48 protein-coding genes and 7 pseudogenes (1 of these 55 only partly in view) are annotated in these 56,580 nt (G+C 67.5%); 26 read left to right on the forward strand and 29 right to left on the reverse strand.

The window, feature by feature from the left end; genetic code table 11:
• The first annotated feature begins 272 nt into the window (after positions 1-272).
• Positions 273-1,979, forward strand: a complete 1,707-nt coding sequence (locus tag LMU33_RS38715; RefSeq protein WP_228626465.1) for an aldehyde dehydrogenase family protein — start codon at positions 273-275, stop codon at positions 1,977-1,979.
• Between the two features lie 682 nt (positions 1,980-2,661).
• On the opposite strand, the gene LMU33_RS38720 is transcribed toward LMU33_RS38715, so the two are convergent.
• Positions 2,662-4,128, reverse strand: a complete 1,467-nt coding sequence (locus LMU33_RS38720; RefSeq protein WP_228626467.1) for an ATP-binding SpoIIE family protein phosphatase — start codon at positions 4,126-4,128, stop codon at positions 2,662-2,664.
• A 418-nt stretch (positions 4,129-4,546) separates the two neighbouring features.
• Here LMU33_RS38720 and LMU33_RS38725 point away from each other — a divergent pair, with 418 nt between their 5' ends.
• The 4 genes from LMU33_RS38725 (at position 4,547) to LMU33_RS41555 (ending at position 5,978) form a co-directional block, all read left to right on the forward strand.
• Complete coding sequence (locus tag LMU33_RS38725) at positions 4,547-4,795, forward strand: antitoxin MazE7 (protein ID WP_228626469.1); 249 nt, start codon at positions 4,547-4,549, stop codon at positions 4,793-4,795.
• A gap of 81 nt (positions 4,796-4,876) precedes the next feature.
• Positions 4,877-5,185: a toxin Doc gene (locus LMU33_RS38730; RefSeq protein WP_228626471.1), complete on the forward strand. Its 309-nt coding sequence runs from the start codon at positions 4,877-4,879 to the stop codon at positions 5,183-5,185.
• 182 nt (positions 5,186-5,367) lie between these two features.
• Entirely contained in the window at positions 5,368-5,553 is a 186-nt protein-coding gene (locus tag LMU33_RS38735) for a hypothetical protein (protein ID WP_228626473.1), read from the forward strand.
• Between the two features lie 296 nt (positions 5,554-5,849).
• Positions 5,850-5,978, forward strand: a complete 129-nt coding sequence (locus LMU33_RS41555; protein ID WP_283844317.1) for a hypothetical protein — start codon at positions 5,850-5,852, stop codon at positions 5,976-5,978.
• 91 nt (positions 5,979-6,069) lie between these two features.
• Here the strand turns inward: LMU33_RS41555 and LMU33_RS38740 are convergent, their stop codons facing one another.
• Positions 6,070-6,666 (reverse strand): NADPH-dependent F420 reductase, encoded by a 597-nt coding sequence (locus tag LMU33_RS38740; protein ID WP_228626475.1) that lies wholly within the window; start codon positions 6,664-6,666, stop codon positions 6,070-6,072.
• 41 nt (positions 6,667-6,707) lie between these two features.
• Entirely contained in the window at positions 6,708-7,526 is an 819-nt protein-coding gene (locus LMU33_RS38745) for an inositol monophosphatase family protein (RefSeq protein WP_228626477.1), read from the reverse strand.
• A 137-nt stretch (positions 7,527-7,663) separates the two neighbouring features.
• Here LMU33_RS38745 and LMU33_RS38750 point away from each other — a divergent pair, with 137 nt between their 5' ends.
• Positions 7,664-8,572: a LysR family transcriptional regulator gene (locus tag LMU33_RS38750; RefSeq protein ID WP_228626479.1), complete on the forward strand. Its 909-nt coding sequence runs from the start codon at positions 7,664-7,666 to the stop codon at positions 8,570-8,572.
• Between the two features lie 198 nt (positions 8,573-8,770).
• Here LMU33_RS38750 and LMU33_RS38755 read toward each other — a convergent pair whose 3' ends face one another.
• Positions 8,771-11,725, reverse strand: a complete 2,955-nt coding sequence (locus LMU33_RS38755) for an ATP-binding protein (protein WP_228626481.1) — start codon at positions 11,723-11,725, stop codon at positions 8,771-8,773.
• A 349-nt stretch (positions 11,726-12,074) separates the two neighbouring features.
• On the opposite strand from LMU33_RS38755, the gene LMU33_RS38760 reads away from it, so the two are divergent.
• Positions 12,075-13,235 carry an isoafricanol synthase gene (locus LMU33_RS38760; RefSeq protein WP_283844323.1) on the forward strand — a complete coding sequence of 387 codons (1,161 nt, stop codon included), beginning with the start codon at positions 12,075-12,077 and terminating at the stop codon, positions 13,233-13,235.
• A gap of 278 nt (positions 13,236-13,513) precedes the next feature.
• Here the strand turns inward: LMU33_RS38760 and LMU33_RS38765 are convergent, their stop codons facing one another.
• On the reverse strand, positions 13,514-14,236 hold the full coding sequence (locus LMU33_RS38765) for a peptidoglycan-binding protein (protein ID WP_228626485.1): 723 nt from the start codon (positions 14,234-14,236) through the stop codon (positions 13,514-13,516).
• 134 nt (positions 14,237-14,370) lie between these two features.
• A complete protein-coding gene (locus LMU33_RS38770; RefSeq protein WP_228626487.1) occupies positions 14,371-15,003 on the reverse strand; it encodes a hypothetical protein in 633 nt (210 codons plus the stop codon).
• Positions 15,004-16,031: 1,028 nt separating this feature from the next.
• On the opposite strand from LMU33_RS38770, the gene LMU33_RS38775 reads away from it, so the two are divergent.
• From LMU33_RS38775 to LMU33_RS38785, 3 genes are all read left to right on the forward strand, one after another.
• The gene (locus tag LMU33_RS38775) at positions 16,032-17,402 is read left to right on the forward strand and encodes a S8 family peptidase (protein WP_228626489.1); all 1,371 of its coding nucleotides are present in this window, start codon (positions 16,032-16,034) and stop codon (positions 17,400-17,402) included.
• Positions 17,403-17,418: 16 nt separating this feature from the next.
• Positions 17,419-17,685 carry a hypothetical protein gene (locus LMU33_RS38780; RefSeq protein ID WP_228626490.1) on the forward strand — a complete coding sequence of 89 codons (267 nt, stop codon included), beginning with the start codon at positions 17,419-17,421 and terminating at the stop codon, positions 17,683-17,685.
• A 406-nt stretch (positions 17,686-18,091) separates the two neighbouring features.
• Positions 18,092-18,388, forward strand: a complete 297-nt coding sequence (locus tag LMU33_RS38785) for a hypothetical protein (protein ID WP_228626492.1) — start codon at positions 18,092-18,094, stop codon at positions 18,386-18,388.
• Here the strand turns inward: LMU33_RS38785 and LMU33_RS38790 are convergent.
• Positions 18,271-18,561, reverse strand: a pseudogene (locus LMU33_RS38790) (helix-turn-helix domain-containing protein); the annotation flags it as partial. The gene LMU33_RS38785 and the pseudogene LMU33_RS38790 overlap by 118 nt on opposite strands.
• A 65-nt stretch (positions 18,562-18,626) precedes the next feature.
• Positions 18,627-19,092: pseudogene (locus LMU33_RS41805) on the reverse strand (transposase); the annotation flags it as partial.
• Positions 19,093-19,117: 25 nt separating this feature from the next.
• On the opposite strand from LMU33_RS41805, the pseudogene LMU33_RS38805 reads away from it, so the two are divergent.
• The 4 genes and pseudogenes from LMU33_RS38805 to LMU33_RS38820 all read left to right on the forward strand — a co-directional run.
• Positions 19,118-19,285: pseudogene (locus tag LMU33_RS38805) on the forward strand (transposase); the annotation flags it as partial.
• A 444-nt stretch (positions 19,286-19,729) separates the two neighbouring features.
• Positions 19,730-21,301: a S53 family peptidase gene (locus LMU33_RS38810; RefSeq protein ID WP_228626494.1), complete on the forward strand. Its 1,572-nt coding sequence runs from the start codon at positions 19,730-19,732 to the stop codon at positions 21,299-21,301.
• A 491-nt stretch (positions 21,302-21,792) separates the two neighbouring features.
• Positions 21,793-24,912 (forward strand): NACHT domain-containing protein, encoded by a 3,120-nt coding sequence (locus LMU33_RS38815; RefSeq protein WP_228626554.1) that lies wholly within the window; start codon positions 21,793-21,795, stop codon positions 24,910-24,912.
• 347 nt (positions 24,913-25,259) lie between these two features.
• Complete coding sequence (locus tag LMU33_RS38820) at positions 25,260-25,667, forward strand: endonuclease domain-containing protein (protein WP_228626556.1); 408 nt, start codon at positions 25,260-25,262, stop codon at positions 25,665-25,667.
• Between the two features lie 45 nt (positions 25,668-25,712).
• Here the strand turns inward: LMU33_RS38820 and LMU33_RS38825 are convergent, their stop codons facing one another.
• From LMU33_RS38825 to LMU33_RS38835, 3 genes are all read right to left on the reverse strand, one after another.
• Entirely contained in the window at positions 25,713-26,609 is an 897-nt protein-coding gene (locus LMU33_RS38825; RefSeq protein WP_228626496.1) for an FKBP-type peptidyl-prolyl cis-trans isomerase, read from the reverse strand.
• A gap of 264 nt (positions 26,610-26,873) precedes the next feature.
• A complete protein-coding gene (locus LMU33_RS38830) occupies positions 26,874-27,071 on the reverse strand; it encodes a hypothetical protein (protein WP_228626498.1) in 198 nt (65 codons plus the stop codon).
• 26 nt (positions 27,072-27,097) lie between these two features.
• Positions 27,098-33,052: a DNRLRE domain-containing protein gene (locus LMU33_RS38835; RefSeq protein ID WP_228626500.1), complete on the reverse strand. Its 5,955-nt coding sequence runs from the start codon at positions 33,050-33,052 to the stop codon at positions 27,098-27,100.
• Between the two features lie 780 nt (positions 33,053-33,832).
• On the opposite strand from LMU33_RS38835, the gene LMU33_RS38840 reads away from it, so the two are divergent.
• Both LMU33_RS38840 and LMU33_RS38845 read left to right on the forward strand, forming a co-directional pair.
• A complete protein-coding gene (locus tag LMU33_RS38840; RefSeq protein WP_228626502.1) occupies positions 33,833-34,207 on the forward strand; it encodes a hypothetical protein in 375 nt (124 codons plus the stop codon).
• 70 nt (positions 34,208-34,277) lie between these two features.
• Entirely contained in the window at positions 34,278-34,613 is a 336-nt protein-coding gene (locus tag LMU33_RS38845; RefSeq protein ID WP_228626504.1) for a hypothetical protein, read from the forward strand.
• Positions 34,614-34,758: 145 nt separating this feature from the next.
• Here the strand turns inward: LMU33_RS38845 and LMU33_RS38850 are convergent, their stop codons facing one another.
• The gene (locus LMU33_RS38850; RefSeq protein WP_228626506.1) at positions 34,759-35,124 is read right to left on the reverse strand and encodes a hypothetical protein; all 366 of its coding nucleotides are present in this window, start codon (positions 35,122-35,124) and stop codon (positions 34,759-34,761) included.
• Between the two features lie 120 nt (positions 35,125-35,244).
• A complete protein-coding gene (locus LMU33_RS38855) occupies positions 35,245-35,715 on the reverse strand; it encodes a GNAT family N-acetyltransferase (protein ID WP_228626508.1) in 471 nt (156 codons plus the stop codon).
• A 491-nt stretch (positions 35,716-36,206) separates the two neighbouring features.
• On the opposite strand from LMU33_RS38855, the gene LMU33_RS38860 reads away from it, so the two are divergent.
• Positions 36,207-36,398 carry a hypothetical protein gene (locus LMU33_RS38860; RefSeq protein ID WP_228626510.1) on the forward strand — a complete coding sequence of 64 codons (192 nt, stop codon included), beginning with the start codon at positions 36,207-36,209 and terminating at the stop codon, positions 36,396-36,398.
• Between the two features lie 302 nt (positions 36,399-36,700).
• On the opposite strand, the gene LMU33_RS38865 is transcribed toward LMU33_RS38860, so the two are convergent.
• Positions 36,701-36,907, reverse strand: coding sequence for a hypothetical protein (locus LMU33_RS38865; RefSeq protein ID WP_228626558.1), 207 nt, complete (start codon positions 36,905-36,907; stop codon positions 36,701-36,703).
• Between the two features lie 375 nt (positions 36,908-37,282).
• Positions 37,283-37,969 carry an ATP-dependent DNA ligase gene (locus LMU33_RS38870; protein ID WP_228626512.1) on the reverse strand — a complete coding sequence of 229 codons (687 nt, stop codon included), beginning with the start codon at positions 37,967-37,969 and terminating at the stop codon, positions 37,283-37,285.
• 334 nt (positions 37,970-38,303) lie between these two features.
• Here LMU33_RS38870 and LMU33_RS38875 point away from each other — a divergent pair, with 334 nt between their 5' ends.
• Both LMU33_RS38875 and LMU33_RS38880 read left to right on the forward strand, forming a co-directional pair.
• Positions 38,304-39,062, forward strand: coding sequence for a GntR family transcriptional regulator (locus tag LMU33_RS38875; RefSeq protein WP_228626514.1), 759 nt, complete (start codon positions 38,304-38,306; stop codon positions 39,060-39,062).
• Positions 39,063-39,112: 50 nt separating this feature from the next.
• Complete coding sequence (locus LMU33_RS38880; protein WP_228626516.1) at positions 39,113-40,381, forward strand: MFS transporter; 1,269 nt, start codon at positions 39,113-39,115, stop codon at positions 40,379-40,381.
• A gap of 506 nt (positions 40,382-40,887) precedes the next feature.
• Here the strand turns inward: LMU33_RS38880 and LMU33_RS38885 are convergent.
• The 4 genes and pseudogenes from LMU33_RS38885 to LMU33_RS38900 form a co-directional block, all read right to left on the reverse strand.
• On the reverse strand, positions 40,888-41,859 hold the full coding sequence (locus LMU33_RS38885; RefSeq protein WP_228626518.1) for a DUF1259 domain-containing protein: 972 nt from the start codon (positions 41,857-41,859) through the stop codon (positions 40,888-40,890).
• Between the two features lie 622 nt (positions 41,860-42,481).
• Positions 42,482-43,126: a calcium-binding protein gene (locus tag LMU33_RS41560; RefSeq protein WP_308280847.1), complete on the reverse strand. Its 645-nt coding sequence runs from the start codon at positions 43,124-43,126 to the stop codon at positions 42,482-42,484.
• 301 nt (positions 43,127-43,427) lie between these two features.
• Positions 43,428-43,784: a hypothetical protein gene (locus LMU33_RS38895; RefSeq protein ID WP_228626520.1), complete on the reverse strand. Its 357-nt coding sequence runs from the start codon at positions 43,782-43,784 to the stop codon at positions 43,428-43,430.
• A gap of 176 nt (positions 43,785-43,960) precedes the next feature.
• Positions 43,961-45,412: pseudogene (locus LMU33_RS38900) on the reverse strand (NF041680 family putative transposase).
• A 233-nt stretch (positions 45,413-45,645) separates the two neighbouring features.
• Between LMU33_RS38900 and LMU33_RS38905 the strand changes: the two are divergent.
• Positions 45,646-46,371: a dienelactone hydrolase family protein gene (locus tag LMU33_RS38905; protein WP_228626522.1), complete on the forward strand. Its 726-nt coding sequence runs from the start codon at positions 45,646-45,648 to the stop codon at positions 46,369-46,371.
• 57 nt (positions 46,372-46,428) lie between these two features.
• On the opposite strand, the pseudogene LMU33_RS38910 reads toward LMU33_RS38905, so the two are convergent.
• The 3 genes and pseudogenes from LMU33_RS38910 to LMU33_RS38920 form a co-directional block, all read right to left on the reverse strand.
• Positions 46,429-47,088 (reverse strand): annotated as a pseudogene (locus tag LMU33_RS38910) (phosphotransferase); the annotation flags it as partial.
• Positions 47,089-47,586: 498 nt separating this feature from the next.
• Positions 47,587-47,934: a hypothetical protein gene (locus tag LMU33_RS38915; protein ID WP_228626524.1), complete on the reverse strand. Its 348-nt coding sequence runs from the start codon at positions 47,932-47,934 to the stop codon at positions 47,587-47,589.
• Positions 47,935-48,138: 204 nt separating this feature from the next.
• Positions 48,139-48,720, reverse strand: coding sequence for a TetR/AcrR family transcriptional regulator (locus LMU33_RS38920; protein WP_228626526.1), 582 nt, complete (start codon positions 48,718-48,720; stop codon positions 48,139-48,141).
• 149 nt (positions 48,721-48,869) lie between these two features.
• On the opposite strand from LMU33_RS38920, the gene LMU33_RS38925 reads away from it, so the two are divergent.
• The 5 genes from LMU33_RS38925 (at position 48,870) to LMU33_RS38945 (ending at position 52,027) form a co-directional block, all read left to right on the forward strand.
• Complete coding sequence (locus LMU33_RS38925; RefSeq protein ID WP_228626527.1) at positions 48,870-49,220, forward strand: antibiotic biosynthesis monooxygenase family protein; 351 nt, start codon at positions 48,870-48,872, stop codon at positions 49,218-49,220.
• Between the two features lie 139 nt (positions 49,221-49,359).
• A complete protein-coding gene (locus tag LMU33_RS38930; RefSeq protein WP_228626529.1) occupies positions 49,360-49,746 on the forward strand; it encodes a VOC family protein in 387 nt (128 codons plus the stop codon).
• 187 nt (positions 49,747-49,933) lie between these two features.
• Positions 49,934-50,362 (forward strand): DUF4267 domain-containing protein, encoded by a 429-nt coding sequence (locus LMU33_RS38935; RefSeq protein ID WP_228626531.1) that lies wholly within the window; start codon positions 49,934-49,936, stop codon positions 50,360-50,362.
• 489 nt (positions 50,363-50,851) lie between these two features.
• Positions 50,852-51,463, forward strand: coding sequence for a hypothetical protein (locus LMU33_RS38940; protein ID WP_228626533.1), 612 nt, complete (start codon positions 50,852-50,854; stop codon positions 51,461-51,463).
• 66 nt (positions 51,464-51,529) lie between these two features.
• Positions 51,530-52,027, forward strand: a complete 498-nt coding sequence (locus LMU33_RS38945) for a GNAT family N-acetyltransferase (RefSeq protein WP_228626536.1) — start codon at positions 51,530-51,532, stop codon at positions 52,025-52,027.
• 198 nt (positions 52,028-52,225) lie between these two features.
• Here LMU33_RS38945 and LMU33_RS38950 read toward each other — a convergent pair whose 3' ends face one another.
• Positions 52,226-52,765, reverse strand: a complete 540-nt coding sequence (locus LMU33_RS38950) for a peptidase inhibitor family I36 protein (RefSeq protein WP_228626539.1) — start codon at positions 52,763-52,765, stop codon at positions 52,226-52,228.
• Between the two features lie 335 nt (positions 52,766-53,100).
• On the opposite strand from LMU33_RS38950, the pseudogene LMU33_RS38955 reads away from it, so the two are divergent.
• Positions 53,101-53,349, forward strand: a pseudogene (locus tag LMU33_RS38955) (helix-turn-helix domain-containing protein); the annotation flags it as partial.
• A gap of 204 nt (positions 53,350-53,553) precedes the next feature.
• Here the strand turns inward: LMU33_RS38955 and LMU33_RS38960 are convergent.
• The 6 genes and pseudogenes from LMU33_RS38960 to LMU33_RS38980 all read right to left on the reverse strand — a co-directional run.
• Positions 53,554-53,763: pseudogene (locus LMU33_RS38960) on the reverse strand (hypothetical protein); the annotation flags it as partial.
• 95 nt (positions 53,764-53,858) lie between these two features.
• On the reverse strand, positions 53,859-54,158 hold the full coding sequence (locus tag LMU33_RS41810) for a Rossmann-fold NAD(P)-binding domain-containing protein (protein WP_308280845.1): 300 nt from the start codon (positions 54,156-54,158) through the stop codon (positions 53,859-53,861).
• 42 nt (positions 54,159-54,200) lie between these two features.
• Entirely contained in the window at positions 54,201-54,698 is a 498-nt protein-coding gene (locus tag LMU33_RS41815) for an NAD-dependent epimerase/dehydratase family protein (protein ID WP_308280846.1), read from the reverse strand.
• Positions 54,699-54,753: 55 nt separating this feature from the next.
• Positions 54,754-55,137 carry an MmcQ/YjbR family DNA-binding protein gene (locus LMU33_RS38970; protein WP_228626541.1) on the reverse strand — a complete coding sequence of 128 codons (384 nt, stop codon included), beginning with the start codon at positions 55,135-55,137 and terminating at the stop codon, positions 54,754-54,756.
• A 111-nt stretch (positions 55,138-55,248) separates the two neighbouring features.
• Positions 55,249-56,166, reverse strand: coding sequence for an NADP-dependent oxidoreductase (locus tag LMU33_RS38975; RefSeq protein ID WP_228626543.1), 918 nt, complete (start codon positions 56,164-56,166; stop codon positions 55,249-55,251).
• Between the two features lie 52 nt (positions 56,167-56,218).
• A protein-coding gene (locus LMU33_RS38980; protein WP_228626545.1) for a nitroreductase family protein crosses the window boundary here: on the reverse strand, positions 56,219-56,580 show its 3' portion. Its footprint extends 286 nt past the window's final position; the window shows 362 of its 648 coding nt (coding positions 287-648); its start codon lies off the right edge, out of view — the gene reads right to left on this strand; it ends in the stop codon at positions 56,219-56,221.

The following is a 56,580-nucleotide window of genomic DNA, read 5'->3' on the forward strand; positions in this document are numbered from 1 at the left end:
CGTACAGCACTACGCCGTCAACGACTACTACCCACAGCGCCGGGTGATGGAGCGCATCGCGATCGCCGGCGTCCCGCTGTCCTGATTACAGCCCCCTTATCCGGCACCCCTCGCGATCCGGGCCGACCGTCTGCCTGCACACGGTGGCCGTGCCGCTCGCGTTTCCGGCGGGACGGCCACCGTCACCCCGGTCGCCCGGGACCGCGACGTTCGGCGCCGCGACGCCTGAGTCCCCCTTCCCAACCAGCTTGTTCGCCCCGCCAAGGAGTGACGTGAACAGCCCCGCCCTCGACACGACCGTCCTCGACCGCGCCCTGAGAGAGCTGCGCCACAACGCTCCGTCCTGGGCGAGCGCGCCGCTCGCCGAACGCATCGGCCTGCTGGAAAGGCTCATGCCCAGGATCCGCGACGGCGCTGCCGAGATGGTCGCGGCGGGCGCCCAGGCCAAGGGATACGGCCCCGACTCGCCGTGGGCCGCAGAAGACTGGGCCGGCGGTCCGTGGTCGCTGGCGCAGCAGGTCACCGCGCGGCTGCACGTGCTGCGGCGCCTGGCCGCCGGCCACGAACCGCTGCACGCGGGCGCGGTCCGCGAGCGAGGCACCCGCACCTGGGTGGACGTCTTTCCCGCCACCGGCTGGGACAGCCTGCTGCTGGGCGGCTACTCGGCTCGGGTCCGGATGCAGGCCGGGATCGCGGCCGAGCAGGTACGACACCGCGCGGCCGCACGGTACAGGGGTGGTGTGCAGCGCCCCGGCGTGGCGCTGGTCCTGGGAGCCGGCAACGTCGCCTCGCTCACCGCGAGCGACATCCTGCACAAGCTCTACGCCGAGGGCCAGGTCGTCATCGCCAAGATGAACCCGGTCAACGCCTATCTCCGCCCGCACTTCGAGCGGATCTTCGCCGAGTTCACCGAGCGCGGCTGGCTGCGGTTCGTCGACGGAGGCCCCGCCGAAGGCACCTACCTCACCACCCACGACGGCGTGGACTCCATCCACGTCACCGGCAGCGACCGCACCCACGACGCCATCGTCTGGGGCACCGACGAACATGCCGAGCGGCGTCGCCGCGAGGACACCCCGCTGACCGACAAACCGCTCACGAGCGAGCTGGGCGGGGTCAGCCCGTGCATCGTGGTGCCGGGGCCCTGGAGCAAGGCGGACTTCCGCTTCCAGGCCGAGCACATCGTCACGAGCAAGATGAACAACTCCGGCCACAACTGCATCGCCAGCCAGGTGCTGGTGCTGCCGCGCTCCTGGCCGGGAACCGAACCGTTGTTGGACGAGATCAGACGGGTGCTGCGCGCCCTGCCGGCCCGCAGGGACTACTACCCCGGGGCCCATCAGCGGCTTCAGGCCGTACTGGCGGCACACCCGCGGGCCGAGTGCCACGGCGACGACTCCCGGATCCTGGTCGCGGACATCACCGACCACGACGACATGCTGCTCACCGGCGAGGTCTTCGCTAGTGCGCTGGGCGTCGTCCGCGTGCCGGGCGAGAGTCCCGCGCACTTCCTGCGCCATGCCGTCGACTTCGCCAACACCGTCCTCCCCGGCACCCTGGGCGCGACCCTGATCGTGCACCCCCGGACCGAGAGGACCCAGCCCGGTGAGGTGGAAGCGGCCCTGGGCGAACTGCGCTACGGCACCATCGGCGTCAACACCTGGTCCGGCGTCAACTTCCTCCTCGGATATACCCCCTGGGGTGCCCATCCCGGCCACACCCGGCAGGCGATCGGCAGTGGCATCGGCTTCGTCAACAACGCCTTCATGCTCGAGGACATCGAGAAGACGGTGCTGCGCGCCCCTTTCGCTCCCGCTCCCCGCAGCCTGTTCACCGGCTGTCCCTCGCTGTCCCCCAAGCCGCCGTACTTCGTCACCAACCGCACCGGCCGCACCACCCTCGAGCGCATCACCCGCTTCACCACCGCGCCGAACCCCGCCCAACTGCCCGCCGTCTTCGCCTCCGCCCTGCGCGGGTGACCAGGAAGAAACTCGAATGAACCTCAACGACTTCCTCACGCGCGCCGCCCACGCCCACGGCGACCGGCCGTTCTAGGCGCCGGGGGACAAGGCTCTGACAGGAGATTTCCCAAGAGACCGGCGGGACCCCGTGAGATGTGGGCTGCTGGGCATATCGACGCCCATGACGCCCATTCACACGGCCGTCCGACGCGAGGCTCGGTCATGCCGGCGAGTGGGCTCTCGGATCGTCGGTCTGGCCATCCGCCTTCACCGGGCGGTGGAGGCGGGCCAGGCTGCTGCAGTCGGTGCAGCTCCGTCTGCTACCTCCAGCTCCTGCCGTCCTACGCACCCGACCTCAACCCTGTCGAAGGTATCGGGTGAACCGTCGTACCCACTCAGTGCCCATTCCGAGGGGACGCAGCGGGGAACCACAGGGAACGACAGGCTCGGCTGCGCTCTGTCCAGGTCGGAGTCTCGGCAGGTCGGCCAGAGGCCACATACGTCGTCTTCCAAACAGGTGCTCCGTCGACCTCCGTGGGCGTGAGAGCGCTGGGCCGTCTGTGGGCCGTCCGAGAGTGGCCAACGACGACAGACGACGACAGTTGCCGACCGCTCTTTCACTGCTCAGCGACGGTGCGCCGGGTACCGCCCGAGGTGCCAATCGGCATGTACGTCGAGGGCTTCGGGCGGTCCAGTCCGGTCACGCGGCCGGTGCCAGGTCGGGGGCGACGGGAAGTGATGGGGCCGGCTGCTCGGCCCAGACGATCTTCCCGGTGGGGGTGAAGCGGGCTCCCCACCGCGCGGCGAGCTGGGCGACGATGAAGATTCCGCGGCCGCCTTCGTCCGTGTCCGTTGCGTAGCGCAGGTGCGGGGAGGTGCTGCTGCGGTCGCTGACCTCCACCACCAGGCTGGTATCGAGCAGAAGGCGCAGGTGGGCAGGGGGTGTCCCGTAGCGGATGGCGTTGGTGACCAGCTCGCTGAGGATCAGTTTGGTAGTGGATGCCGTCTCCTCCAGGTTCCAGTCGGCCAGCTTCGCGGACACCTCGGCGCGCAGGGCGGGCACTGCGGCAGGAGAGGCCGGGATGTCCCAGTCGGCGATTTGGTTTTGCGGAAACGTACGGGTGCGGGCGATCAGGAGAGCGACGTCATCGACTGGCCGGGCGGGGAGCACTGCCTCCAGGACCTTCTGGCACGTCTCCTCCGGGTCGAGCCCCGCACCGGAGAGCGTGTCGCACAGCAGCTTCAGGCCGGCCCCGACATCGCGGTAACGGTTCTTGATGAGCCCGTCGGTGTAGAGCACGAGCTGGGTGTTATCCGGCAGCTGTTGCTCGACGGCCTCGAAGCGCAGACCGCCGACGCCGAGCGGCGGTCCTTCGGGCAGGTCGATAATCTCCACGCGGCCGTCTGGACGGACGATGGCGGGCGGGAAATGACCGGCCCTTGCCATCGTGCAGCTACCGGCGACCGGGTCGTAGATCGCATACAGGCACGTGGCCGCGATGGTCCCCTCTTGGCCGGCGCCCGCTTCGGCGTCCATTTGCTTGACCACGTCGTCGAGGCGAGCCAGTAGTTCGTCCGGGGGCTGGTCGAGGGTGGAGAAATTGAGGACCGCGGTGCGCAGCCGCCCCATGGTGACCGCGGAGCGCAGGCCGTGGCCGACCACGTCCCCGACCACCAGGGCGGTGCGGAAGCCCGGGAGAGGGATCACGTCGAACCAGTCCCCACCGACCTCGGCCTCGGCCGGGACGTAGCGGCACGCCGCCCGGACGGCACAGGTGTCCGGCAGCACACGGGGCAGCAGGCTGCGCTGCAAGGTGGTGGCGATGGCGCGCTCACGGGAGTAGCGGCGAGCCAGCTGAGAGACCGCAAGGCCGACGCCGAGCAGCAGCCCGGCGGTGACGATGTCGGCCGCGCGGTTGAAGCGGATGAAGGTTCCGTACGGAGCGGTGAAGAAGAAGGCGAACCACACGGCGGCGGACAGGGCCGTCAGGACCGCGACCCAGCGGTAGCTGAGGGCAGCCACCGTCGCGACGACCAACATCAGGATCAGGGCCACGTTGTTCTGGGACAGGATGGCTCGGACGGGGAGCAGCAGCGCGCATACGGCGAGCGGGACTGTCACTGCCGCAAGGAGCGCGGCCAACCCCCTGACGACACCACGAGGCATGCACACCTCCCTCGTCTCCGGTCTAGCAGGGCTCACGCGGCGCGGCCAGTCGATGCGGGTCTCGCCGGAACCCCGGGTCGAGGCCCTCGACGGCGTCCGCGAGCCTGCAGAAGCGTGGGCATGCCACTTTTGTCCCGCTCCTGTCGCCAGAGACAACAGGCGAGCTTGTCAATGTCGCGTGCGGCAGCTCCGACCAGAACTTTCGAAAAACGCGCCCAAACCCGCCGTGCAGGCACGCCGCGCGGCCCTCTCACCGGACCGGCTCTATCCCGCAGGTGGGAGAGCCGACCGCTACCCTGCGGGCCAACAACCCCGCGCAAAAGGGCCAACCACAGCGCTCACGGGCCAGGTGAAGCGCTCAGTCTCAGAACAGTGGTCGGGTAGCGGACCAGGTATGCCGAGCGGCATACTCTGAGGTATGGCAGATACCAGCGTCAAGATCGACGACGAAACGCGTGACCTCTTCAAGGCCCTGGCCGACGACCGCGGAATGTCCATGAAGGACTACCTCGCCGACCTCGCCCGGCGGGAAGAAACGGCGCGCCGCCTGGATACGGCAACCGCGGCCTTCCGACGTGTGATCAACGAGCCCGGCCTCATGGAAGCCTTCGACGCGGAGTTCGGCGGACTTCCGACGGTACCGCGCGACACCCCGCGGGCGGCCTGACCTGTGCCTGGTCCCGAGCTGTACGTCGACTACCGGTGGTTCTTGGAGCGCCAGGAAGAGCTCCTACCGGACGACCTGACCGTGAACGACTTTTCCGTCCTGGTCGGCATGGCGGCCCGTCACCGGGTGGACCCGCCCCGGCATGACCAGCACCCTGACGCCTTCTGGCGGGCCGCCGTGCTTCTGGAGGAGTGCGTGTTGCTCCGCCCTCTCCCGGCCCGCAACGAGGTGTTCGGCTACGGCGTCGCTGTCGCCTATCTGGAGGCCTCCGGACAACGCATCGACACAAAGTTCGAGCTATGGCGAGAACTGATCTACGACATCCGCGCCCTGCGCGTGGACTCCTATGAAGTCGCCGACCGTCTGCGCTCCTGGAGCACCAACGAGTAATCGCCCTGGTAAAGCCCTTATAAGCGCGCGAGCATGCATTGTCAGTGCCATCGGCCATGATGGGGATATGGCGATCTCGGCACCTCAGCGGATTCCGTCGGCACTGCTTCCGTCCCTGCCGCAGGGTGAGGAAGCGTCGACACACTGATCGAAGCCGGTGACAGCGACGTGAAACGTGGCTGATGCCTGCGCTCGACAACGACTTCCAGGCCACACCCTGCCCTGTCTGCCACAGCTACCGCATCGAGGGCTCCTACGGCATCTCCGGGATCCGCTTCACGACGCTGCCCCAGACCGTCGAATGCAAGGACTGCCGCAGTGATATCCCTGCACGCGATCCCGGCCCCGAAGGGCCGTCCGAGCAATAGCTCGCGTAGATACTGGCTCTCATCGCAGAAGGCCCGGATCCCCAGCAGGACGTTACCTACCGAGCGCCGGTCGGTTCCGTCGATCTCAGGGCGTTCGACGACGACGGCAACTCGTACGAGATCCATGCATGCCACGACTGCCTGCCGTGGCACGCCGAGGTCGTGGTCGTTGACGGGGAGATCTTCGTCAGGGAATGGCATGCCGTCGGATGCCCGCAGTTCCAGCAGCTCATCCAGGACTGAGACGGGAGCCCATCGCTCGGGGCCAACTCACCCCGATAGGTGATGATGGTGTGGTGAGGCTGGACCTGAGTAACTTCGAACTCCTCTGGCCCACATCGCTGTTCGACCAAGGCGACGAGCTCGCCGCCGCCCGGGCGGCCAACTGTGAGCTCATGGCCCAGCTCAACAGCCCACCGGGCTGAGCACAGCCCGGGCCGGTCGCTCGATGGCCGGCGGTCGGCGGCGTATCTGTTCTGGATGTGGGCCCGGCGGGGGCGGTGCACTGTGTGCGGATCAGCGGGCGATCGAGATCGCGAAGGGCGCGAATCCGCTGGACCGAATCACGTGCGGTACGAACAGTATCGCGGCTTCCGTGGCGCGGGCGGTTTGGATCCCGCCGAGATCAGTGATCCACTCCTTGCGCCAGCCGAGGTTGATGAGCAGTTCACGGACGGTCTGCTTGGCCTGCGGGTCGTCGCCGGAGAGGAAGGCGTCGGGCGCCTGGGTGAGCGTGGCTGGCGCGGTCATCACCGGGAAGAGCATGGTGTTGAGTGTCTTGACGACGCGCGTTTCGGGGAGCGCTTCCTGGAGTTGCTCGGCGAGGCTTGAGCCGGGGTAGATCAGGTGGGCAGGCAGTCCGTCCGGTCCGTCGACGGTGGCGTTGGAGACGTCGACGAGGATCTTGTCGCGCAGTTCCTCGCGCAGGGCGACGAGCCGGTCGAGAGACCCGGCTCCCGGGGTGGCGTTGATGACGATCTGGGCTGTCCGGGCAGCGTCGGTGGCGGCGCCCGGCGTGCGGTCCGCCACGGTCACCTCATGCCCTGCCTGGGTGAGGGCTGTGGCCAGACTGCCGCCGACGCGGCCGTTTCCGAGAATTGCGATCGTGGTCATGCTGATCTGGTCCTTCCGTGCGTGCAGGTCGTGGTGCCCGGTCAGCGTGAGAGCGTGGCGACGGCCTCGGCGTGGACGCCGGGCGCGGCGGCCAGGAAACTTTCGCTCTGCGGGGTCCAGGGGCGGCCCTCGGCGTCGGAGGTCTGTCCGCCGGCCTCGGTGACGAGCAGCGCCCCGGGAAGCAGGTCCGCGCGGGCGCCGGCGAACTGCCAGAAGGCGTCGATCCGGCCGGCGGCCACGTTCAGCAGGTGCAGGGTCGCGGGCACGGCGGTGCGGACGACGAGCGCGTCGAAGAGCATGGCGGTGATCGAGGAGCCGACGCGCCGCACGACCTTCTCGTCCTCGTCCGGCCGGGCCTGGCTGGTGGCCACGATGCTCAGGCCGAGGTCCGTGGTCTGGGAGACGTGCAGCGGTCGGCCGTCGAGGTAGGCGCCCGCGCCGGTGAGCGCGGTGTAGGTCTCGCCGGTCAACGGCAGGTGGACCGCGGTGAGCACCGGATGGTTCTCACGCACGAGGGTGGCGGTCACCGCCCACTCCGGCAGGGCGTGAAGATGGTTGACGTTGCCTTCGGCCGGATCCACGACCCACCATTCGCCGGGCGGCAGCGCCCCGCCGTCCAGTTCGTCCTCCACCCAGCCGGCGTCCGGGCGCAGGCGCGTGAGGCGGGGGCGCAGGATGTCGAGGGCCGTGTCGTCGTTGTCGGCGAGCGCGCGCATCAGCTCTTCGCGGCTCTGGTAGCGGACCACCCCGCCGAAGCGCTCGTGCAGCGCCGAACCGGCCGCGCGCACGGCGATCGCGGTCTGGCCGAGCAGGTCGGCGTCGGAGGCGGCGACGTCAGTGGTCTGAAGCCTTTCGGACATGGTGAACTCCCTTTTGAGAAGGAGGGGATGGGGCCGTTCGGGCCGAACTGCGCGCTCTGTTCAGCGCTCTGGTCTCGAAGGTATACAGCCCCTTGATTAACCTCAACTGCATGTAAAGCACGGCTAGGATTACTCGCATGCAATTGGATTTGAACCTGCTGGCTGCGCTCGACGCACTGCTGGAGGAGGGAAGTGTGGCGGGGGCGGCCGCACGCATGCATGTCACGGCCCCCGCGATGAGTCGGAGTCTGGGCCGAATCCGGCGCACGACCGGGGACCAGATCCTGGTGCGCACCGGCCGCACGATGACTCCGACGCCGTACGCGATCGCCGTCCGGGAACAGGTGCACGAGCTGCTGCACCAGGTCCAAGGGGTGCTGGCACCGAGCCGTGAACTCGATCTGGCAGCGTTGGAGCGCACTTTCACACTCCGCTGGCACGATTCCCTGGTCGCCTTGAGCGGCCCCGCACTGCTCGCGGCCGTGCGTGAGGAGGCGCCGGGTGTGCGATTGCGCTTCGTCGCGGAATCCAGCATCGACACCCCCGAGTTGCGGCGCGGCGAGGTGGACCTGGAGGCGAACGCCAACCGCCCGAGCGCACCGGACATCCGTGCCGAGAACGTGGGCGAGACCCGCCTCGTCATCGTCGTGAGGCAGGGGCACCCCCTCACCCGCATCAGGACCGTCACCGCAAAGCGGTACGCCGCCGCTGAGCACGTCACCGTCTCGCGACGTGGAAACCTCAGCAATGCCCTCGACGACGCTCTCGCGCGGCTCGGCCTCACCCGCCGCGTGGTGGCTACCGCGCCCACGGAAGCGGCCGCGCTGGAGTTCGCGCGCGGCTCCGATCTCCTGATCAGCGTCCCCGAAGCCACCACACGGTCAGCGGTCGCCGACCTCGGCCTGGTCGTGCTCCCCCTCCCGCTCGAACTGCCGTCGGCACCGATATACCTGTCGTGGCATCAGCGCTACGACACCGACCATGCCCACGCCTGGCTGCGCGGGCTGGCGCGAACCGCGCTGGCCATGGGCGGAGCGTCGTCGTAGTCGGCGCCGTCCGGCCGCTTCACCCCTTCAACGTCAGCAGCGGCTTGTCCGTGCGGGTACTGGCCGTGGGGGCGGCCAGACCGACGCCTGCGGCTCACGATCGCGGATCTGTGGGCCCTGCTCACTCGGTCGGCTCTTGGCCGGTGAGTAGGTTGAGCAAGCCGGCGGGGGCGTTGTCGCCGAAGATGAGCTGGTGCATCACCTGTCCAGGAAGGTGACTCCATCAGACCCGGGGCACATCGGTGGTTTACCGTCAGGCTGCCCTAAGACCAGCCGTACCAGGCCCGCGTGGTCGAATCCGGTCTTGAGGCAGATGCCAGACAGCAGCCGGGTCACATCGAGGGGCTCGAGGCCGAGGGCCTTGGCCATGCGGGCGGTTGACCAGCCGTGTGCCACCCACTCGGCCATCTGACGTTCCTGTGCGGTGAGGGAGTCCGTGGCAACGGCGTCGGACTGCAGGGGCCAGAGGCCGACCGCGTCGAGTTCGTCGCGAGCCCGGGCCGCGAGGGTGTCCGCGCCGCAGTTTACCGCGCCCTCGAGTCCGCGGCGGAGCTGTCTGGCGGCATCCTGCGTCAGCCCGGCGCGACGCAGGGCGATGCCGTGGTCCACCAGTGCGCACGCCAGGTCGTAGCCGGACGGCGAGCGTTCGAGATGGGCGACTGCGTCTCCCAGGATGGCGGTTCGCTCTGGGGTGGGGGACACCGCGGCCAGGGCGTTCAGGGCCTGACCGATGGCGGACTGCGTGCCGAACCTGCGGGCCCGCTCGACAGCGGTGGAGGCGAGCTTGAGGGCCTGCTCCGGGTCGGTGCTCCTCAGGGCCTGCGCGAGATGGAGCTGCCAGGGGCACCAGGCGGGGTTGCGTATGCCGCGCGATTCGAGCCGGCTTCCCACCCCTTTGAGCTTCAGCTCGGCCTCACGGCGCATGCCGAGCGCGAGCAGTAGCTCGCTGTGGACGGTTTGGGAGTCCGGGTACACCACGGCGCTGGGCACGATGTCGCCGTAGCCGTAGGAGGTGGCGAGCTCCTCGGCTTCGGTGGTGCGGCCCCGGGCCAGCAGGATCTCGATGAGGATGCCGATCGCGAAGTACTGTGCGGGCACCTGGTGGCCGACCCGGTCCGCGATTTTCAGTCCGCCGCGGACCAGCGTCTCGGCTTCGTCGAGACGCCCGCGGCGGTAGCGGATGTAGCCGAGCAGGGTGTAGCCGAAGGACAGGTGGGCACCGCGCCAGCCCTTGCTCTCGCATTCGGCGATGCCTTTGCCGAAGAGTTCCTCGGCGCGTCCGGGCTGGTCGCAGTACACGAAGGTCATGGCGACCAGGACAGGGACCTCGAAACCCCAGTGTTCGTCGGTCCAGGAGAGGCCGTCACCGAGGGCCTCCTCGGCCCAGTGGAGTGCGGTGGCGGCGGGTTCACCGCGCACCATGGCGTCCCAGGCTCGCAGTCCGAGGATGTACCGCTCTGCGGTGTCGCGGCCCGTCAAGTGCTCGGCCAGCCGGGCCAGTTTGCGTGAACGGGCGGGTGAGTCTTCTTCGTCGGCTCTGAAAGCGTTCCACATGAACTGCTCGGCCTGCATGTGCAGGCGGGTGCGGGTGTCGGTGGCCGACCGGGCGGCCTCCGCGACGGTCTCGGCGGCCTCGGCCATCCGGTCCGAGTGGCCGAGGGCCTGTGCGAGCCGGTAGATGATCGCCTCTCGGAGCGCAGGAGGGAGGACAGGCTCGTCCAGTGCGGCCCGTAGATGGTTGACCGTGGTCGTCGGTTCGGTCAGCAGCGCCGAGCAGCCGAGCTCGAACAGGACGCTGGCCCGCTCGTCCAGGGCGGGCGGCTCGCGCAGCGCACGGGCCAGACAGCGCCGGGCGGCCTCAGGGGCGCCCGCCCTCAGGTATTCGCGGGCGGCCTCCCGGAGTTGCTGCACGACCCAGGGGTCACTTTCCGGGTGCATCTCCAGCAGGTGCCGTGCGGTGACGGCAGCCCCCAGTCCCGCGCTGGAGACGACGGCAGCGGTCTGGCCATGCATGGCGACGCGGAACGCGGCGGGAATGGCCCGGTAGACAGCCGTGGCGATGAGCGGGTGAAAGAACTCCAGATGGTCGTCTTCCGAGGCTTCGGGAGCCGGGTCGGCAAGGATGCGGGCCTCGCGCAGTAGTGAGATGGCGTCGGCGGACTCGGCCTCGCCCAGGCCGCCGACACTCGCGGCCAGGCTGCGGGTGGCTTCGGCGCCCAGCACGGCGGCGCCCCAGGCGAACCGGACGGTGGAGGTGCCGAGCCGCTCCAGCCTCTCGACGATCCCGCTGCCCTTCACGGCGGAGGCGAGCTCGCGCAGTTCTGCTACGTGGGCTATCTGGGGCTTGAGGCCGCGGGCAGCGACCTTGGCGGCGAGCTCGACCGTCTCGAAGGGGTTGCCTCCGGTGACGGCCCAGGTCTCGCGGCAGAACGCCTCGTCGGCCTCCTCTCCCAGAGTGTTGCGGACGATGCGGCTGACCCCACCAGGGGTGAGCGGTACGAGATGGAAGGGGCGTGTTCCGTGGCGTTCGACGAGCTTGCCGAAGGCCGCGGCGTCCACGGGGAGTTCGTCCGGACGGTATGCAACGACGAGTAGCAGCGGCAGCTTGGTGACCCGTGGTGCGAAGGCAGTGAGCCAGGTGAGGGACTCGGTGTCGGCCCAGTGCGCGTCGTCGAGTAACACCACGAGAGGTGCCTGCTGCACGGCGAAGCGGGTGGCGATCCAGTCCAGGCCGTCGCGCACGCCCTGAGGGTCCGGGCTGCTGCCTCTGGTGTCTGCCACCAGGCCCAGCGCGGGGGCGACGATGTCGTGCCAGCTTCCGAGCATCCTGCGATGTTCCTCGTCGGTGCCGGTCGCAAGCATTGGCTGGATGAGCTGGCGAACGATGTGGAACGCGACGCCCTGCTCCTGTTCTCCCCCTCGGGCGGAGAGCACTGTACAGCCGCGGGCCACCGCTCTTCTGCGCACCTCGGCCAGGAGCGAGGTCTTGCCTAGTCCGGCCGGCCCGGCGAAGGCGAGCAGCGCGCCGGAGCCTGGCGCGGTGCCGGACGTACCGGTCAGTTCCGTCAGCAGGGTGTCGAGAGCAGCGAGTTCGGCGTCGCGTTCCAGCAGCAGTCGGGATGGCTGCCCTGGCCGGTCTCCGATGTAGGCCACGTCTGCTCCTTTGACCGTGCGCGATATGTGAATCCCCTTGGCGGGCGAAGCGTACGCCCGCGCGGGCCATCAGGGTTCCGCGAATGCGCCTACCGGAAAGAAGATTCGATTTCATGATGTTTCAGGCTGTGTTGCTGTTCCGTCTTCATCATTGTGCTGCGCACCTCGCAAGGGGGGCGCGTGAGCCGTAGCGTGCGCCGCCAACGGGCCCCAGGGCACCCGTCTCGCCCGCTCACCGAGCGGACAAACCGCGCCTAGCCTGCGGGGTGGAGTGGGAACGTCGGAGGGCGGCACCGTACCGGTCGGACACACCATGACACCGCGACACCCAGGGGTACGTATGGCAGACATGACGGCTTCTGGCCGTGACCTGGCTCCACACGATCCGACGCGGCGCGCGGCCGCGGTCAGGATCCCGTTCCCGGCCCGTCTGAGCCCGCACGCCGAGCGGGCGCGGCGGCACAGCCTTCTGTGGGTACAGGAGATGGGTCTGCTGACGGACGCCGCCACCGGAGAGTACGACACGCTGCGACTCGAGCGGCTGATGGCGTACTTCTATCCCGACGCCGGAGGCCGGGACCTGGAGCTCGCCGCCGACTTCAACGCCTGGTTCTTCATCTTCGATGACCAGTTCGACGGTCGGCTGGGCAAGCGGCCCGAAGCGGTCGAGGCGCTCGTGGAGAGCCTGGTGCGCACCATGTCGGCGGACGCCCCGCGGTGGGCCCCCGGACCCGCGGATCCGCCGCTTGTGCGGGCCTTCCACGACATCTGGCACCGCGCCACCGCCGACGCCCCGGACGACTGGCGACGTCGGTTCCGCCGCCACTGGAGCGCCTACCTGACCTCCCACCAGGAGGAGGCGCGCAACCGCACCGGCGATCGTCTCACCTCGCTGGAGCAGTACCTCGCGACGCGGCGCAACTCCATAGGGGTGCAGCCCTGCCTCGACTTCACCGAGCGGTGCGGGGCCTACAGCCTGCCGAACAGCCTGCACGACTCCGCCCCGCTGCGCGAGATGCGCGAGATCACCGGCGACGTGGTCATCTTCGTCAACGACATCGTCTCCCTCGTGAAGGAGATGGCAGTCGGGGACGTGAACAACAGTGTTCTCGTCACCCGCGAGGAGAAGGGCTGCGGCCTGGACGAGTCCGTTGCGTACGTCGCGGGCCTCGCAAACGCCCGGACGGCCCGCTTTGGGCAGCTCGCCGCAGCACTTCCAGCATCCCTCGCGGCACGGGGTATGTCCGCGGAGGCCCGGCGGTACGTTGACCACTACGTGGAGGGTATGGGCCATCTGATGGCGGGCAACCTCGCCTGGTCGCTGGCGACTTCACGTTACGACCAGAGGGGGATCACCGCCGTGAGCGACGGTCGCCAGCGCCCGTGGGCCTCTCTCGCTGCGGCGTCGGCGGACCCGGATGTCCGGCAATCGCCGCAACGAGCCGTCGGGCCGACGGCAGGCCGATTCGGGGCCGACAAGTCCCCCCGGGGTCAGTTGGCCGGCTCTTGACGGGTGCTCCAGTTCTACGCCCATCCGACACGGCGATGCCACGTGCGACGGAACCAACCGTGCGACCAAGCTTGTTGCCCCCCACCGAGCCTGCGGACGAGTTGATGTGGGTCTCGCCACCGCTGCCGGGCCGCACCCACGGCCTGGCCGCGGTCCGGCGCCACCGCTGCCACCGCATCGTCGCTACCTGCGCCGGCTGCGGATCCCGGCACCCGCCGACCTGGCCTACACCGCAGCCGGCCCTGGCGTCGCCGCCGTCAAGCACTGGTGTTCGTCGTTCAGTACGGGTGGGGCGGCCGGTGGGGGTCGGCTTGCTGGACGCGGGCGGCGAAGTTCGAGCCGGAATTGTTGACGCGGTAACGGCTGCGCACATAGTTGATCGCGGCGCACATGTCGGCGACCACGTCATACGGCGTCGTCGCCGTACCGGCCTGGTGGTGCTCCGCGAAGGTCGGCGGAATGACCTGCATCGCGCCGCGGGAGCAGTTCTGCCGGTGGCCGTCGGCCACGATCGGTCCGCGGTTGTTGCCGTCTCTAGTGTTGATTCGGTGGCCGGGGGCGTTATAGGAGGACTCCCTCAGCGAAATGGTGACCAGCGCCGGGATTCCGAATTCGGTGTCCATGCCGGTCAGAGAGCACGCCGTCCGGGCGTAACCCTCCATCGCGGCCTTGCCCACACCGTTGTTCGGGTCGTGGTAAGTCACCTGTGCCAGGCTGAGCCTGCCCGGTGTGTTCCTGGTGGGCGCAATGCCGTGGCAATCCACAGTGAAACCTTCAAGGCGCCCGAGTTGGGTGAGCGTTGCGCAGCCGGGGATGCCGTCCGCGTCGTTTCCGTGGAAGCCCTGAGCGCGCTGCTCGGCGGCGTACGCGGCCTTGGTCTGCTCATCGAAGTGACCCGTGGCTCCGGCCGGAATGCTGCGCCCCCGCGCGATCAGAGCGCGCTGGACGGTGCGAACGTCCTCGTTTGTCTTTCCGAACTGGACGTTGGCGAGCGTCACCATGGCGCCTGCCTCCTCGCTGGCTGGTATGTATGGCTGGTTCAGTGCCGACGTGTCACAGCCTCACGGCGGTGAGTGCCGGTTTCGACGCCGGCACGGAACCAAGAAGAAGAGTCCTACCGAGTAACGGCTCGGGTTCAGGGGCGGTGATGGGCCGGAGCTCCGGCACCGACGGGGTGCCGGGCCTCCACGTATGTCGGCCATGAGCCGGGGTCGACGTGGTCGTTCTCAGGGACGTGCGCGTGCGCGTACCAGCCGCCCTGGGACTGCCATACATTCGCAGAGCGGTGCGCGGTGAAATCGGTCGGACGGCCCATGGGCCAGTTGTCCGGAACGCCCCAGGAGCGCACCCACGCGTTCAGCTCGGCCCAGCCCTTGCACGGGGTGTCCGTGAGCTTCGCGAACACCTTGCCGTTGAGGCGGCAGTGCGGGAAGAAAAGGGCCTCGATCTGGATGACGACCTTGCCGGCGCGGTTGGTGCGCGTGCCGCCGGACAGATCCCTGAGCGACTTGCTACGGGATGTTGCGGGGAAGAACTGGGCGAACGCACCGGTGAAGGGATCCCACAGGATGTGCGGAGCCAGTTCCTTACCGCTGCTGGTGAAGAAATTCTTGAGGGAAGCGAACGGTACGAGGTCTTGCGGGGCCCCAGCGGTGGCCTCGCGGTCCGCGGTGATGTGCGCGATCGCCTTCGCTGGAAAGACGGAGTCGCACGGGGCATGGTCCCCGAGATCGGCTCTGACAGCGCCGGGCAGCCACAAATCGGCCATTGCAGGCTCCTTGCGTCTGACACCAGGTGCGAATGCGGCAGCGAAAAGTCGTGACCAACTGCCGCCAGAGCATCGCTGCCGCTACCCGGTGCGGGTGTCGGGGCGGCAAAGGTCCTGACTGATAAGCGCTTCTGCTCCCCAGTGTGCTACGAAAAGCGATGTGTGGCGAACCAGTGCCGCAAGCGGCCATTGCCACCATCAGATGCGGTGATACCGCCACCGCCCACGCGGCGCGGTCACCCCCGCCGATGGGCCGGTGATGGCACGGTACCGAACAGGCCGGCGCTGACCAAGGCGATGCGTCGTACGTCCGCAGCCTTCATCACCGCGACGTCGGCCTGCGTGTCCCGCCAGCGCGAGCCGCGCCTCGGCCTTGGACCGGGCACCGTGGCCGGAGAGGAACGCGTCAGCCCCCGCCACCGCGACTTCAGGGCAGCCGGGTCCGCGGTGGCCAGGTCGGCGGTGACGGTGCGCACCGGCGCGGACGGCTTCCCCCGGTTCCGTACGACCGCTGTGACCTCGTGGCCTGCGGCGACGGTCTGTTCGAGGATCTGCCAGCCGACCCCACTTTGTCGATGGCTTCGTGCTCGGCACCCAGGCGAGCCGGTGTCCTCGATGTCCGCGACGCTGCCGAGCGTGTGGTAGGCGACTGGATGCAACAACTCGCGGTGGTCGGCGAACACCCGAGTGGCTGTCTCTGCCGTCGTCTCGCGGGCTCGGTCGGCCTGTCGATTCCATTGCCGTGGGCGATAGGAGCGGGTACCGGATGCGTTGCTCCGCGCGCGCCCGGGCGCGCGCCGGGCGCATTCACGTCGCCGCGGCCTGCCAGGACCCGGGGGTCCGTTCGACACCCGGATGGTGGTCCGGAAGTGTGGAGCAGCGGATCCACGGTCAGCATGGTGAGGTGAAGTTTGCGGCGTATCGGCCTGCATGAGCAGCCGTGGACCGTCCTCGCATCCCGCCCGCCGCCCGGTAACGGCGTCCAAGCACGTGCCGACCGCGTGGCCTGCACTGTCTTGAGGAGACGCATGCGCGTTCTCATCCATATGAAGCCGGAGCCCGATCTGGTGGCCGCGGTCATCGACCCTGCGCGCACCGTGTTGCCCCGCGATGTCGCGGGGGAACTGCCCGGGGTCGAGCTGGATCACGACTACACACCGGTGCCGATCCCCAAGCCGATGCCCGCCGTGCCCGGCGGTGACCCGCTTTCCCTGGAGCAACCGCTCACCTTCTCGATGGCGCCTGAGCATGCCGGAGTCCTGGTCCGTGGACAGATCCACGACTTCGACAACGCCAGGCGCATCGCCATGCTGACCGTCGCCCGCCCCGACGTCCTCCAACTCGCTGCCGACTCGGTCATCGAATCCACCCCCACCTGCGGCGGAGATCCGCCGGTCGGCGACTGGCGGGAAGTCGCGGGGTTCTTCGCCGAGCTGAAGTCGGACAGTCTGAACGGTACCCGCGTTCCGCTGGCGATCGTCGACACCGGCATCAACCTCGAATTCGTGAGCGACAAGCGCGACGGCCTCGCGATCTCCCTGGACGCGCAGAACAGCTGGGTCCCACCGGGAGTGACCGGCCGGCCGGGTCAGTTCCCGGTTGCCCACGGCAGCATGTGCGCCTTCGACACGCTCATCGCCGCACCTGACGCAACCTTGCTCGACCTGCCCGTCCTTCGCTCGCAGCGGCAGGGTAGAACCGTCATGGAGGGGCTGCTGTCGGACGCCCTCGCCGGATACTCCCACCTGCTCAGCTTCCTTGAGACAATGCCGCAGGAGCAAAGGAAGCTGGTGGTCAGCAACAGCTGGGGCTCTTTCTCTCCCCAGTGGGACTTCCCCCCTGGCCACCCGGGGAACTACTCGGACAACCCGGCCCACCCGTTCAACTTGTTGGTCACCGCCCTGGAACAGGCGGGAGCCGACATCGTATTCGCGGCTGGCAACTGCGGCCGGGAGTGCCCCGACGCCCGTTGCACTTCCACCGACCGGCCGATCGGCGGAGCCAACTCCCACCCTCGCGTCCTGTGCATCGGCGGTGTCAACACCCAACGCGACCGGGTCGGCTACTCCTCTCAGGGACCGGGCCGGCTCAGCCAACGCAAACCCGACATCTGCGCCTTCACGCATTTCAGCGGCTCGGAGGCATTCGGTCCGGGTACGCCGGACAGCGGCACCTCGGCCGCCTGCCCCGTGGCCGCAGGCGTGGTCGCCGCCATCCGCACCCAGTGGTCCGCCGCCTCCATCAGCCCCGGCGAGCTGCGGACCCTCCTGCGGCGCACCGCCGACGACCGCGGTGCCGCAGGGTTCGACTACGACTACGGGTACGGCGTGGTCAACGTGCCGGGCATCATGGACGCCCTGCACCGCCGCCAGAAGAACGGCCGCACCGGCGGCAGCTGACGCGACCAGGAGAGACATGGCCCCCGACCGCCCCAGCCTGCTCATCACCATCGAGCTCCCGTCGGGGGCCACACTCGACGCTGCCATGCGTCGGCTCGGGCTCACCCCGGACGAGGTCGACACCGAGTACGGTCTCGTCGACCTCCGCGACGGAAGCTACGCGCTGCTGGTCACCCAGGCTGCCGCCGACCGCGTCCAGGGAGCTGCGGGCGCCAAGGGCCCCTACGCCAACCCACCGATCGAACCTTTCGGCCCCCCACAGCAGGAGTCCGACGGCGAGTAGACAGCCCCGGCGGCACATCCTGCCATCCCGACCATCAGCCGACCACGGGCGGCTACGCTCGTCGCCGTCACCAACGTGGGACCCACGGCGGCGGGTGCGCTGCGACTGACCTCGGGCCGGCTCATTCGCGGCCGCGGACTGAGACACAGCTGGTGCTGTCGGTCTGATACCTGGCGCGAAGGCCTACCCCCCGCAGCTCGGGATTGTCGAATTGCGCCAGAGCGTCGATGACGCGCGGGGGGACGATTGCGCAGACGCCGGCGGGACTGTCCGTAGTGCATACCGTTCCCTGGCGTGGTGCGGCCTTTCCGGCCTGCCGGGGGGCTCTGTCCTACGTTGGTTAACGGGGCCCGCCGCCCCGGCGGTGGGCGGCGCCGGCAGTCCGCGCGATCTGCGGAGGCACCAGATGACATCCGACCCCACACTTCTGCGCCAGATGGACAACCTCGTGGTCCTCATGCTGGAGAACCGTTCCTTCGACAACATGCTCGGATTCCTCTATACCGACCAGGACAATCGGTCCCCGTCCGGCCAATCCTTCGAAGGCTTGACCGGCGCGGAGTCCAACCCGGACGGGAACGGCGGACGTGTGGCCGGCTCGAGCGCGAGGAGGGGCCGCAGCCGCTGGATGACCCTGCACACCGTGGCGGGCGAGATGCCGAACAGTGGCGCGAGCTGCCGCATGGTGAGGTTTGTCCGGTAGTAGACCGCCACCACCAGCACCCGGTCGGCAAGCGGCAGACACCATGGCCGCCCGATCCGCGGCCCGTCGCCACCCCGCTCCCGCACCACCTTCAACAACCGCTCGAACTGCTTCGTCCGCAGACCCGTGAACGTCTCCACCCGCAACGGAACAGCCCTCAACACCCCACGGATACAAGGGAGATGCCCTGCTCACGGCCTTGTGCAACACGTTTTAGAGGTCGTTTTCTCCCGATGTTTCATCCCAGAATTGGTGTTCTATCTCGTAGTGTCGGGTCTCGCCAGGAGGTGGTGGCTTCGGCGGTGAGGCGGCGGGCCATCAGGTCGGTCATGGCGAGGTGGATCATGGCTTCGGAGCGGGCGGGCAGGGTCTCGTAGTCGCGGGCCAGGCGGCGGTGGAACATCAGCCATCCGGTAGGTCCGCTCCACAGTCCAGCGCTTGGGGAGGGGAGTGAATCCCCTGGTCCCGGGGGTGCGTTGGACGATTTCCATGTCGATGCCGAGCTGGGCGGCGTGCTCGGCGAGGTGCTGGCGGTAGCCGCCGTCGACCCAGACTTTGCGGATGGTGGGGTGGGCGGCCGCGACCTGGTCGATCAGGTGGGTGCCGGCGGTGGAGTCCTGCACGCTCGCGGCTGTGACCAGCACCGCGAGCAGCAGTCCGAGAGTGTCGGTGACGATGCTCCGCTTGCGGCCCACGATTTTCTTCGCCGGACGAGCGCTGCTGAAAGGCGAGGAGGAGGACAACGACGAGCACCGCAAAGTCCGCGCACGTGTCGAGCACGTCTTTTCCCGGATGAAGAACTACAAGATCCTGCGCGACTGCCGCCAGCGCGGCGACGGCCTTCATCACGGGGTCCAGGCCGTGGCCCGCATGCACAACCTCGCCCTCGCCGCATGAGCCGACAAGCCCAGCCTCTCGCTTCAGGCTGCTTGATCACGGCCTTGTACAACCCACCCTTTAGGCTTGGCGATCTGATCTACGCGCTGCGTGTTACGGGACGATCGTCGCTGTCACTCGTTCGAAGGCGGAGCCGCGCCTACCTGACTGGGTGCGAGACAGGCGAATCCCGCACCTCTGTAAGGGGCATGGCGACATGCCGGATCTTGGCCCGGATGCAGGCAAAGGGGTACTCCGGTAGAGTGAAATGCAACAGATCGGACTTACGGTCTTCTTCCGTACGGTCGCCCCTATACCGAGGCGGATGGTCGCGCCGCTGGTTGCACGAAGCCGGACGCTCGTCGCGGCAGTGATCTTGCGGCTCCCCACACCATGAGGACATCGAAATCCGCCCTGCGGCACGAGTTGGCGATGGCGCAAGCACCGCAGGAAGGAGTGCCCACGATGGTGCTTGTAACCGATCCGTCCCTACCCATTCCCGGCACCGAACGCAGGCAGCCCCCCAACGCCAGCCGCGTGGGGCCAGCCGACCCGGACGAGCCGATCATGGTGAGCGTCCAGGTGCGTCGGAAGGCCAACACCGGGCTGACCAACCTGGCAAGGCTCGGCGCGAAGCGACCCCGCGACCGTCAGCAGGCGGACCGTGCTGCTCAGCTCCAGGAGCAGGCGGCCGATAAGGCTGAGCTCGAGCTAGTGGAGCAATTCGCCAAAGCACACGGGCTGAAGAAGTCAGGCTTTTTGCCGCCGCGCACACTGCAGCTGTCCGGCACTGCCCGGCAGATGAACGAAGCGTTCGACACCCAGCTCATCAAGTATGAGCGCCCGCACGTCGGCCCCTACCGTAGCCGGGAGGGTCACCTTCGCGTACCGCGCCACGTCGCAGGCGTGGTGGAACGAGTTTCTGGACTCACCACCCACCCGCTGGCACGACCGCTGCTCCGCCAGCGGCCGCGGGACGCCGCCAGCTACCTGCCGACCCAGATCGCCCAGATGTACGACTTCCCCGGCGCCGCGGATGGCGCCGGCGCGTCTATCGGCATCATTGAACTGGGCGGCGGGTACGCCCAGCAGGACCTCGACACCTTCTTCCAGGCGCTCGGCCTGCAGGCCCCGAATGTCGTAGCGGTCTCGGTCGACGGAGCCGCGAACAATTTCGGCATGGACTCCGGGGCGGACACCGAGGGGACCCTCGACATCCAAGTCGCGGGTGCCGTGGCTCCCGAGGCCACCATCACGGTCTATTTCGCGCCCAACACCGAACAGGGCTTCATCGACGCGGTCAACACCGCGGTTTTCGACACCCAGAACCGTCCGTCGGTGCTCTCGACAAGCTGGGGCGCCGCCGAGGACGCCGCTTGGGCGCCGGCGGGCCTCAACGGTCTGAACGCGGGGTTCACCAGCGCCGCCACGGCCGCGGTGTCGACCCTCGCGGCGGCCGGGGACAACGGAAGCAATGACAACGTCAATGACGGACTGGCGCACTGCGATTTCCCGGCCAGTGACCCGTACGTGATCGCCTGCGGGGGAACTACTCTGCAAGGCGACGGCGGGCAGCCAAAGACCGAGGCCGTCTGGAACGACGGCTTCGGCGACGCCACCGGCGGAGGAATCAGCCGCGTGTTCGCCTTGCCCTCCTGGCAAACCGGAGCGGGCGTGCCTCCCAACGTCAATGACCATACGACTTACGGTCGTGGGCTGCCGGACGTAGCCGGGGATGCCGACCCCAACACCGGCTATGACGTGGTAGTGCGTAATGGATGGACGGTGGTAGGGGGTACCAGTGCCGTTGCCCCGCTCTACGCCGGCCTCTTTGCCCAGATCATCGGCCAGGTCGGCTTCCCGCTCGGCTTCATCACGCCCTGGCTCTACTCCCTCGGCCCCAACGGCGTGGTCTACGACATCGACACGGGCGACAACACCGCACCCCCGGCGCCCGGCTACATCGCAGGCGCGGGCTGGGATGCATGCAGCGGGCTCGGCAGGATCGACGGAGCCCAACTGCTTGCCGCAGTCTGACCCAGCACAACGAACCGCTGCGCAGCAGTCGCTGACGCTTCGCCGCCAGCGTCTGTGGTCCAGCGAGACTGAAATATCTAATTTAGTAGTGGGGGTCAAGAATGCCTCGACTGATAAGGCAGCCACAGGGAAAAAACTGGCGGCATCGGCCATGGCTCCCTCTTTTTGTCCGCCGCCATGGGGCAAGAGTATGTCAGGCGATTGTCCGGAGGATCTACCTGCTCCAAATGCGCATCGTCGCAAGGCGTCACATCCCAAGCATCAGCGATTGGAGCCCCAAACGCCAGAAAATTGTTCTATGGCACTGTCTCGCAGTGCTAGGAACGGCTCTATTCCTCCTTTGGTTTGCGCTCGGCATTCAGGCCCTCTTCTTCGGATACCATGAGAGCCAGCTAAACAGCTGGTGCGGCAACAAAGGGGAATCCTGTGGGATCGTTAGCGGCACTTTGAGCCCCTTGCTCAGTTTCGCCTTGTTGACCCTCGTATTCCTTATGACCTCCTATCCACAAGCCGTCCGAAAAGTGCGCAGAAGGGCGAGGAGAAATCCCCGCAGCCTGGTCCCAACCGCTGGAACGGTTCTGGAAGATGTCGTAGGCCGCCAGGAGCTATGTCAGGTTCTCATACGAACACTGCATGATCGGGCCATCCGCCGGCCCATCCTCCTCGTCGGCAGTGTGGGCGCCGGAAAAACGGCGGTGCTTGTTCAACTCACTCGGATGCTGGCGGAAAAAGGGGCCGTACCGGTGCCGATCCAATTGCGCTCCGTATCCCAAGACGCGGACAAACTTGATTTTGCAGAAGCTGGACGGAAACGGTTCTGCGAAATGGTTAACGCTGATCTCATCTCCGGTGCGCAGGGTGAACGGATTTGGCGGCAACTGATTACCGATGATAAGGCCGTCATTGTGGCTGACGGACTTGAGGAGCTTTTCACCCAAGGCCCCCAGGAGAGAGAGCGCGATGTGGCCATTCGGAACGCAATCCGATTGGCTGAGCGACAGAAACTCCCGCTCGTTATTGCCTCGCGGCCTCATGCCCCCCTGGAGGATTCAGACGCAGCAATTATCGACCTCGAACCCCTTAGCGAGGAAGCGGCCATCGAATATTTGTCTGGAGATAGGAATGTTCGTTCGGATGAGGTGCGCTTGGACTGGATCGTAGAGACCGCAGTCGTTTCGGAGGCGCCCCTGTATTTGCAGATCACGCGTGGATTGCGACAACACCATCGACTTGAGTACCTAAATCACAGAAAAGAGTGGGAGGATCTGGACACCCGCCATGCAGATCGCTATACCCTCCGACTCCGCCTTCTCGAAACCTGGAAGAATGCGCTCGCTAATGGGAACTTGTACAAATCCTATGCCCTTCCTACTGAACGACGAAATGACACGATCGAGGTTATCTCCGCACTAGCCTGCATTGGTCTGCTGAAGGACAGCCTGGAGGTCGGTCTCGCGGAGTTGGTTGCCTCGGGGAAAGACGGGTCTAACGGCCCCTGTGGGCGGAACGAAATCATACGTTTCCTCGTGAACAGGGTCTGGCAGTACAGGAGATCAAAGAATCCTCAGGAGGATAAATACCCCGAAATTTGGGCCGCACTCAATAAGAAAATCAACACTGATGAGGAAGGCGACGCAAGAGTCCTGCCGTATGACAGTGACATACTTGGGTGCGTTAACCGGCTTTCCCTCTACGCCGCCCAGGGCGAGCGCCTGGGGTTGGTCGAAGCAAAGGGAGACAGCATCCGTTTCCCGCACAGCATAATGCAGGCATATTTGGGATCTCGCTTCATAAGTGAAGTGAGCGACAAGCACTTGGCGGCAGCCCTGCAAGAGCCGAAGCCCGGGCGTGAGCTCCTAATAGCACTCGTTTTGAATTCACGGGCAGTGGGGCGCACGGTTGATGACTGGGTGCGCCAACAAAGGTCAGTGATTAAATCACTCCTAAATGCTGCTAAGATACGTTGCGACGTGAAGGCGTTCGATCTGTATTCGACGGCCCTCCAGGTTGATCAGATAGTCCCAGGAAATCCATCCCACACAGAAGTGGCTGACTCCCTAAAGGCGCGCTGGAGTGCGATCAGGCTGGGTGATAGGAAATCAATCGAGGAAGCAAAAATACGCCTTGTCCATCGATTCGGGGAAGTGCTCCGAGCTATTGCCGATGCAGCCAATGATCCTGGCGCGCCACGCAACGGTAAACAACCAGCTTACCAAGAGTTCCTGGAAATAGCTTTCAATGAGCCTCTATATCAGGTGAGGCTCGCAATCGCCCAGGAACTCGGCGCTTGCGGCGACGGCGCGTTTGAAATGATAAGAAAGCTGTTCCCGCTGTCCGTGGACGGCCATCCATCTGAAATGTACGACCCCTGGGCACAATACGAGGCAAGGTACCACGAGGCGCAATACGATGAAGCCCGCGCTTTCGAATCATTCACGCACGAACATGGCCCCGAGGGAAAGAAGGAGGCGCCAGCATCCTATTATGAACTCGCACGAAAGCATCGCGAACATAAGGAAAGGATTCGCCGAGAGTTTATGGCGCGAGCCTGGCTGGTACCTATGATGGTTGGTTCAGTCACCGCTAAACATCAAAGGCAAGCCAAGGAAAGAATAGATCTCTGGCTTAAACACCTTGACTGTGAGAGGCCGGGATCCGATCGAGCTGAACTCCCACTAATTCTCGAAATCGCTCTAGCGCAGGGATTCAAAAGCTCCGCCAACCGTCGTCGTCGCCACCGAAGCACCAATAGGGAAACCCGTGACTTCATGGTTCAAAAGGCTGAGATTCTGCTTAGCCGCGCTCGCCACTGGTACTCCCAGATGACGCTCATCCATGCCCTCTGCCTGTGGGAGTTGCCCGACAGTAGTGGGGAGACAATCACCGGTCGCAGGGAGCCTCCGGCGGCGAACGCTTCGGAAGCTGTGACACGCTGGCTATCGATGGCGGGAAGCAAGCGGGATCCTAGAAGTCGCAAACCCGAAGATCTTGGCGCCGACGGGCGGGAGCGACTGCATCCATTCGTTGCCGAAGCCGGCGAGCTCGCCGCTCTGGCTCTCGAAACAGGTCACCCTGAGAAATATCTATGGATCGACGAGAAAGGAGCTATGGATAACGTCGGGTCTACTCCAGCTAAGCCAAGCAAAATCCGCCAGCACAACCTTTGGATTCCGCCTTCGGTCGGCTGGACCACGTTGCATCCTCGTGCCCAGCGACTACTCGCGGATGTGCTTCTGCTTCTCAACCTTGCCGAACGTGATGGCGAACCAGACGAGGTTGACAGCCGCATCGACCGCGCCAATCGCACGGACCTGCCGCCATGTCTCCGCAGAGATCGCAGCCCTCTGCGTCCTGAGCGAACAGTGGGTATGGCAGACGATGCCGCGCCGGGCAGCACCTGCTCGCGTGATTGCCCCTTTGAGCTGTGCCCTTACCCTGCGAAGGGCCAGCAGCCGCGGGCGGAGCTACCCGAGCCGTTCTGTCGGCAACAGCAAGCGCTCCTTCGTGCAGGGACTCTGCGACGGACCGCCCCGTGGCAGGACATACGCAGCAAAGAGTTGCTCCGCTTCTGGGGAACCATGGCTCGACGGTCACGCACTGTTGACGAGTGACGGAGCTTGTCGTGTCCGGTCTCGCCCTCGTCTGCTCACCATCGGGCTGCGGTTCTCACGGCGTTGCTATCCTCCGTCCGGTTGAGATGGACTGCCAGGACCTGGTCGGCATCGGTCCGTTTGGTGGCGCGCCGAAGAAGGAGTGCAACGAAACAACGCTGATGCGCTGGCGCCAGCGCATCACCCGGGAACTGCAGGAGCTGGGCCATCCTGAGCGGGCAGCACGACGTGAAGGCGGCCAGCCGTCCCATCTGGCGGGGATCGACTGGCGGCGGCTACTCGTGGAGCGAATCGTGTCCGGACGGCGCGGACATGGGGGCTGCCGCGCGCCGTGGTCAGGCTACTGGATGTGGCCGAGCACACCGAAACGCAATGGCTGCAAGCTGCGCGGACCTGCCGGGGGAACACGGGCGTCACCGAGCCGCCCGGCCACGGCTGGCAGGCCCGGAGCCGCCGACGGCAGGCAGACGACAAGCCCCGACTGCTCAACCGCCCCGCTGCGCCCGTACAACGGGGAACTGCAAGGCCACCTGTACTCGGCACTCAGCAGGAAACCCGGCACCAGCCGCAGGGTGGCTGGGTGGACTTGCGCCGTCTGCCGCACCGCACCCGCCGTCGTACTCGACCACTGCCATGAACACGGCTACGTCCGCGCCCCCGTCTGCCACTCCTGCCACACACAAGAACGCCCCGACCGCCTGTACAGCAATGACATCCGCGTGGCGCGGGCCCGCTCGGAGGCCATCGGCCAATAGTGGATCCATGACGTTGTCACGGGCAGTGTGGGAGTACCAGCGTGCTCAGGCTGCTGCCAGGACGTCAAGCACGTAGATCAGGGTCGACCGGGCCGGAACGCCCCTGCGGTCACTCGATCCGTAGCCCAGGCCGGGCGGGACGACCAGCAGGACCCTGCTGCCCACTCGTGTGCCGACGAGCGCGCGGTCCCAGCCCTCGATGACCTTGCCACGGCCGATGACCACCGTCGTCGGGGTGTGGGCCGCCCAGGACGAGTCGAAGACCGTCGCCTGGTCCTTGCCCCGGTTCGTTTCCCAGACGGCGCCGGAGTACTGGATCACGAGTGACTGCCCGGCCTTCACGGTCGCCCCGGAGCCGCGAATGAGCGTCTTGTCGACCAGATGCTTTGGTGCCGCGGTGTCGGGCACGGTGATGGGCGCGGGCCCGGGCCTGGCACCGACGCGGGGAAGGCCGTCCGGGATCTCCGTCTGGTGTCCCTCGGCGGCCGAGCGGGCGGGGACGATCTTCATGATGTCGACGGCGAACACCACTGTGTCGGTGGCCGAGACGCCGAGCCGGGCGTTGCCGGTCTGTCCGTAGGCGGCCTCCGGCGGTGCCACCACCAGGACGCGAGATCCCGCCGGCTGCCCGAGAACGGACCGGTCGAGTGCCGGTATCACCGCATTGCGGCCGACGGGGAAGACCTTGGGTCCTGCGGCCTTGGCGTACGTACCGGGTAGCGAAGTCCCGTTCTTCCAGGTCTTCGCTGTGTAATTGACGATCACGACATCGCCGTTCTCAGCCTTTCGCCCTTTGCCTTCATGTGCGGGGGTGACGACGAATCTGCCGGTCGGCTTCTTCTTCGGGATGGCGATCTCGGCTTTGTGGCCGAACTGCCCCGAAACGCGGGGCAGCACCGTGTCCGAACCGACGGGGTCCGGGACCGGGGGCCTGTGCTGCACGGGAACCGCCGGAACCGGCAGGGGCTGGTGAGTGGACGGTGCGGCCGGGGCGGCTTCGTGTCCGCTGCATCCGGCCAGCAGCAGGACGCAGAGAGCGAGAAATGAGGAGTATGAGGAGATGCGACGCATGAGTTTCTTGTTCGAAGTGGTGGGCGGCCGCTGTGTGGAGGCGGCTGATTCTGCTGAGAATTCCCGGATTGCGGGGTGCTGGCGCCGGCCGGCCGAGACCTCGGCCGGCCGGCGCCAGCGAGTCATTCCGTGGGACTAGCGCTTCTTGCGGCGCAGCCCCCAGGACCTGAAGCGGCCACTGACGAGGACACCCACGCCCGCTGATACGGCGATCAGCAGGGCGGTGCTCCCGGCGTCCAGCGTGACCGGGCGGCCGATGACCGCCAGGCACACGATGAACGTCACCGCCGAGGCGACGAGGAAGACCGCGATCTCGGCCAGCCACATTCGCATGGTCGGACGGTCGTCATCCTGCCGGTTCACCTGGTGATGTAGTGGCATTGCGTCGCTCTCCGGGATCCGTTGATGTACAGCTTCGCGCATGCCTTGCCGTAGTGCGGAAGGTACCGGTTGCCGGGGGCGGAGCGTGTCGGTACGTAGCCCGTGTAGCAGGTGTAGTGCGTCTTGCCCCTGCTGGTGCTATAGGTGTGGTTGTTCGTGTCGGCGTAGGCGAAGTCGATCCTCGTGTTGCAGAACTTGGAGAAGACCCCAAGGGCGTAACAGTCGACGCCGGCCAGCTCCCAGTTGATGTGCCGCCCCGAGCCGTTGATGCTGTGGGTGAACCAGCAGCCGAGAGGAACGCTAAGAGTGAATCCGTCCCACTGGTAGGAGAAGCTGGCGATAGAGGTGGATCCGACCGCGGACATCGTGCTCGCACCGGTGGTCTGCAACGGGAGCGGGATCTGCGCCGCGGCCTCGCCGTCCAGGTCGGTCAGCTGCAGCAGTCCCTCGGCGTTGTTGGTGGTCACCGCGATGCGATCGTCAAGGTCGTACACGTTTCGGGTGAGCCCTGCGGCGCTGGTGTCCCAGGTCGGCTCGCCACCCTCCTCGGCGTAGTGGTTGACGGTCTCGCCGATGAGGCTCCACGTGGTGTCCGGGTTCTGCTGCTCGTCCGACGAGGACGCAGGCCGGTTCTCGGCGTCCAGTTCCCACGTCTTGCGGGTGCCGTTGGCGGTTTCCTGGCTGGTGGCGCCGTTGGCGAAGTACTTCTGGCTGCTTCCGTCCGGGCGGGTGAGGCCGCGGCTGAAGGCGTCATAGGTGTAGCCGGCGTCGACGGGCCGGTCGGCGCTGTCGAAGGCGAACGTCTGGACGCTGCCGGTGGCCGTGTCGATGGTCGCGCAGTCGGCGGTGTACGTCGTCTGCTTGATCAGGTCGCTGTCGCCGTTGTACTCGTCCGTCTTTCGCGTGCACGACGTGTCGTCGGCGGTGTCCACGCGAGTTGGCCGGCCGGTGGCGTCGTACTGGAAAGACGTCGGCACCGTGGCGCCCGCGGTGTGGGCCCGGTTCGCCGTTTCCTCGTGCACGGTGTAGGCGGCGACGTCCGAAAGCGGCACGGTCTGGTCGACGGTGTTGGTGTAGGTGCGGGCCGTTTCGGCCTCGGTGGCGTCTCGGCCGACGCTGAGCTGGTAGTTGTTCGGGAACGTCTCGCTTTCGAGGTTGCCGTTCGCGTCGTACGTGCCGGAGATGGTGCCGGCCTGCGAGTCGGTGAGGGACGTGACGAGACCGCGGGGGTCCTTCGCCGTGTCGTACGTGTACGTGATGGTGGACGGCGCCGAGTCGGTTGCCTTGGTCAGGCGGTCGAGGGCGTCGTACTCCCGCGCCGTGGTGTTGCCCGCTCCGTCGTTGTAGGTGACTTCGCGGCCCAGGTCGTCGTACTCGTGGGCGATGGTGTGACCGCTTGCGGTCACACTGGCGATGTTGCCCGTCTTGCTGTCGTAGGTGGTGGTGGTGTCGGGAACGGCGTCCCCGCCGCCCGTGACGGAGACCTGGACCACGCGTCCGGCACCGTCATAGGTCGTGGTGGTGGTGCTGGTCGTTCCGTTGGCGGTGCGGGTGACCTTGGCCGGGTTGCCCCACCAGTCGTACTCGGTGGTCGTGGTGGGCAATTCGGCAGGGTTGGCACCCGCGTTGGTGACGTTCCCCGCCGGTCCCACCGAGCAGACCAGGTCGGCCCACTCCGGTCGCCCGGCGCACGCCCCGGTGCCGGTGCCGGACCAGTAGGTGGTCACGGTCGTGCCCGCGTCGGTGCCGGTGGACATCGGGTTCCGGGTCTTGATCACGCGGCCGGAGGCGTCGTACGTGGTCCGCTTGGTGATGTTGAGCCCGCTGGGGTCGTCCGAGGTGGACGTCTCCAGGCCCTTGGCCCAGTCGTACGCGGTCGTGGTGGTCCGTACATCGCCGTCGGCGGGGTAGCCGTCGACGTAGGCACCCACCCGGGTGGTGGTGATCAGGCCGGAGGTGGCGGCGCTGCCGTCGGTGGGACGGCCCTCGTCATAGGTGTTGACGGTGTGCTTGCGCGCGGGGATCTCCGTACCGGCCGCGAGGGAAGTGCCTCCGGCACCGGCGGCCAACGGCTGCCCCAGGGTGACCAGCCGCAGCGGGCCGAACTCCTCGGTCTGCAGCTGACCGTCCGTCGAGTACACGGACGTCGTGGACAGCTGCTCGGCGCGGTTGGCTGTCGACTGGCCGTTCAGGCCCAGCCGCGTCAGCGTGTCGAGAGCGGGCCCGGAGGTGGCGAGTGCCAGCTCTCGGTTGCCCGCCGTCAGCTCGCGGACGACGTTGCCGAACCGGTCGAACTCTGCGGCACCCATGTGTCCGCCCGGACTGGCGGTGTTGACCTGACGGCCCGAGGCGTCGATGTAGGAGATGGTGGCGCGGGCGTAGCTTCCCGCGGTCAAGGACGTGCCGTTGTTGGAGGCGGGCACGGCATCGGCCGGGAACACCGCGGTCGCGTCGGTGGGAACATCGGTCTGACCCCAGGCCGCCACGTCGCTCGTGCCCATCGAGTACGGGGCGTTGGTGCCGGTCAGCGGGACGTCGTAGACGACGCTGGTGGTGGCGGTGCCATTGGTCGCGGTTTTGCTGCCGGGCGTGAGGGTAGGCCTCGCGACCTTCAGCAGCATGCCGTCACCGGCGGTCGCAGCGTTGCCCGCCTTGCCGTAGGTGAAGGTCCAGGGCAGTTTGCCGGGTTCGGTGACCTGGTTGACCCGGCCATCGGTGTCGTAGGCGTACTCCGTCTTCAGCGACGGGGTGATCTGCGGGTTCCAGGCCTGCCGCAGCCGGCCGGCGTCGTCGTAGACGTAGGTCTGCACGGTCTTCGACGTGGCGCTCCCGGCACCCGGGACGGTGGACCACAGGCGGACCTCCTTGACCCGGCCGCTGTAGTCACCGAAGACACCGCTGGTCGCGGTGGTGGCGGTGGCGTAGACGAACTCCAGGGCACGGCAGCCCTTGGTCGAGGGCGTCGCCGCACAGGTGCCGGCCGACACTGCGGACGTGGGTGCGATCACCATCTTGGGGCGGGCGAGGGTGGTGCTCCCCGAGATCACCTTCTCCGAGACCACCGTGGTGGTGGTGTTGTCGGACGGCTTGTAGGTGGTGGCGGCCTGCCACGTGGTGGCGGCCGGGTCGACCTTGGCGAAGGTCGTCGTGGTGCCGTCGGTCTCCTTGAGCGTGAAGGAGCCGCTCAGCGACCCGGTGAGGGTGAGATCCCCGGCACCGGGCTCGGCCTTCCAGCCGTTGGCGGTGGTGGCGGTGAAACCGGTCTGCACGCCGTGGGCGTCGGTGATTGCGACAGAAGTCGCGGACGTCTTGCGCACGTACAGCCACAGGGAGTCCGAGGCTTCCGCCATGGTGCCCGACGTCCACTGCGGTCCGAAGATCGCCGCCTGTCCCTCGGCATCCGCCGCTGCGGTGGGGCGACGCGAAGAGGCCATGCGGCCGACGGTCAGGCCGAAGCCCGAGGCGTCGACGGCGGAGAGCACGTAGTCGCCCGTCAGCTGGTTCACCTGACCGGGCCCCACCTCCTGGGACGGGGCGGTACCGGCGTTGCGGTCGACGACGACCGTGCTCACCGGCGAGTAGCCGGTGATGGTGCCGTCGGTGAAGGCCGCGCGCAGGTCGACCGGTCCGTCCTCGGCCAGACTGCTGGTGATGTTCCAGGTCAGGGCCGGCGGGGCGCCGTTCGTCGCGGCCAGCGGCCACGAGGCGACGGCCGAGCCGTCGGCGTTGCGCGTCACATCCGCGAGCGGCACGGTGTGCCAGGCGTCGGTCTCACCGCGCCGGTACTGGTAGGTCACGCCGGTGTAGGTCGGCTTGCCAGTGGCGACCAGGGCGACCCGGCGCGCGGGCCGGTCTCCGTCGCCGGGCGCGAGCAGGGCCGCACCGTCGGCGCCGACTCCGAAGGAGTACTTGGTGGTCGCGGTGGACAGGTTGCCACCGGAGTCGACGGTCTTGGCGTACAGGGTGTGCCAGCCGTCGGCGGGGCTGATGGAGATCGTCAGCGGGTCGCCGCCGCTGCCGTCGGTGGTGTCGTCCACCCGCTTGGGGGTGGACGGATCGTCCAGGCCCCAGTAGAAGCCCTGGCCGTCGGTGGACGTGGTGTCCAGCGTGCAAGTCACCGACCCGCTGGCCTTGGGCGTCCAGGTGTTCTGGCCGTAGGTGGCGCACGTCACCGTGGGGGCCACCGGCAGGCCGGTGTTGAGGACGAAGGCGGAGTAGCCGGACCAGGACCCGTAGTCGGTGCCGTCGTAGGCGCGCACCCGGTAGCGCAGGTGCACGCCCGCGGGGAAGGCGGAGCCGGACGGGATCGTCAGAGTCGAGGTGGAGCCCGAGGCCACCGACTTGCCGTAGGCGGTGTAGGTGTAGGTGGTGTCCGCGTACGCAGGATCCGGGGTGATCTCGAACTGGCCCTGGGCGTTGCCGCCGTCCGCGTCGGTGACCTTCGCCGACAGCGCCGGGGTCAGCGACGTCACGTACCGCTTGCCGTTGTAGGCGTTCACCACACTCGGCGAGATCGCCGCGGAGGAGGTGGTGCCGTAGGAGTTGTACGTGACGGTCAGGTGCGGCTCGACCGAGTTGTCACCGGAGATGTAGTTCGCCGACCGGAACCGACGCCAGGTCAGGGTGTCGGTCTCGTCGGCGCCGCGGACCTGCAGGCCGTAGTTGGCCGAACCGTTGGCCCAGGCCTGCACGATGGCGTCGATGTCGAAGTTCATCGTGCCCGCGGGGCAGGAGGAGCTGTAGCCCAGCGCGGCGGTGTTGGTCTTCGCGTCCGTGGTGGTGGTCGACGGCTGCGTACCCCACGTCACGGTGGAGGAGGACCAGTCGGAGGTGACCCGCCGTACCTGCGTACCCGCACCGGTCGTGGCGCAGGTCGAGGAGTAGTACGAGTACAGCGCCAGGTTGGTGTCAGTGATGTGCTTGCCCTTGTACGGGGTCACATCGAACTTCAGGTACGAGCGGGCCACGTCCGCGCCACCGTCGTACGTGCCCGACTTCAGCTCGGTCGACGAGACCTGTGAGTCGAGGTAGTCCGGGGTCTGCACCCAGGTGTCGGTGGTGACCGCGAGCGTGGAGGTCGGGTCCACCGTCACCGGGTAGGTGGCGGCGGCCAGGAAGTGTGCCGCCGGGGACAGCACCAGCGTCTGCTTGCCGTCATCGGCGGTCTCGATCTTCGTGGCGACCCTCGCCTGCCGCTGCGGCTCGCCGGAGACCTTGTTCCGGCTGGAGTCCCACATCATCGGGGCCGGCGCCTCGGCGACCAGCTTGCCGGCGGAGTCCTTCAGCAGCAGGTGGCCCGAAGCGGCTTGGGAGAGCTTCAGCCCGTCCAGGTTCAGCGGGATCCGGTAGGAGACGGGGCCGCCCGGACGGTGGTCCAGGACCACGTTCTGCGAGAAGCCCTGGGCCAGCGCGGTGACCGTCAGGGTCTGCCCGCTGCCCAGGTCGTACGAGGCGGTGTTGTTCTTCACCTTCGGGGTGGGGAGCTTCTTCTCCCATCCCAGGCCGAAGGACTTGGCACCCTTGGACACGGATGCCAGCGTCGTGTCACCGCCGTCGGAGACCGCGATGTCCGCGGCGGCCGACCGGGGAGTCAGGTGCGGACCGGAGTCGGCCAGCGCCGTGTTGACATCACGCCATTCTCCGTCGCGCTTCACCCGGATGGGGCTGGCGTAAGTGACCGTCTGCAGCTGGCCGTTGGGCAGCGCGTACGTCGTCGAGTCGGCGGTGCGCTCCGACAGCACCTCGATCTTCCGCTGCTGCAGGCGGGCCTGCAGCCGTGCCGAGCCCGCGTCGGCGACCTCCGACGGGCCGTCCACCGGCGTCTGCGGCGCCCGGTGGGCGAGCGTGCGAGCCGCCTGCCCGAGGTTCGTAGGTACCAGGGCGGCAGTGGTACCCGCCGATCCGGCCATCAGCGCGGCTTCGGCCGCCAGCATGAAGGAGACCCCTGCGGCTATGCGGCGCAGGCGGGCCGTCCGCGTGGGGGCGGGTCTGAACAGACCCGGCGTTCGCGCCCAGGGTCTGGGGCGTCCGTGACTCATCAACGAGCTCCGTGATCAGGAATGGAAGAGAGAGTGTGCGTGCACGTATGCAAAGTGCGCGGCAATCATCCACACATCCTCACCCGATCCGCTTTACCAAGTTCAAGAGAGGGTCAAGGAACGGTCTACTGTCGAGGCCAGAGCCCCGGGTGCGAATCTTCGCGGTGAGCCGGGTCGGCAAATCGCGACATGAGTGCGGGGCGAAACGGGCTCTTTGGGTAAGTTGTCCGCTCTTTGACGATCCCTTTAGTGGATGATAAGCAGCCTCTGCAGATACTTTGCCAAGTCTTTAAAGAATATCAATAAGGACTGTGACACTTGTTCATCTTGAGAGCGATTCACAGTCAACATCACATGAGCAGGGCAAATGCCATCAAGGCGGCGAAGCTCCTTTGCAGTTGCCGATACAGTAAAGTGCGCCGGGGCCGACGGCCTTGCACAGCAGGGGAGTTGAGGCTCGGTCCCGGCTCTCGCAACCGACCAAGACCGCACGTGCCGCCCTCGATGCCCTCGCAGGACAGCGGCTCGGCAGTCGTTCAAAACGGGTGGGTTGGGGCATCGGCCACGGGCGGACGATGACACGGCGGCCACCGATGGAGGATCCGTGGCCCTGGGTACCTCTCTCCTCTCGGCCAGGAGCGAGGCGTGTGGGTAGTTTTGGGGGGTATCGCGCACATGGCCTCCCCCCCCCGCCACGGTCGGGTCCACGGCCCGGCGATCGGGGCGTTCGTGTTCGGGCACTACGGTGACCGGCTCGGGCCCAAGAAGCTTCTCTGCCGGCGAGACGCCGACGCCCCTGTCGGCACGTCCCCCACCTCCTCCTGCCCCAATCCGCCGGCCGCCAGTACCTGGTACGCCGGATGCTGGGCACTGAAGCTGTCCTACGATGCGACCACGGGCAACGTCTCGGAGATCGACTTCGTCACCTCCGGCGGCAGCACCCTGCCCCAGACCCCGGTCGCCGACTACACCTACGATGCCGCCGGCCGAAGGCTGGGCGCGCTGCCTGGGCAGGGCCGATCGAGGCAGGCATCGTGGAGCGGGTGTTGAGTATGCGAGCCCAGGACATGTGAGTACCGGGCCCGATCACGGGAGCTCGCCGGGACGGTTGGCTGGGCTCATGAACACGACCTGGGCAAGCACGCATCAGCAGGACACTGACCGCCGGCTCCGAAGGTGGTCCGGCTGGGGACTTGGACTGCTGCTGCCGATGGTCGTACTCAGCTTCGTCCCGGTCCTCGCCAGCGTGCGCGGAAGCCGGTGCATCACTGACGGTGACGAGTGCTCGGCGGTCCCCGGCGCACTCCTCTACGGATGCTTCTGGACGGCCGTGGTCGCTGGCTTGACGGCGCTGTTGTGGCCCCGGGCCCGCTGGACGGGCGCCCGAGTCGGGCTCGTCGTGGTGCAGTGGACGGCTCAGGTCGTGCTGGCCTGCCTGATCCTCAGCTACGCCTGAGCTTGCTCTTCAAGGGTTTCAGCCGGGTCGGGGGTAAGCCGGCCATGCTCGGCGGGTTGTTCGCAGGTCGTCGGTGAGCGGCCGGGTGAGCCGGAGCTGAGTGTGGGCGGTGATGATCGGCCCGGTTCAGCGGGCCGCGTCCAGATCAGTGGTTGCTCCGGTCCGCTGAGGCCTTCAGCGGCAGGCACCGGCCGCACGTGCGCCGGTCGCAGACGTCGGCCGCCTGGTCGCCCCAGAGTTTGTAGTGTCGCCAGCGGGACTCGTGGCACAGAGAGTCCGGGCCCGACTGCGGCATCACCTCCAGCACACGCCGCGACGCGGACCGGGAGGCGGTGAAGCCATTGGGCATGTCCGGGTCGAGCGCCGAGAATAGCGACTGCACGATCGCCGCCAGGCCCTGGCGGTAGCCCGGCAGGTCCCGCAGTGGAATCCCGGGACCCCGCAGCCGGTCGGCGGCATCTGCCTGCGCGCGCCACTTCCGGGCGCCGGGCTCGTCCAGCCATGACCCCATTCAGTGCTCCTCTCGAGGGTTGCGACGGCCCTCCTTGTAGTACCGCGTAGTACCGCCACGTGCCCGGGGCACGCGACACGCCGCGCGGTGCACCCGGGTGGCGTTCGCAGAGGCGGGCGTTCAGAGCCTGCGTTCCAGGAGCGGCCGTGGGCGGCGGCCGGGAGGGCGAGGCTGGTAGCCGGGGGGCGAGCCGAGGTGTTGGCAGACCCCGCCGTACTCGGGAAGAGCCACGCTCAACTCCTTCTCCAGGGCGGGGAAGAAGAGCTTGGCGTGGGGAGACTGGTGGGTGGTCTGCCATGTGTAGCCGGGGCCGTCGGTGAGCGTCCGGCGAATCAGCTGCCGGCCGAGGCCTCGGCGTTGGTGGTCGGGGTCGATCGAGATCTTGTTGATGCTGCCGACGCGGCAGCCGTCGCACACCACCCACACGAGCCGGCCGATGTCGTATCCGTCCCGGTCGAACATCTGGAGATTGCGGTAGCCGGGCGGATGCGGTGGGGGCCAGTAGAGGAACCTGACCTCTTTGTGCCAGGTGGTCAGCCGGATCCAGCGCCACCGGCGCGGCGACACGTTCTCGGCTATGGGGAGTGTCACTGGCTCCTCCTCGGTACTGCGCAAGTCGCCGCACCGCACGGTTCACAAGTTCGAGTGGATCTTGCGTTCGTGCCGCGCACCCGGCCCTTCCTAACTCCCTTACGGACGGACAGATTTGAGCACAGACAGTGATTCTGGCAAACCCGCCTCTGACAAACCCGCCTCTGACAAACCGGCCGGGGAACTCCGGTTCGAGTCCCCTCGCCTCACCGTCCTGCGCCGCCACCCCGCCACCACCTGGGGGATGGCCCGGCGTCTTCCGTACCTCGTGCGCCGCGCTCTCGCTCTCGCTCTCGCCTGGAAGATCGACCGGCGGACCGTCGTCTGCGCAAGTTCCGCAACCTCATCAAGAACTTCGCCGACCAGCTCGAAGTGATCCGCCCCGAACTCAACGACGTCGTCAAGCACTTCGACGCCTACCTGGCCACACCCGTCCCCCTGCCTGCTACCGGATTGCGCGCCGATCAGCTGGAGCAGGCCATGGAAAGGCCATGGAACAGGAGTGCGCACGGGCCCACGCTGTATACGTCTTCGGCGACCTGAAGGTCCTCACCTCCGCTGAGGTTCTCCACTACACTGCCCACACCCGTCCCCGCAGCAGCGGAGCCTGGCTGTTGATCGCCACAGAGCGGGCCTACGTCTTCGACGAGGTCTTCGGCACCGCGGCCGCCCAGGCCGCCTGAGAACGCCGTCCATGCGGCCGGCGATGCTGATCGCAAGGGAGTCCCTGGGTGACTCTGCCACCGCCGGTTGAGCCGATGCTCACACGAGCTGCGAAGTCGGCGCCGGGCCCGGCCGCGCTGCGCTTCGGGGTCGCCTTTGATGCCCGCGGCCAAGGGGACGGCAGAGGCGGGGAGCCCATGGTGGGTCGCTGGTCCGTGCACCGGGCCGGGCAGTCGGGGAACCCGCCCAGCGAGATCCCTCCGGCCCCACGGACAGACGACGGCACACGGGATTCCGCCCGGTGCCGCCGGCCCGGCAGCGGCTACGACCGGGGGAGGGGAAGTGCAGTTCGCGCCGCGGCTTCGGACTGCCCGATCGGCATAGGGGGTGCTGAGGGGGCGGGCGACGCCATCGCACCGATTACGTGATCGAGTTCGCGCAATATGCTCGTCGCCGCGTCACGGACCCGCGCAGGTACATCGCCCCGTTCCGCGACAAGCCGGTGGTAGATCGGAGCGTCTTGGAACATGTGGTCCCGTCCTGTGATGATCATGACTAGTACGGGTGCTGAGTCTAGCGCTGTGACCGCATAGGCGGGTCACGTTGCTGCGCCAGTCAGGTCCGGGGTAGGCGTCGTTCGCTACGGTCCCTTCGTCGGGCGGCATTCGCCACCGATGCGGCCTGGGTGCGGCGTTGGCTGGCCGACGGCGTGTTGCCGACGGCCCTTCGAGCGGACGACGGTGAGCGGGCGTCACTACTTCAGGGGGACCGGCCTGCAACGGCGCGGCCCCGACCCGACAGGACGACGGTACGGCAGCGCTCAGCAGTGGTCCGGGCAGGAATAACCCGCCCAGCGCGCTGCTGAGCACGCCCTCCCCCTGACCGCTGCGTCGGCCGGTGCGGGTCACTCGCCGAACAGGGGGACCTGCGCCACGTCGACGTCCGTGCGCACGCGGCGTGGGCGGGCAGGGTGCCGCCACCGTCCGGCACTGTCCCGGGCGACGTCGACAGCGACCTCCGTCACGACGTCAGGGTGCACCAGCTGCACATCGAGCGTCTGCTGCGTTCCCCACCCCGCGCTGAACGTCCACCCGGTCCGGGGATGGGCGGCGGTCTGGGACAGCGTGGTGCTCCGGCCGGCGTATTGCAGCTGGCCCGCGGTGTCGTAGCGGCCCAACAGAACCGTCCGGGGTGAGGCGAGGGAACCGGTGACGGCACCGATGACCGCCTCGGTGATGACGCGCACCTTGTACTTCCGCCACGACCGCAGCGGCCGGTAGGGCTCGTCCAGCCGCTTGAAGCACAGCCCCTCCAGCCTAGCCACCGACCACCCCAGCCACTGTTCCGCCTGTTCCGGGTCAGTCGTCGACGGGCACAGCGTCAGCGGCGCCTTCAGACTGCGGTCCGCGAACAGCGATTCCAGGACGGCATGCCGCCGCTCGTACGGCCAGCCGGTCACGTCCTCACGTACGTGCACCAGATCGAAGGCCACGTAGTGCGCCGGCCACCGGCGCGCCGCCTCGGCTGCAGCGGCCTCGCGCCGGGCGAGACGCTGCTGGAGCCGCTTGAACGCCAGCCGGTCGGATTCCACACCACCAGCTCGCCGTCCAGCCCGGTGTCCGCCGGCAACCGCGCGAGGGCCGACTGCCAGTAGTTCTCGGCTTCCTCCAGCCCCGTGCATCCGCTGAGCCAGCAGAAGCTGGTCGTCCTGCCGGACTGTTTCCCCGGCATCAGCACGCCGGGTCAACGCCTTGGCGGCCGACAGCCGATCAGCAGGTCGAGGTGGTCTGCTTGCCGACCACCTCCGTAGGCGCATGAGCTCGGAGCGTATTTCTACTCCAGCAGCTTTTTCATGGTGCAGTAACTTGCCAACACCCCCTGGGAATGACCAGCTGCCGTAGAGCAGGACAACCGGAGGATCATCCATGCCCCGTGAGGCGCCGTACCTTGCAGTAGCCGACGTGCTGCGCGCACGGATTCTCGCGGGAGAGTGGGAGATCGGGGAGCGCCTGCCGTCCCGGGCACGGCTTGCCGTGGAGTACGGGGTCGGACGCAACGTCATGCAGAGGGCCATGGACCGTTTGATCATCGACGGTCTCCTCGAAGGACACGCCGGCTCTGGCACCTACGTCCGCATGCCGCGAGAGCGCCTGCGGCTGGTCCGCTCGCGGCACCGCGAACGCCGGGAGGGCTCTCCTCCCTGGCGGGACAGGAGGGAGCGGGGCAGGGCCGACGCCTGGGATTCACACAGCCAGGTGCGCGTCCCCGCACCCGAGCCAATCGCCGAGCGGCTCGCCATCAGCCCCGGGGACCCCTGTGTCAATACGCATTACGAGTTCCTCGCCGACGGGCAACCTGTCCAGCTTTCCGAATCCTGGGAGCCGATGGCTATCACGGATGGAACGCCAATTGTGCTGCCCGAGAAGGGTCCCCTGGCGGGTAAGGGGGTGGTCGAGCGCATGCGTTCCATTGGCGTGGGCATCTCGACTGTGGTCGAGGTGCCGCGCCCGGCTCGTGCCACCCAGGTGCAGGCGAACCTTTTGGGAATCAGCGTGGGGGACCTCGTGCTGCAGATCGAGCGGACCATCTTCGACACGGACGGACGCCCGGTGGAAACGGCCGACATGGTCATTCCGGACATGCGCCGGGAAGTGGTCTACGAGTTCGGAGTCGACCGACCGTAGTCATTGAAGCCATTTAGAGGGACATCGAAAATTCGACAGTAGGGTATTCCATGGCAAAATCCTCCCGACTCGGCCTCTTGCGTAATCGGGACTTCGGGCGATTGTTTGCTGCCACTGCGCTCGGACAGCTAGGCGACCGCATCATCTTTCTTGCCTTGCCTCTGGTTGCCATCGCGGCATTACGTGCCGACGAGTTCCAGGTGGGCTTACTGACCGCGATGACTTCGGGAGGATCGCTCCTGGTCGGGTTGCCGGCAGGCGCGTGGGTGGACCGCATGCGGAAGCGATCGGTGATGATCAGCACTGATCTCGCTCGCGCGGTGTTCCTCTCGACGATTCCGGTGGCTTGGTGGACGGGCCTTCTCACCATCTGGTGGCTCTATGCAGTCTCCTTGGTCCATGGAGTCTTGACGGTCTTCTTCGATGTTGCATACGTCAGCTATCTCCCGCACTTGGTGGGACGCAGCAATCTCGTGGAAGGAAACTCAAGGCTTTCGGCCATCCGCTCGGTGACCAGTATCAGCGGGCCGACGGTGGCCGGGCCGCTGGTCGGCCTGGTTGGAGCTCCTGCCACGCTTTTGGTGAGTTCGGTCGGGATGGCTATGTCGGGGCTGCTCGCGATTACTATCCGGAAACGCGAGGAAAAGCCTGAGTCGAGTGAACACCCTCAATTGGCTCGCGAGATCAAGGAGGGGCTGAAGTTCGTCGTCAAGTACCCTACCCTCCGTGCGATCATGCTGGGGGATGCGGTATTCAACCTTTTCCTGGTCATGTATCAGACCATGTTGCTGGTCTTTTTGGAGCGGAAGATTTGTCTCCAATCCTTTGGTATCGGCCTCATTTTCTCGGGGATGGGTTGTGGTGCCTTGCTGGGCGCACTGGTGGCAACCAGGGTCTCCAAGCGGGTCGGGCAAGGTCCGGTCATCTGGCTGGCGTCGCTGGTCAGCTGTCCGTTGAGCGCGCTCATGCCGTTGGCGCGAGCGGGTTGGAGCGTGTATGTGGCTGCGATCGGACTCGCGGCTCTGTCACTGGGTGGAGTCGTCCGCGTGGTGGCTCAGTCAAGCTTCCAGCAGGCGCTGACGCCGGATCGGCTTCTGGGTCGGATGAGCGCAACAGCTCGGTTTGTTTCCTGGGGTGGCGTTCCTCTCGGTGGGCTTTTGGGTGGAGCCTCGGGCTCTGTGTTCGGAGCGGCAGGCACTTTGTGGATTGGTGCAGCGGGTATGACGCTGAGTGTCCTTCCCAACTTCCTGTCACCGCTTCGGACAATGCGCACGTTGCCCACAGAAGGTCCCCGAGTTCGCGCGTTGAGGTGTCGCTGATGGCTGACAAACAAGCGCGTACGGCTCGTAGGGCCAAGGGGTCTTCACTCAGAAGCGAAGTGGGCGCGGTCTAAGGGGATGATGACGGCCGATTGTTTGGTGGCCTGCTGGCGAAGGGCTGTGTTCTCCGCGAAGGCGGCGATGACGGTAGCGGCTGCGTCGACCTGGTCCTGGAGTTGCTGTCGCTCTTGCCGGTTGTTCTTGAGGTGGCGGCGAAGGTCAGCGTCTCCTGAGTTTGCCGTTGGTCATGGAGACTTGCCGGGCTCTGGCCGATGTGGTCGTCCCAGTCAGCGAGCACGTCGGTGGCGCGGTTCATGGTGGCTCGGCTGACGCCGGCCTCCCGCCAGAAGTTGTTCTTTGTCAACTTGCTGCCGGTACGGGCCGGTTGGCCGGAAAAAAGTCGCCCCATAGCCTCCCGCAGTGCCTGCTCGGCCCGTGCAGAGACCTTGACCGGCGGCTTCACCGCGCGTGGCGTACGCGCCACCGCGTCCCCGGTGGCCGCGGGGTCAGGAGGCGGGTGCCACGGCGGTTCTGTCCAGGGCGGGGCGCAGGGCGCTGGCCAGGGTGACGCCGTCGCCGGTGGCCCAGAAGTGCAGGTAGAACAGGCGGGGTTGTTCGTCCTGGCCGTGGTTGTGGAGTTCGACGAGGTCGATGCCGCCGCTACGCAGGGCCCGGATGACGTTCTGGGTCTCGTCTGCGGTCAGTACGAAGTCGCCGTTGATCGCGGCCCGGTTGTCGCCGAGGGGCTGGAAGCCGATCGCGGTAGCGATGCCGAGGGTGTGGGGCAGGATGTGCCGGCCGTCGGTGACGGGTTGGGTGCGGGCGAAGATGAAGCGGTAGATGCCGCCGTCCGCGGTGCCCTTGGTACCGAGCGCGGCGTCGATGTCGGCGGTGTCCAGGGCGAGGGGCTGCTGGGAGGCGGGTGGTGGGGAGGCGGGTGGGATGCCGGTGGTGTCCAGGGCCGCCTTCACGCCCTTGGCCAGGGTGACCGGGTTGCCCATGGCGTGGATGTGCGTCCACCAGACGGCCGGGTGTTGGGTGAGGAGGTGTTTGTGCAGTGCGGTCTGTGCGATGCCGGCCTTCTGGAGGGCGTCGGTGACCTCGGGCAGCTCGCGTTCGGTGATGACCAGGTCGCCCATGAGCATGGTTCCGTCGTGGTAGCGGGCAAAGCTGGCGGAGCCGGTCAGTGCCAGTCCGGGACTGACGACGACATGGTGTGAGGTGACGGTGAGGTCCGTGCGGGGCAGTGGGATGCGGTAGACGCTGTGGTCGGACAGGGTGCCGGTGCGGCCGAGGACGGCGGCCACGTCCTGCCAGTCTTCGGCGGTGGTGGTGAGCGGTGGCTGAGTGGGCAGTCGCTTGTCGTCTTGTGTGTCGGCGCGGTCGGTGGTGAGCGTGCCGCAGGCGGCCAGCGCGAGCATGCAGGCAGCGGTGGCGCCGGCCAGCCGCAGGCGTCTCGGGCGCGGAAGACGGGACATCGTTCTCCTCGGAGCGGGGGCCAGCCGCATACGGTCCGTGCGGCCATCGCAAGGAAATCAGGCGACGGCGATGCAGACAGAGGACGCGCCCGACCGACTGGTGTCCACACGCGTTCTGGTGACCAGCACGCCGGTCCCCCGGAGGCATGAGAGTGATCCTGGGGAGTGGACTTTGGCTCCTGCGGCGGCCGAGAGCGTGGTGGGCGGGTCAAAGATCAGGGGGTGGCCTGGTTGGGGGCTGCTTGCTTGCGGCGTCGGCGGTGTTCGCGCTGGGCCTGGGCGCGGGCGCATTCGCGGGTGCAGTATTTGATCCCGCTGGTGCGGTTCTGTCTGACAGCTGACCGCGGGCCCGGCAAGAGTGATCAGGGGGCGGCGTCTCCGGTCCGGTAGCGTGCCAGTGTCGCGCTGTAGTGGCTGACGGAGGGGTGCTCGGGACCGAGCACGCGTTCGTAGACCTAAGGTCAGGCGTCACCGGTGCGGCTCGGGACTTCGCCACTGCGGGCTGGGGAGCCGCGTCGCGGAGCGCTGAAACGGGCCCCACGCCTCGGTCGCCGCTGGGACGAGAGACGTGCCGGGGCCCGTATCTGGTGATCGTCGATCGGGTGAGGGTTGGCCGGTGGGGTTAGTTGCAACCGGATCCGGGGGAGGGGTTGGCGCAGGTGTTGCGGCCGGATCCGCCGTCGTTGGTGTTGGTATCGGCGCCGCCGTTGAGAGTGTCGTTGCCGTTGCCGTCGGACAGGGAGTCGTTGCCGGAGTCGCCGATGAGGTTGTCGTCGCCGTTTCCGCCGGTGAGGGAGTCGTTGCCGTTGCCGCCCTCGATGCGGTCGTTGCCGTTGCCGTCGGACAGGGAGTCGTTGCCGCCGCCGCCGCAGATCGGGTCGTTGCCGCCTCGGCCGTCGACCATGTCGTTCCCGGCGAGTGCGAAGATCACATCGTCGCCCGGGGTACCGGTCAGGACGTCGTTGCCGTTGGTGCCGATGATGGTGGGCGTGGCGGTCGCACAGGTCGGGGGGCCTGATAGGTGATGGTCACCTGGGCCGCTCCCGCCGCGGCCCCGGACGTACCACCCGACGGGACGAGGTTCGACCCACCGCCGCCGCCACCCGGCCCCTGACTGGGAGTGGGGCCGCCGGTGATGGCGTTGCAGCCTCCGCCTCCGCCACCACCGAACCAGCCACCTCCGCCGCCACCGGCCCCGAAGGCTCCTCCTCCGCTGCCGCCGGCACCGGCTGCTCCGGCGGCGCCGGCTGTCCCGCCCATGGGGCAGGAGGCTCCACCCGCACCGCCGGTGATCTGGGTTCCGCCGCCACCGCCCATGCCGCTGCCCTGTCTGTCACCGCCGGGTTCTCCGACGACGCCGGCGGCTCCGCCGGTGGCCTCCGCCGCCCGCGACGATGAGGCGGGGATCCGTACCGGCAACGCCGGTCAAGGTGCAGGACCTCGACGCCGTCACCGCTGGACCACCCTGTCCTGGAGCTCCGGGGTCGTCGGGGACACGTGAACAGGGTGAAAGCGTTCGAGAGAGCAATGTATGGGGAGCCTCGTTCGACTTCTCCGGACCCGGATCCTCACCCAGGATGGCGCCGAGGCCAGGACGACGTGTCGTCCTTGTAGGTCCACGAACGAATAGACCACGGCTCGTCCCGAGAGACCCGCTCAGCAATATGGCTAGGCGGAAGGCTGGCCAAAGCCGCGACAGATGGGTCGAGGCTGAGTACGTGATCTAGATGGCAGACGATCGACGCTCCGTCCGCGTTCGGATCATGAAGCCCGTCAGCGAAAAGCCAGTCTTGCTCATCATCATGGATCACCATCAGCGCCGGGTGGCTACCGTCGACCACCGTCCGCTGCACGATGGCCAGTCGATCATGAGGAAAGGCGCCGCCGGTGAACGGCCACGTCACATCCGGTTGCATCGAGCCCATGGGGTGATCATTCATGACGCGGCCCAGAGCACAACGGCCGGGCCGTCCACGGCGATGGGATTCACGGAACTGCGGCCAGAGCCAAAATTCGAGATCGGCATCAGGCGTCGGCGCTCCCACAGAGCACCAGCCCTGCTCCGGGCCTTCCGGCCCCGCCCACACACTCAGCTTGTTGTTTAACCTCGCTGCTGTTTCAAGCGGACGTGCTCGGTGAGGGTTTCGGTTCGTTTCACGGTCTTCCCAGGCTCGTGCCGTGGTGCTGGCCTGCGGTTTTTCGAGCCGAGTGGGCGTCCGGGGCCCGGCCGGGCGGGTTTCGGCCCGCCCGCTGGACGGGTGGTCTTCGCGCGGAGGTGACGGAACCCCCGGCGGACCCGGGCGGGTGTGAGTCGGCGGGGCTCGACGGGCCGTTCCCAGGGGCGGCGCAGGTCCTCGGCGAGGGGTCGGGCGAGGCGGAGCTGGGTGTGGGCGGCGATCACCAGCCAGGTCCACAGGTCCGCGGTGTCGGGGTGGCGGACCATCGGGCGGGTCCACCCGAGGGTCTGCTTGAGGAACCGGAAGGTGTGCTCCAGATCGAACCTACGGAGGAACGCTTACCAGCGCACGTCCACCTGGTCAGCGGCGAGGCCGGTGGCTGAGGTCCACAGCCATACCGGTTTCGCCTCACGCTAGCCGGGCAGGCGCTCCACCTCGAGGCGGATCAATGTGCCGTGCTGCGTTGGCAGTTCGCCCTCGTGATCGAGCCAGGAACTGCGGGCCTGCAGCTTGGGGTGCATGCGGTCCCAGGCGCGCGCCTCGGGCCGGCCATAACGGGCGGTGTCGCAGGTGGTGACGTGGTCGGAGCGGTGCCAAGTGTCGGGCTGGGCGAGGGTGAACTTCGCCCCGTGCTTGCGAGGGCGCCCGCCCCGGGGAGTGGAGCGCGCGGGGCCTGCGTCCTGGTACATCACCCGGTCCGAGCGTAGTCGGGCCATCACCTCCACCGGCAGCTCGCACAGCGCGTCGGCGAGGCGGGGAGCGTCGTAGCCGGCGTCCAGTACGATCAGGATCGCCTTGCTTCCCGGCTGCCACTGCCCGGAAGCGATCAACCGCCGGACCACGTCGCGTAGTTGGGCCGCGGTCACAGCGATCGCGTCGTCGGTCGGACCCAGGCGCACGGCATCGAGCAGGGCGCACCAGGAGGTGCGGCCGGTCTCCAGGGCGGCGACGAAGGAGTACGGCCAGCCGGGCACGGACTGGTCGCTGGAGCGGCCGCCGCGTCCGTAGACGTGGCAGAAGAGGCGGTCGGGGCTGGTTGGGGCGTCCGGGCGCAGCCAGTTGCACACGTCCGCCGCGAGCACGATCCGCCCATCGGCGGCGCCCGGCAGCGGGAGGTCGGCCAGGGCGCGGCGCAGGCGACGCGGCTGCAACCACCCCTTATCCAGTGCGGCATACATCGCACCATGCCCGCGCCGGTGCTCGACCGCCAGCGTCAGCTCGACCAGCGACTTCACCGGGCCGTCCGTGCACAGCATCGCGTCGGTCAGCTCGAAGAGCGCGTCCGAGCGTGAATACAGGGACTCATAGAACTCAACCCGACAGCGGGACAAGGCGGCCAATGCCTCGACGGCGGGGGGATCCGGAGAAACACTCATCTTTAGCGGCCGTTCCTTCACACTCCGTTACTCGACATCTCGAAGCGTGGAGGACGGCCGTGTCACGTGCTCCCGGAAACGGGAGATCTCAGCAGGTCGGATGACGTGCGAGGTTAAACAACAAGCTGAGCTGAACCGCTGACGGGTGGTTCCGGAATACGCCGGAGACCTGCCTTCTGCCAGCGGCAGAACACCGGCCCGACCAGGCTCGACGATCACTACAGTCCAGGCTCATGACGACGGTTACAACGCGCACGATCGAATACGCGGCCGACGGCTTGACGATGATCGGGCACCTCGCTCTCCCGGCCGGTGTCGACCGCCGGCCCGCGGTCCTGGTCGGGCCCGAGGGGGTGGGGCTCAGCGACGTCGAGCGCCGCCGGGCCGATGTGCTCGCCGAGCTGGGATACGTGGCGCTGGCCTTCGACCTCCACGGCGGGCGCTATTTGGGCGACCCTGAGGAGATGTTGGCCCGTTGCATGCCGCTGCTCGCCGACCCCGACCGGATGCGAGGCATCGGCCACGTGGCGCTCGACGTGCTCCGCGCCGAGCCGCGGACCGCCCCGGACCGGATCGCCGCCGTCGGCTACGGCACCGGGGGCGCAATCGCGCTGGAACTCGGGCGCGACGGCGTCGACCTGCGCGCGATCGCGACAGTCAACGGACTGACCACCGGCCGACCAGGCGAGACGGCGCGCATTCACTGCCCGGTGTGGGCCGGGGTCGGGTCGGAAGACCCGATCATGCCGCCCGCGCAACGGGACGCATTCACCGCCGAGATGCAGGCTGCGGGCGTCGACTGGCGCCTCGTGGTCTACGGCGGCGCCTTGCACGCCTTCCATCACCCACCGGTCGACCACATCGTGCGTCCCGGGGTCGGTTATCACCCTCAGCACGCGCAGCGAGCTTGGCGGGACGTCGTCGACCTGCTCGCCGAGTGCCTGCCCATAACGGAGTGATCTGGGCACTGGGGTTTGTTCACAGGCTCTGACCTTGTTCTTTAACCTCTTAGCCAGTCACCCCAACAGGGCAGCCGTGAACATCTCGTGGTGAGCCACCAGCCACTGCTGGATGCGGTCCCAACGCTGCCAACCACCGTGCTCGGGACAGCGCCTGGGTGTAGACGGGGTCACCGTCGGCCACTCGATCAGCGACGAAGGCCCGGCAGGATGCGGTGGCTTGCTCGATAACGCCAGGCAATTCACCGCGCTCCTGCGGGGAGAGACCGTAGCCGTCGGCGAGGATCCGCAGTCGTGCCGGAGCATCCAGCCCGCGGGATAGAGAACTGCCGCGGACGTAGGATCAAGCATGGGAACCCAGTAGCGGGCGGTCATGGCAACGTCCCATACTGCTCGGCCGGGGGCCGCCAGGTCGAAATCGATCAGTGCTGTGGCACGGCCGTTGCGGAAGACGACGTTTTCCGGGCACACATCGTTGTGGCACAGCATCGTTCCTCCCGCCGGGTCGGCCAGGGATCGGGGCCACTCAGCGCAGGCGTCAACCACGATGGCCGCGCTGGCGTCGTGCAGGCGCCTCAACAGGCTTCCCACCGATCTCGATGCGGTCTCGGTCATCACCCAGCGCGGAAACGGCGGCAGAGCGACGTCGCCCGGGATGAAGGTCGGCTGCTCGCGGCCGTCCGCGGTAAGACGGATCGGCCTCGGAGCCGCATCGAACCAGCGTCGCCCCTGGGGCGGCGGAGATGAGCGCAGGCTGCAGGGCGCCGGGGTTGGAGTCGCAGTCCACCATGGTGGGCTGGGCAACGGCGACGGGACTGGTGCCGACGAGACCGACCGCCACTGCCCCCGCACTCGCGATCACCGTCGTCGCTCTTACCCACCAGCGCCACAGTGCCCGATCCGCCCTCATCACCCTGTGCCTTCTCCTGTCTGTACCTGGCGAAGGACCATCGGCCCTGCGTGTCCGTTGCCCCCTTGGCCCTGCCTTCGTGCGCCGACTTCTTGCCAGCGCACCCACGGCCGGAACAACGGATGCCCTCGTCGGTGGTGGCCGCGGTGGCTGCGGCCCACGCATCGCCCGGATGGGCGGGGACAATGCCCGGTCCGGCCCACAGCCGCTCGGCGTGCAGGCGTTTGCCACGGGTACGCAGAGCGAGTGAGGGCCTGATCGGAGGCGAGTGTGGACAGGTCTTCTTCGAGGCGCCGAGCCTGGAATCAGGTAGCGCGGAGACGGCCACCACCCGACACCGACGGTCGCTGAAGGAGCACGGCCCGGCGGGGGCGATCTTCCGGCGTTTCGGCCGGCCGCAGAACCAGACACTCGCTGGAAGCGATCGGCACCCCCCCGGCGAAGCCCACGAGGCCCGACAGCAGGCCGACCGACGCCGACGGTTCGTCCGCCCCGGCCACGCCGCAGAACACGGACGCCACGGCGGTGAACGTCAGGGCCGCCAGCACCCACGGCTCCCGCAGCGGCGAGCCGAAGCGCTCCACCATGCTCGCCCACCAGGTCCAGCCAGCCGTCACGCAGAACACCACAGCGGCTGGGGGCAGCAGTACCACCGGCGCCCACCTCGCCGTGTCACCCTCGGGCAGGCGATGCCCGGCCCGGTAGCCGACCCAGGCCAGCCACACCGGGTATACAGCCGACACCACGCGCGATGCCGGCTGAAGCTGCCCTACTCCGTTGAGCTCCGGACCAAGTGGGGCGGTGACCTTGGCCGTTTCCCGAGATCCTTATCACGGTGGGTGCCCTCGACGCGTTCTTCAAGGCGTGGGCGCGGTGAGATACCGCTGGACCGTGGGTCCGAGCCAGTCCACGATCTCGTCGCGGTCGAGCGCCACGCTCGCCGGGAACCGCAGCACGTAGCGCGTCAGCGCGAGCCCCAGCACTGTCGAGGCGCACAGTGCCGCCCGCGCCGGTGCCTGCTCCGGATCGGGACCCACCTGGCGGGCCAGCGGGATCAACTGCTCGCGCAGCACGCTCTGCATGCGATCGGCGGCGGCCGGATCGGTGGCCCCGACCCGCATCAGTGCGGTGAGCTCCCCGTTCTCCTCCCACAGGGTGAGGAAGTGGCTCACCAGCGTACGGCCGATCGCCTCGCGCGGTTCGACGGGCAGGTCGGGCAGTCCGGGGTCGATCGCGACGGCAGCTGCGAACAGGCCCGCCTTGCTGTCGTAGTAGCGCATCACCATCGATGGGTCGATCTTCGCGTCGCGCGCGATGGCCCGGATGGTCGCCTTCTCGTAGCCGTCCGCCGCGAACCGCTCGCGAGCCGCGGTGAGGATCGCGGCGCGGGTTGCGTCGGAACGCCGTACGGCCTGCTGGTTCTCCGTGGTGCCGGTCATGCCTACGAATGTAGGCCAACGCCTGTTGACAGTCCAGGGTCGTGCCCTTACGTTTGCCAACACATGTTGCCAACGCGTGTTGCCAACATGTGTTGTCAAGATCGCGATACCTCTGAGCGGACAACCGATAGCGAGAGGACGTACCCGAAATGGCCAAGCTCCAGAGTCTCGACCCGCACACGCCGATGTTCGCGCAGTTCCAGGAGAAGACCGGGCCCATCGTCCTGGCCAACACCTTCGTCGTCCCGAAGGAGAGGTACGCGTCGTTCCTGCCCCTCTTCCGGCGGCAGGCCGAGTTCATGAAGGCTCAGCCGGGATTCGTCTCCCTGCAGATGCACAAGGGGACGGCGGACAGCCGGCTGCTGATGAACGTCGCTGTCTGGGAGTCGACTGAGGCACTCGCCACGGCGTTCGGCAGCCCGGAGTTTCAGCGCATGGCGGCCGATTTCCCTGACGACATCGTGTCGTACCCGCACATCTTCGAGCAGATCGACGTATGACGCGGCAGCTGTGGCCAGGGGAGGCAGCCGGAGGAACCCAGCACCCCCCTAGGCAGTCACGCATCCCCACCATGCCACGGGGTCGCCGAGACCGCCGACCAACCCACCACGCACAGCCCGTCCCTGACAAGAAGTCCCAATGGCCGTGGAACTGAATCACACCATCGTCCCCACCCGTGACCCGCAAGCCTCGGCGCAGTTCCTGGCCGACATCCTCGGCCTGAGTGTCGATCCGCCGGTGGCGCACTTCACGCCGGTCACGCTGGCCAACCAAGTCAGCCTGGACTACGACCAGATGGACGACTTCGAGCCGCACCACTACGCGTTCATGGTCAGCGAGCAGGAATTCGACGCCGCACTCGCCCGCATCCAGCACAGTGGAATCACCCATTACGGCGATCCCGCATGCCGAGAGATCGGACAGATCTATCGCAGTAAGCGCACCGAGGGCCGCAGGGGCACCTACTTCCACGACCCTGACGGACATCTCATGGAGCTCCTCACCCCGGGCGGCGCCGGATCGTGAGTCCGACGGCGGCCCAGCGGATCACGGCTGCGCTGGTGGTGGCGGCATCGCATTCGTAGTCGCGGGCGATGCGGCGATGCCCAGTCAGCCACGCCAGTGCCCGCCATCTTGCATGTCATCGGCCGCCCCAGCTACCCCGCCGCTGAACCCTGCCCCATCCCAGGCTGAACATCGAAGGAGAAGCACCATGTCGCTGAAGAACGTCAATACCGTCCTGGCCACCGCCTGCGCCCTGTTCGCTCTCTACCTCGGGCTGTCCTTCATCCTGGCCCCGGAGGCATCCACACAAGGCGTTGGCCTGCCGAACTGGCCCGCCGGCAACGGCGACGGCTTCCTCATCATGAAGGGCACCCGCGAATTCTCGATGGGCCTGGTCATTGGCATCCTGCTGGTGACGGGCCACCGCCGCGCCCTGGGCTGGGTTCTGCTGATGGAGGCCGTCGCCCCGTTCGGCGACATGATCAACGTCTTGGCCCACCACGGCTCCATCGCCGCTGCGTACGGCATCCACGGCCTGACCTCTGCGCTGATCGCGATCACCGGCCTGCTGACCCTCCGCGAGACCGGCAAGGCCCACAAGGCCCCCGCCCCAGCGCCCGCCGCGCAGCCCGCCTGACAGCTGCAAAGCCCGAAGGGGTGGCCCGGCCACGTGGCCGGGCCACCCCTCATCTGTCAGCAACCGCCGGGAAAGGCCAGGCAGACGATCTTCTCCCAGTGAGCAACGGACTGACGGTCGAATCGGCCCCCTGCCCCGATTCTCATAAACGGTCCAGTGCGTTCTCGAGGAACTTCTTGCCCATCCCGACCTGGCGCGCCTGGACCGGCGGCTCGATGCGATCGCCCACACCAACTGAGCGGCAGCACAGGCCTGCTGACCGGAAGCAGATCAGGTGGCCGCTCCGGACGGTTCGTCGCGCAGGAGGTCGGGGCGGGCATCGGCCGTGGCGAAGGCACGCGTGAGCCGGCCGCGAGCGTGTCGTCGATGCGGTAGCGCCGTGCTCGTTCGTCCCGCTGGAGCAGGGGACCAGCGCCGTCCGGACCGACACGGCGCTGCACCACCTTCACGCTGGTCAGCGTTCCGCCGATCGGCCAGGCGATGCCCGGGATGGACGTGATCGGCTACCTCATCGTTTCCCAGGGGCTCGACGCAACCCTGCTCGACCTGTACGAGGCAGCCGAACAGGCCCGGGGCCGAGACGCGGCGAACACCACGCTGGATCCTTCGGACATCCCCGCAACGATCAGGAAGCTAAAGGAATACACGCGTTATAATGCAGTGGACCCGCTCCTGGAGCATGTGGTCTTCACCTGGCCGCACGAGAAGCTCGCCCATCTCCTGATCGCGATGAGGGAAGAGGGCAGGCAGGCTTCCCTGACGAGTGCCGTCGTGATGAGCGAAGAGGTCAAGCAGTCGCTGCCAGAAGCCATCGTTGAGCTGGCGGCCACCTTGGCGAAGAACCCTTCGCCGCACGGAGCGAAGGAGGCAACAATTTTCTCCAGTGGGTCGGCAGGGAGCGTGGGGACAGGACGGCTTCGGAGACAGTGGCTCTGTTCCACGGCAACCAGCAGCTTGACCTGGTCACGGCCCTTCTGGACGGCGTATCCCAGCGACGACGGGCGTGACTCGTGCCGTGACCGGATAGGTTCACCGAGGTCTCGTGGTCTGCGGGCACACGGGGCACCACCGCTCGCCGGTTTCGGCTGGTCGCAGGGCTGAACGACCTCGATTGCATGGTTGTAATCAACTTGCTGCCCGTCCCCTCGGGCGGGCAGGGTCTGGATCATGCTTGAACTACGCACCTTGGAAGCAGACGACTGGCCCCTTTGGCGGGAGTTGCGACTGGCCGCGCTTGCTGAGGCGCCCTACGCGTTCGGATCGACGCTGGCCCAGTGGCAGGGCTCCGGCGACCGAGAGGAACGCTGGCGTGCCCGTCTGTCGATTCCTGGCGCGCACGATCTCATCGCGCTCCTCGACGGCCTCCCGGTGGGCATGGCCAGCGGAGTGCCGGGCGAGGGAGCGGAGAACGTGGAGTTGATCTCGATGTGGGTCAACCCCACGGCTCGAGGCAAGGGCGTGGGTGACTACCTGATCCAGGCGGTCGAGCGGTGGGCGGCAAAGCGCGGTGCCACGACGCTGCGGTTGTCCGTCATGCCGGACAACCACAAGGCGACCGCACTCTATGAGCGGCACGGTTTCACGGACACGGGTGAGCCCGGCGATCTTCTGCCCGATGGCGTGGGCAGGGAGCGGGTCATGGCGAAGAGCCTGGCCGCTGTCTGATCCCCACATCCGGGCACGGCGGGTTCCCCCCACGTGCTCAGGCTGTGGCGGCGAGGGGCGCCCGCCCCAGCGAATGCCCTTTAGCGCACGGGCACGCTGAGGGCCACGCACGACTGCGTGGCCCCGGTGAGCGAATGGCAGGGGTAGCAGGCGGCCGGGTTGGGTGTCAGCGCCGGCTGCGGCCTTGTCGCGGGCAGGTCAGCACAACTGCATGTGCCACACGTGGTACCAGTCGCCGTTGGCGTCCTTCTCAGGGGCGAGCGAGGATTTCAGTACGTTCCAGTCCTTGTCGTACATGGTCGCCACCTGGTCCCTGGTCTGGTTGTTGCGCCATGACCCCCCGTGGTGGAAGTTGATGTTTTTGATCACGCCGCAGGCGCTCCACTGCAGTTCGTCGCCAGTGAAGTTCGAGCCCTCGTAGGCGCAGAAGTAGCCGTTGGCGTCGTAGTAGTGCGCGCAGTGGTCGGTGGCTGCCAGCCTCCCTGCTCCGGAGGTGAAGTCACGCGGGTGCGCTTCTCCGGGGAGGGCGACGGTCAGCTTCCCGCCCTTGAAGTCGATCTCATTGGCCGAGACCTGGCTGCCGCCCATGGTCTTCAGGTAGCGGTCGACCTTCGACTGGAGGGCCTTTGCTTGCTGGGAGTTCAGTCCCGCCCGCTCGGCTTGAGCGGCGAAGGAGAGCCCAGCCGCTCGGGCCGGGGCGCTGGTCTGCATGCTGAAGACCAAGGCGAGGACTGCCATCGCTGCTATGAGCAGCAGCCTCGGTTTGGTATCAACCAGTTTCACAAGTACCTCTCTTGTTCTGTGTCAGGGGCACGAGGTGGCCCTGACGTGATGAACGGCCGGAGCAGCCGGCGCTCCCCCGTCGATACGCTGTCCGGCGCCGGCCACACACCAGGTTTCCGAGCCGGCGCGTTGTTGCGCACCCCCGTTCCATGGCGTGCAACAAAATCCGCAAGGAGCTTCGACTTCGGTGGATTGACCGAAAGTCGCAGGTCAGCATGGTTGTAGCGGCTTCACGGCCACGCGTAGGTTGATGTCGGCCGCGTTGTACCGGCGGGGGAGGCGAGGCGGGGATGGGTCGTCGTGAACGCCAACTGGATCCGAGTGCAGGCCCGGTTCAGTCGTTCGCTTGCGAGTTACGCAAGCTACGGCAGGAAGCCGGAGGTCTGGCTTACAGGATCATGGCGCAGCGCGCGGGCTATTCGGTAGCAACGCTGTCGCGAGCGGCTACTGGGGAGCAGTTGCCGTCTTTGGACGTCGCGCTGGCCTATGCCCGGGCGTGCGGAGCAGACGAAGCGGAGTGGAAGGAGCGGTGGCGTGTCGGAGTACGTCTTTCGCTGGCCCCGGCAAGATTTCCGTGAAGCAGGCGCATGCCACCGTGCGCCGGTGACGCTTCGTCACGGGTAGCGTTCGCGACGCAAACCCTGCTCCCAGGCAGGGGACCATCCCAAAGAGCGAGTCGTACGCGGCAGCAAGCCGAGACCGGCCCGCGCCCGCGCTCCATACTCACCCCAGACGAGAAAGGCCTCGCCGGGCTGTAGGAGGACGGGCACGAGGGTTCTGACGGTCGTGGCCGCACCTTCGCGGTTCGGGCGCAGGGGCAGGTCAATGTTCTGCGCGATTTCGGCCTGGGAGCCGCGGGTGTCGGCGAGACACGCCGCCTCAACGCCGCGCTTGCCGGCGATGTTGACGCCTTCGCCGAGCACCCGGACGGAGGCACGGAAGGCGCGGTGTACGGGGAAGGCCAGTAGTCACTCACTCTGTCCGGCTCCGGCGGCATCCCGAGGATTTCAGCCCAGGGCGGGATAGTCGCCGGCAGCGAGGTCGTCGATCAGGCTTGGGTGGGCTGCCAGCCGAACCGTTCCCGGGTCAGTGCACTGGACGACGGCATGTCGAGGGCGAACAGGCGGCCGATGACGCCGAAGCGCTCAGGCGGTACCGACTCGACGGGCACCGCGAGAACGCCGCCGATAGCCTCGGCCAGGGTCCTCGTGGTGTCGCCCTCGTCGGCTACCGCGTGCAGGACCGTGCCCGGTGCGGCGTCCTTGAGTGCGATGCGGAACAGCCGGGCGGCGTCGAGCCGGTTGACTGCTGGCCATCGCTGTGTGCCGTCGCCGACGTATGTTGACACGCCGGTTTTCTGCGCGGCGGCGATGAGGACGGAGCAGAAGCCCTATTGCGACCCGCGCTGGTGCACGGAGCGCGGCAGCCGCACGACAGAGGAGCGGATGCCCTGGTCGGCCAGAGTCAGCACCATCTCGGACGTGCGGCCGCGGCCGCCGACCGGACCGTCGGTGGTGTCGGGGTCGTCCTCGGTGGAGGTGTGGCCTGGCGACATCGGCGTGAGGCCGGCGTGTACGAACGGCTTGCCGCTGCCTGCGAGTGCGGCCGCGAGGGTCTGCACGGCGCGCTGTTCCTCGTCGATGCCCTGTTCCAGGTTGTTCCAGTCGTTGCTGAAGGCGAGGTTGATGACACCGTCGGCCTGCGCGGCTCCGGCGCGGAGGCTGTCGAGGGCGGTGAGGTCGCCGCGGAGCGGCGTCCCGCCGGCGGCGACGGCCGTAGCCGCGGTATCGGAGCGGACGAGGCCGAGGACCTCGTGACCGGCGGCGATGAGCTCGGGAACGACAACCGAGCCGATGCTGCCGCTGGCGCCGGTGACGAACACGCCCATGAAAGGCTCCAGATGACTGCTGCGATGCTGCGTCGCAGGGCGGGCGTGGCGGGGGTCAGGCGTGGCGGTTGTGGGTGTGTGGATCCATGGGTTGCTTGGCCTTGGGAAGCGCGCCGGCCACGAGACGGTAGGAGTCGGTGACGAGTTCCTTGACCAGCTTGGCGTCGATGGTGTCTCCGCCTTCCATGGTGATCCAGTGTCTTTTGTTCATGTGGTAGCCGGGGGTGATGTCTGCGTACTGCTTCTGCAGGGCTGTGGCGTCGTCCGGGTCGGCTTTGAGGATCACGACGGGGCGTCCGGGCATGTCGGTCATGAGCATGAAGACCTTGCCGCCTACCTTGTGGAGCTCCCAGTCGGGGCCGAAGCGATGCTCCTGGTCGGTGCCGGGCAGTTCTGCGGTGTGGTCCCGTGCGATCTTCTGCAGCTCCTGTCCGTCCAAGGTGATCAACTCCGGTATGTCGTTTCGGGGTCCTTTGTGCCGGTCGGTGGCGGGCAGTGGACGGCCACCGACCGACCGGCGGGTCATGGTCCTGATCTCGGCCACGGCCGTCTACGGCAGGACGCGGATGACTGTCTTGCCGCGGCGTCGTGTGGTCGGGTTGAGGGCGCTGACGGCGTCGTCGAGGCTCGCGACGTCACCGATGTTGGTCCGCAGCCGTCCGTCGCGCACCCGCTGCACGATCTCACCGAGTTGGGCGCGGTCGGCTTCGACGACGAAGTCGATGGCCAGGCCGTCGGTGGGCCGTGCTTCGACCGGGCCGACGACGGACACCAGTGTTCCTCCGGCCTTGATCAGGGCGGCGGACTGCTTTTGGACGTTGCCGCCGATGACGTCGAAGACCAGGTCGACGCTGCCGATGTCTTTCAGGGTGTCGTTGTCGAGGTCGACGAACTCGTGTGCGCCGAAGTCGAGTGCCGTCTCGCGGTCTGCGGCGCGTCCGGTGCCGATGACGTAGGCGCCGGCTTCACGTGCGAGCTGGGTGACCATCGTCCCGACTGCCCCGGCTGCGCCGTGGGAGAGGACGGTCTGGCCGGCCTGGAGGCGGCCGTGCTGGAACAGCCCCTGCCACGCGGTCAGGCCTGAGATGGGCAGGGAGGCGCCTGTCGTGAAGTCGACGTCGCCGGGCAGCGGTGCGAGGTTGCGTGCTTCGATCGCCACGTACTGGGCGAGGGTGCCGTCGCGGTGCCAGTCGGCGAGGCCGAACACCCGCTGCCCGATCGAGAGCCCCGTCGTGCCGTAGCCGAGGGCGGTGACCACTCCGGCCAGCTCGTGGCCGGGGATCGACGGTGTCTTGTCACGGCCGGCGCGATCGGCCCAGGTCGACGGCCACTCCATCTCTGTCGGGACGAAGCCCGATGCATGGATCCGAACGATGACGTCGTTGATCGCTGCGAGCGGCTCGGGCCGCTCCGTCAGCGTCATTCCGGCCGTACCCGCGGCCTGGTCGGTGACCACAATGGCTTTCATCGAAATGCTTCTTCCTCGGATATGTGGTGTTTTTTCGGTCTCCGGGTGGGTTTTACATGAAGGTGAACAGCTGGTCGGCGTCGAAACGCGAGATCGGGGTGGTGTACACCCGCTCCGGGTCCGGGTAGCCGAGGGCCAGCAGCACCGTCGTGGTGCGTCCGCTCTCGCGGATCTTGAAGGCCTTGTCGACACTGGTCGGGTCGAACCCCTCCAGCGGCGTGGCCTCGACGCCGAGCTCGGCGGCCGCCATCATGGTCAGACCCATCGCCAGGTAGGTCTGCTTCTCCATCCAGTGGTTCAGGTCCTTGTAGCCGTAGGTGCGCAGGCTGAGGAAGTCCCGGGTCATGGATTCCCACAGCTCCTGCTTGGCCGCGTCAGGGAACCGGCCGTCGGCCCTCTCCTTGTCGAACACCG

The organism is Streptomyces barringtoniae (assembly GCF_020819595.1).
Classification (GTDB): Bacteria; Actinomycetota; Actinomycetes; order Streptomycetales; family Streptomycetaceae; genus Streptomyces; species Streptomyces barringtoniae.

What these genes read in the sequence shown, in the direction of transcription:
- LMU33_RS38810 (WP_228626494.1), top strand. Translation starts at nt 19,730, where the DNA reads ATGGTGCTTGTAACCGATCCGTCCCTACCCATTCCCGGCACCGAACGC.
- LMU33_RS38820 (WP_228626556.1), top strand. Translation starts at nt 25,260, where the DNA reads ATGTGGCCGAGCACACCGAAACGCAATGGCTGCAAGCTGCGCGGACCT.
- LMU33_RS38780 (WP_228626490.1), top strand. Translation starts at nt 17,419, where the DNA reads ATGGCCCCCGACCGCCCCAGCCTGCTCATCACCATCGAGCTCCCGTCG.
- LMU33_RS38760 (WP_283844323.1), top strand. Translation starts at nt 12,075, where the DNA reads ATGACGGCTTCTGGCCGTGACCTGGCTCCACACGATCCGACGCGGCGC.
- LMU33_RS38745 (WP_228626477.1), bottom strand. Translation starts at nt 7,526, where the DNA reads ATGTCCGAAAGGCTTCAGACCACTGACGTCGCCGCCTCCGACGCCGAC.
- LMU33_RS38885 (WP_228626518.1), bottom strand. Translation starts at nt 41,859, where the DNA reads ATGTCCCGTCTTCCGCGCCCGAGACGCCTGCGGCTGGCCGGCGCCACC.
- LMU33_RS38830 (WP_228626498.1), bottom strand. Translation starts at nt 27,071, where the DNA reads ATGCGAATGTGGCTGGCCGAGATCGCGGTCTTCCTCGTCGCCTCGGCG.
- LMU33_RS38750 (WP_228626479.1), top strand. Translation starts at nt 7,664, where the DNA reads ATGCAATTGGATTTGAACCTGCTGGCTGCGCTCGACGCACTGCTGGAG.
- LMU33_RS38850 (WP_228626506.1), bottom strand. Translation starts at nt 35,124, where the DNA reads ATGGGGTCATGGCTGGACGAGCCCGGCGCCCGGAAGTGGCGCGCGCAG.
- LMU33_RS38735 (WP_228626473.1), top strand. Translation starts at nt 5,368, where the DNA reads ATGCCTGCGCTCGACAACGACTTCCAGGCCACACCCTGCCCTGTCTGC.
- LMU33_RS38860 (WP_228626510.1), top strand. Translation starts at nt 36,207, where the DNA reads ATGGAACAGGAGTGCGCACGGGCCCACGCTGTATACGTCTTCGGCGAC.
- LMU33_RS38950 (WP_228626539.1), bottom strand. Translation starts at nt 52,765, where the DNA reads ATGGCAGTCCTCGCCTTGGTCTTCAGCATGCAGACCAGCGCCCCGGCC.
- LMU33_RS38845 (WP_228626504.1), top strand. Translation starts at nt 34,278, where the DNA reads ATGAACACGACCTGGGCAAGCACGCATCAGCAGGACACTGACCGCCGG.
- LMU33_RS38740 (WP_228626475.1), bottom strand. Translation starts at nt 6,666, where the DNA reads ATGACCACGATCGCAATTCTCGGAAACGGCCGCGTCGGCGGCAGTCTG.
- LMU33_RS38720 (WP_228626467.1), bottom strand. Translation starts at nt 4,128, where the DNA reads ATGCCTCGTGGTGTCGTCAGGGGGTTGGCCGCGCTCCTTGCGGCAGTG.
- LMU33_RS38775 (WP_228626489.1), top strand. Translation starts at nt 16,032, where the DNA reads ATGCGCGTTCTCATCCATATGAAGCCGGAGCCCGATCTGGTGGCCGCG.
- LMU33_RS38765 (WP_228626485.1), bottom strand. Translation starts at nt 14,236, where the DNA reads ATGGTGACGCTCGCCAACGTCCAGTTCGGAAAGACAAACGAGGACGTT.
- LMU33_RS38940 (WP_228626533.1), top strand. Translation starts at nt 50,852, where the DNA reads ATGGACGTGATCGGCTACCTCATCGTTTCCCAGGGGCTCGACGCAACC.
- LMU33_RS38895 (WP_228626520.1), bottom strand. Translation starts at nt 43,784, where the DNA reads ATGGGCTCGATGCAACCGGATGTGACGTGGCCGTTCACCGGCGGCGCC.
- LMU33_RS38905 (WP_228626522.1), top strand. Translation starts at nt 45,646, where the DNA reads ATGACGACGGTTACAACGCGCACGATCGAATACGCGGCCGACGGCTTG.
- LMU33_RS38875 (WP_228626514.1), top strand. Translation starts at nt 38,304, where the DNA reads ATGCCCCGTGAGGCGCCGTACCTTGCAGTAGCCGACGTGCTGCGCGCA.
- LMU33_RS38725 (WP_228626469.1), top strand. Translation starts at nt 4,547, where the DNA reads ATGGCAGATACCAGCGTCAAGATCGACGACGAAACGCGTGACCTCTTC.
- LMU33_RS38975 (WP_228626543.1), bottom strand. Translation starts at nt 56,166, where the DNA reads ATGAAAGCCATTGTGGTCACCGACCAGGCCGCGGGTACGGCCGGAATG.
- LMU33_RS38880 (WP_228626516.1), top strand. Translation starts at nt 39,113, where the DNA reads ATGGCAAAATCCTCCCGACTCGGCCTCTTGCGTAATCGGGACTTCGGG.
- LMU33_RS38930 (WP_228626529.1), top strand. Translation starts at nt 49,360, where the DNA reads ATGGCCGTGGAACTGAATCACACCATCGTCCCCACCCGTGACCCGCAA.
- LMU33_RS41815 (WP_308280846.1), bottom strand. Translation starts at nt 54,698, where the DNA reads ATGGGCGTGTTCGTCACCGGCGCCAGCGGCAGCATCGGCTCGGTTGTC.
- LMU33_RS38835 (WP_228626500.1), bottom strand. Translation starts at nt 33,052, where the DNA reads ATGCTGGCGGCCGAAGCCGCGCTGATGGCCGGATCGGCGGGTACCACT.
- LMU33_RS38925 (WP_228626527.1), top strand. Translation starts at nt 48,870, where the DNA reads ATGGCCAAGCTCCAGAGTCTCGACCCGCACACGCCGATGTTCGCGCAG.
- LMU33_RS38770 (WP_228626487.1), bottom strand. Translation starts at nt 15,003, where the DNA reads ATGGCCGATTTGTGGCTGCCCGGCGCTGTCAGAGCCGATCTCGGGGAC.
- LMU33_RS38865 (WP_228626558.1), bottom strand. Translation starts at nt 36,907, where the DNA reads ATGTTCCAAGACGCTCCGATCTACCACCGGCTTGTCGCGGAACGGGGC.
- LMU33_RS38815 (WP_228626554.1), top strand. Translation starts at nt 21,793, where the DNA reads ATGACCTCCTATCCACAAGCCGTCCGAAAAGTGCGCAGAAGGGCGAGG.
- LMU33_RS38785 (WP_228626492.1), top strand. Translation starts at nt 18,092, where the DNA reads ATGACATCCGACCCCACACTTCTGCGCCAGATGGACAACCTCGTGGTC.
- LMU33_RS38840 (WP_228626502.1), top strand. Translation starts at nt 33,833, where the DNA reads ATGGCCTCCCCCCCCCGCCACGGTCGGGTCCACGGCCCGGCGATCGGG.
- LMU33_RS38945 (WP_228626536.1), top strand. Translation starts at nt 51,530, where the DNA reads ATGCTTGAACTACGCACCTTGGAAGCAGACGACTGGCCCCTTTGGCGG.
- LMU33_RS38920 (WP_228626526.1), bottom strand. Translation starts at nt 48,720, where the DNA reads ATGACCGGCACCACGGAGAACCAGCAGGCCGTACGGCGTTCCGACGCA.
- LMU33_RS38935 (WP_228626531.1), top strand. Translation starts at nt 49,934, where the DNA reads ATGTCGCTGAAGAACGTCAATACCGTCCTGGCCACCGCCTGCGCCCTG.